Source organism: Candidatus Omnitrophota bacterium, assembly GCA_026387175.1.
Taxonomy (GTDB): domain Bacteria; phylum Omnitrophota; class Gorgyraeia; order 2-01-FULL-45-10; family 2-01-FULL-45-10; genus CAIMPC01.
In genome coordinates, this window is record JAPLME010000007.1 from 171148 (window position 1) to 228818 (window position 57671).

A 57671-nucleotide genomic window follows, 5' to 3' on the forward strand; every position below is an offset into this window, starting at 1 on the left:
TGCGGTTCTCGGTGCCCGATAGCTCGTCCATCAATTTGAGGAACGTTCCATCCGCCTTAAGCTGCGGATAATTTTCAGCTACAGCGATGAGCCTGCCCAGGGCCATATCCATACTTGACGCCGCATTCACTTTATCATTCAGAGTACTGGCGCCTGCCCACTGCGAACGCGCCTTTGTTACATCCTCGAAAAGAGTCTTTTCGTGCGCGGCATAACCTTTAACGCTATTAACGAGATTCGGTATCAGGTCGTTACGCCTCTGGAGCTGGTTCTCGACCTGCGCCCATTTAGCCGTTATGTTTTCATTCTTGGAAACAATGCTATTGTAAACACCTGCAAATGATACCGCGATCACTACCGCGATGATTCCTAACGCCACCAAAAAATTTTTCATTTCATCTCTCCTAGTTTATTAAGCCCTATAGCAGGCTGAGTGCCGATATCCCTGATATCGGCCTAGTTTATTCAGCCATATTGTATGCTAAGTGCCGATATCCCTGATATCGGCCTTATGTTTTACCCTTCGCCGAAATTAAAATCCTCCACCGGCCCCTCCGCCTCCTCCGAATCCTCCGCCGAATCCTCCGCCTCCTCCGAATCCTCCGCCGCCTGTGCCCCAGCCCCCTGAAGTGGAAGTCCATGTGCCGCCAAAGAGTTGAGGCCCGAAGAAATCGCGACGTTTTTTGCCCGGGAGCTTCCGCCAGTAAACATACCTTACCGCCATAGAAGCAATGTAAGCGACAACTATCGAAAGTCCGGTAATCTGATTAAAATTATACAGTGCTACGGCGAATATCATGGTGAACGGCAGACTGATGATAATAGGCCATGGGATGCTCCAGATAAAGAAAAATAGCGGAATTCCCGCGTATAATACTATATTGCCCAGAAGAGAGCCGGAGGTGAGCAGTCCGCGGTTAAGGCTGACTCCCTTTAAGGTATCAAGCGCGATATTCGAATTCCGAGATATAATATCCGCTATTGCCGCTGTCCCGTTGTAAAGGCCTTCAGCGTACTTTCCCTGTTTAAAAAGAGGCACCATGTAGCTGCGGCCTATCTCACCGCATTTTCCATCCGGCAGGATTCCCTCCAGGCCATAACCGGTCTCTATTCGCCAGCGCCTCTCCTTGACCGCGAGAAGTATCAGAACGCCGTTATCCTTACTTTTTTTCCCTATCTTCCAATTATCAAAGAGAAGCCTCGCGTAGCTGATCTCATCATACGGAGCGATCGATTCCATCGCGACCACTGCTATCTCCGCCGATGTCCTTGCCTCCACCTCCGCTATTAGAGTCTGCAATTTCTGGCGATATTCGGGCGATATGACGTTAGCGTAGTCGTTTATCCACCCTTCGGGTTTTGGCACAGCCTCAACCCCCTGCGCAGGGCACGCAAAAAATAATAACGCGAATAAAACGGCAACAGCAAACGTCTTCTTAATCATTATAGTTTATCTACCACCGAAACAATCGATTCAAGTTCTTTTACTAAACCGGACAGGAGCGCATCCACATCTTTATAAGCAAGCGACATCTTCTTATTCTTCGCCCAGAGTATCTTGCTTAACATTGCCGTATCAACGCCGAGCGCTTTTTCAGCGGAATTCAGTATTTCCTCTTTTAGGTATGGAGGATGGATCCCCTTAAGCCTGAGAATGTTGCGCATTATATGAAGCGCCGAGGTGAAAGTCTTGAATAATAGATTCTCCAGATCTGTCTTGTTTTTTGTAGAGAGGTATAACTTCTTTATGTTTATAAGTTTGGACTTGAGTTCCTGTTCGCATTGGAAGCGCAGATTCTTGTTATCTACCTTAAGGCCCTTTATCAGGTCTCTTCCATACAGGATCGTATAGTTTTCCGTGATGTCCAGAAATTCTATCGGAAAGACATCGAGAGAGCTCTTAATATATCCCTCGGTAAAGAATACAGGGCTTATCATCTTGAACTTGCGGGAATTAATTATTGAGTACGCTTTAGAAAGGTTGGCCAAAGATGTGTCGTCTAAGACCACCATGACATTGACGTTCGAATATTTTTTAGCGAACTCGCCGCTTGAAGCGCTTCCATAAAGAATGACCGAGATGAGGGTATCCCGGTATAAATCTTTCAATCCGGCCGTGAAATTTTTCAGACGAGCTCTTAGCTCCTCCGGTAGATTTAGGTCATCCATGGGCATCTCCTAGTTTATTCAGCCATACTGTATGCTAAGTGCCGATATCCCTGATATCGGCCTCCGTAGTGTTTTTATCAGCTGATCTCAGATTCAATTTTCACAATGATACTGGATATATCCTTGATCACCGCGGCCGGAAGCATCTTGGATATCTCCAGGTCCCTCTTCAGAGCCTTTAAGGTGGCCAGCGATCTCTTCAGCGTGGACAGCCTCTTCTGTATGCGGGCCTCATCCGGATCCATCTCCTCCCGCTGTTTTATGATGCTGGTCAGGCTTCTTCGGACCTCGCTGGCATCTTTGCCGTGTGCGAAGACATCTTTCTTTAAGGCGGCGTAATCGACTCCGTCAAGCTTCTTCTTATCTTTGGCAAGACGCAATAGATTTACTGATTCGTAACTTGGCACAGAGCTTGCATTCACCGGATCGGAATTTTCTTTCTGCAGATATATGGGCTCTTCTTTTTCTAAAAAATAATAACTTTTGAGAAGCTTCATAGCCGTGGCTTTCTTTATGCCGATCTCTTTGCCGGTATAGGCCTCGAAAGTCATGTATCCCCACTCTTTATAGAGCTTGTCTTTCCAGGCGGCATATAGGGACTGGCCCAGATCCATCCATGATGTCTTAAAGTTCTTAGCGCTTTGAAGTATCCGGTATCTTACAGAGCTTTTATCGATGCCTTCCATCTTGCTGCTAATGCTTTCAAGCGATTTTGTTGTAAGTTTTGTCATACGGCCATTATATCCTAAAAATTGGACTTTTTAAACTAATTTGATAGATATTGACATATTCGAGACCCTGACTTATCATGTGTAACATGTTAAGAAAAATCATGGTTTCAATAATAGTATGGACGATAAGCATCATGCTTACTATAACACTCTATTTTGTTATACTGGCGGCGGTGATCTTATTCCCTTTCGATAGAGACAGGAGACGCGCGCATGAGCGGTGCTACTTATGGAGCGACTTGATCATGGGGCTGAATCCATTTTGGAAGATCAAAGTATCAGGCCTCGAAAATATTGATCACAATAAGACTTATGTAATAGTGGCAAATCACCAAAGCCTGGCGGACATTGTCATCCTTTATCAGACAAAGACGCAGTTCAAGTGGGTCGCGAAGGACAGCCTCTTCACCGTACCATTCATCGGATGGTCTCTCTCGCTTTGCAAACATATACGCATAGCGCGCGGCGAGCTTGGAAGTATAAAAAAGGTTTACAAGGAAGCTCAGGAGTGGTTAAGGAGAGGGATGTCCGTTTTATTCTTTCCGGAAGGAACACGCAGCGCGACCGGAGAAATGAAAGATTTCCAGAACGGCGCTTTTAAATTAGCGATCAGAGAGAAGCTGCCGGTGCTGCCTATACTGTTGGAAAACACCGGCAGCGCTATGCCTAAAGGCAGCTGGCTCTTCGAACCTCAGGCGCCGTCCAGGATGAAAGTATTACCGGCTATCGACACATCTAATTTCCAAGATGCCGATTTTGCCCGCCTAAGAGATATAACCCGCTCTATGCTAAAGTCGGCTTAAGGCTCACAGGGACATCCCAAATATCTTTGGCATATTCCCTGATCGCTCTATCGGATGAGAACTTTCCGCTCCTGGCAACGTTTGTAATGGATTTCTTCGTCCAATCCGTGCCATCCAGGTAAGCCTTCGATACCGTATCCTGCATATGACAATAAGCTTCAAAATCCGCGCAGATTAAGAAGTAATCCGTATACATCAGATTCTGCACGATCGGATCGAATAGCCCGAATTCAGATTGCGACAGGAAGTTCGACTGTATGAGCTGTAGTATATCCTGCAGCATCTGGGATCGTGCGATATATTCCTGCGGATTATAACCGCGGGATCTTATATCCTGGATCTCTGCAGTCTTAAGGCCGAAGAGGAATATGTTATCCTCACCCACCTCTTCAGCTATCTCAATATTAGCTCCATCATGTGTTCCTATGGTAAGGGCGCCGTTTACCATGAATTTCATGCAGCCGGTGCCAGATGCCTCTGTGCCCGCGGTCGATATCTGCTCGGAAAGATCGCTTGCGGGAAATATCTTTTCCGCGAGAGAGACTCTGTAGTTTTCCAGAAAGACCACTTTCATCATATCTCCTACCGCCTTGTCTTTATTTACAACGGCGGCAAGCGAATTTATGAATTTTATTATCAGCTTCGCCATGAAATATCCCGGCGCGGCCTTGCCGCTGAATATAAATGTCCTGGGGAGCGTAACCGATTTCGGATTATTTTTGATCTTAAGGTATTGCGAGATTATGTATAAACTGAGCAGTAATTGCCTCTTATATTCGTGCAATCTCTTTATCTGTACGTCCAGCAGAGAATCTGTATTTATAGCTATGCCCATCGTCTTATAAATATACTCGGCAAGGCTCTTTTTATTATCAAGCTTTACCTGGTGCCATTTCTGCCTGAATAAAGCATCGTCTTTGTAAGGCAGGATACGTTTCAGCTGATATAGATCGCTTACCCAGCCATCGCCGATGGCGTCCGTTATCAGCTCCGAAAGCTTCGGGTTAGCCTTCTGCAGCCATCTTCGCTGCGTTATACCGTTGGTCTTATTATTAAATTTTTCAGGAAAGAATTCGTAGAAATCCTTAAAGAGCTTCGTCTTCAGCAGCTCCGTATGCAGTTCCGACACTCCGTTCACGGAATGGCTTCCTATGACGCAGAGATTACCCATCCTCACCTTCCTGGTATCCCCCTCTTCAATTATCGACATGCGCCGCAAGCGGTCGTTATCGCCCGGGAATTTTATCGCTACATCCTGCAGGAAACGGGCATTTATCTCGTATATTATCTGCAGGTGGCGCGGCAAAAGCGTCTCAAGCAAGCTTACCGGCCAACATTCGAGAGCCTCCGGCATTATAGTATGGTTAGTATAGGCGAACGTTCTTACCGTTATATCCCAGGCTTTATCCCAGTCTATGGATTCTTCATCGATAAGTTTTCTCATCAGTTCCGGTATCGCGATGGCGGGATGAGTATCATTCAATTGAATCGCCGCTTTCTCCGGGAACTTCAAAAGGTCGGAATTCTCCATCTTGAACCTGCGCAGGATATCGGCAAGGGACGCCGCCGTGAAAAGGTATTCCTGTTTTAACCTGAGCTCCCTGCCCTGGCTCACGTTATCATTAGGATATAGCACCTTAGTGATATTTTCGGTCAGCATCTTATTATAGACGGCCCGTTCATAGTCTCCGTCGTTAAAATAGCTGAGATCAAAATCCTCGCTGGCTATCGCTGACCATAGACGGAGCGTATTCACTATATTGTTTTTATATCCGACGACGGGAACATCATAAGGCATCGCGAGAATATCATCGGTATCCACCCAATTAACCCGGGCCTTTCCGTTCTCATCGCGTGAGGTATGGGTGTGGCCGTTAAAACGGACCTTTATAGTGTATTCAGGCCGGCGGAATTCCCAGGGATTTCCCAGCTTCAGCCACTCATCTGGATATTCTACCTGATAACCGTTCAGTATCTTCTGATTGAATATGCCGTATTCGTACCTTATGCCGTAACCATGCGACGGTATCGCAAGAGTGGCCATTGAGTCAAGGAAGCACGCTGCCAATCGTCCTAAGCCGCCGTTGCCGAGGCCGGCGTCCGATTCGCATTCCCGCAGCTCCTCCAGATCGAGGCCCATATCATTCATCGCCCGCTCGGTCTGATCGAACAGGCCAAGGTTCAGCGTGTTTGTGCCGAGAAGCCTTCCGATAAGGAATTCCAGCGAAAAATAGTATACCCTCTTTACATTCTGGTCGTGGTACCTCTGCTGTGTAAGTATCCAGCGCTCAACTATCCTGTCCCTTACCGCCAGAGAAAGCGCGAGATAATCATCATGCATAGTAGCGGTGTACTTATCTTTTGCCAGCGTATATTCACGATTGGCCACAAAGGATAACTTCACTCCATCGCTCGTCATATCCTTATATAGCTTATTTTCTTCGATTATCTTTGCATTCGTCTTACTCTTTCTCATATACTTCCTTATGATTTTTGTGAAAGATAGGCCATAGTCGCATGACGGATAGAATCGCTTCCGAATTTTTTTGTTATCTTGTCGATAGCTATGTGGACGCTCTCCTGTCTCTCGTCGTCCTTTTCACTGAAAAGCGTCTTATCGCTTCCATAAGTCATATTTGACGCCCTGACACCGACAAGCCTCAAGCGCTTACCGGACCTATCGAAATTATTATATAAGGCTTTTATCTCTTTGTAAAGAGTATCGGCAAAATTAGTAGCTTGCGCTAATGTTAAGGACCGGGTGTAAGTCTTAAAACCTTCCAGCCTTATTTTCATGGTAACTGTCCTGCATTTAACCCTGCTGTCGCGCATACGAGCGGAGACGCTTTCGCATAGCGACATCAAGGCGCCTTCTATTATTTTTTCATTCAATGTATCTTCGCTGAACGTAGTCTCGCTGCTTATCGACTTGGCAATGGACTCCGGCTCGACATCCCTCTCATCGATTCCATTCGCAAGCTCCCAGTAATATAAGCCGTTCCTGCCGAATCGACGCTCGAGCTCTTCGGGATCACTATCCGCAAGCTCGCCTATAGTCTTTATCCCTATTTTATTGAGTACCTCCTCGGTTTTGCCGCCAAGGCCCCAGATACGTCGTATGTCAAGCGGCCGAAGAAAGTCCAGAAGGCCCTCTTTGGTAATCTCGACCATGCCATCCGGCTTTTTCAAGTCAGATGCGATCTTCGCGGCCATCTTTGTAGGCGCAAGCCCGACCGACGCGGTGAGCCCGGTCTCTTTCTTAATCTTGTATTTTATCTTAAGGCAGGTTTCCAGGGGTGTGAGGCCGAAAAGATGGTAGCTTCCCGATATATCCAGAAAGGCTTCATCGATACTTGTAGCTTCGACATCAGGCGTGAAAGAATAGAATATCTCGCGTATCTGGTGCGAAAGATCCTGATATTTCTCCATATCCACCGGCAGGAATATCGCTTTAGGGCACATGCGATAAGCGGTAGATATAGGCATAGCGGAATGTATCCCGAACTTCCTTGCCTCATATGAGCAGGCGGCGACTACGCCGCGCCCTTTACCGCTTTTTGGATCAGAGCCGACGATAACAGGCTTGGAACGATATTCAGGATTATCCCGCTGTTCTACAGCGGCGAAGAAAGCGTCCATATCCACATGGACGATGTAACGCCTTTTTCCCATTAACGCTCGATTCTTTTGACAGCTATTTTATTTCGCCTTTAATGACACTAAAGCTTTTTCATTGTTGCCGGTAGCGAGTATTATCCTTGCGGGACATCCTCCCGGGCACGCCGTTCCGTACATATATTTTATGTCGATCTTCTCCGCGGCTAATTTAGCAGTGATGCCCTTAAGCGCTCCGGGCTTATTCTCGAGGTCGACCTCTATAACCTCGTGCTCCTTCGTCTTATTATATCCGGCTTTTTCAAGCGCTTCTTTCGCGCGAAGAGTATCGGACACTACAAACATTAATTTAGCTTCATTTCCTATTTCATATCCCGCAACACCCTCTATATTTATGCCATGATCGGCCAGGATCCTCGACATAGCGGCCAGAAGACCCACCTTATTCTCGACCGTTACGACTATCTCCTTCGCCAGGTTTACATCTCTTACCATGTTTCCCCTTTCTGCCTGCCGTCCTACCCGCGCAAATTGAACGGGCGTAAGCGGGCTTTGGCTTTTAACGCATCATACCACGCGGGCCTTTATTATACAATCAGCCCCGGATCTATTTCGCGTTTGCGATCAGTTCTTTTATAGAGCGTTCTATGAGCGCGAACTCTTTTTTATCGAGCGAGCTTTTTTTAAATATGCTCCCGCCGAAAGCGACTGCACCGGCGCCCGAGGCAAAATAGGCCTTTATATTTTCCGCACTTACACCGCCGCATGCGAGAAGCTCTATATCGTTGAACGGCCCTTTTATCTCTTTTATGTATGAGGGGCCAAACATGGCCGCAGGAAAGACCTTTACCATCGTCGCGCCCAGGCGCCAGGCATTACATATCTCTTGAGGTGTTAACGCTCCCGGAAAGACGGGTATCACGTGCTTTACGCAATATTCGATAACATCTTCAACAAGTGTTGGAGAGACTATAAATGTTGCGCCCGCGTCGAGCGCAAGTTTGAGAGCGTCCATATTTAGGACCGTGCCCGCGCCTATCATGAGCCGGCCCTTCGCCGCCTTGACGGAACGTTTTATCAGAGAGTCTGCGGAATCCGAATTCATCGCGATCTCGATAGTCTCAAGTCCCGATGAAACGATCGCCTCGGTGAGCTCCTCTATCGGAACTGCTCCCGAACATCTGAGGATACCTAATATCGGAAGCCTTTTAAAACGGCCCACATCCATCTTTAGTCAAGGTCCTTGCCTTTTATGCTATCGTAAAACTCCCTGTAATTCTCTTTATTATGGCTTGCGCGAAGCTCCATCGCGGCCTTCGGGTGCTCATCCAGCATCCCGGTTATGGCGTACGGAATGATATAGCCCCATTCCATCTTCTCCCTTAGCGGTATAAACTCTTTTGATATAAGGTCCAGTATGGGGCGTATATCATACTTAGGGTTCTTCAGGAAACCTATTAACAGTTCGAGCGGACAATTTCCGGCAGCGCGGCCAAGTCCGTATACCGTACCGTCTACAAAATTCACGCCGTGTATTATCGCTTCGATTGTATTCGCGAATCCCAATTGCTGGTTATTGTGGGCATGTATACCTATCTCCTTGGTCTTTATTATCTTCATCGCTTTCTTAACAAGGAATTCCGTCGTCTCCTGATACAGGGACCCGAAACTATCGACGATATAGATAACATCCGCTTTCGATTCGTTTTCCAGCTGCTCGAGCGCCTCGGTGATCTCGTTATCGAGCGCGCGCGATATGGCCATTATATTTACAGTCGTCTCGTAACCTTTATTCGCAAACTGGTTTACGAGATGTATGGCCTTATCGATATCTTTAACGTACGACGCGACCCTTACCATGTCTATGGGTGAATCCTTTTTAGGTTTAATATCGTCGATATCCACCCTGCCGACATCGACCATCACCGAGAGCTTCATCTTGGAAGGTATGCCATCTATGATGTCCCTGACCGCATCGTCATCACAGAACTTCCACTTGCCGAACTTTGCTCCGGGAAAGAGTTTCTTCGAGTTCTTATATCCTATCTCCATGTAATCCACGCCCGCTTCCGAAAGAGCACGATATATTGCCCTCACGAAATGATCGCTGAAATCATGGTCGTTAATAAGTCCTCCGTCCCGTATGGTGCAATCGAATACTTTTATCTTCTCCCTGAACATTACGCCTCCCTTTGGTGTATGAACCGCCTATTATCGTCCTGCGTTTTTCGGTTGATTTTTTTCAGCGACCTTTCCCTGTCCGCTTAAAAGTATATCGATAAATTTCGTGGACGGCTCGCGCAGTATCCTGTCATTGGAATAAGCCGAGAAGACGTTGAGAGCCTTAAGGTAATCTACCCCCATCACATCTATGTCTATTTTATATTTGTTTCGAACCTCTTCTAAATATTCGGTTATAAATTTTTCTTTTTGTTTTTCGGTCAACATATACCACTCGCGCATGGTGACCCTGGAGCCGTCCCATCTGGCTTTTTCTTTCGGAAAGAAAAATACCTCGGGGGCATTATTCGGATTGTATGAGTATATGCTTTCAAGCGGCATAATAGACGAGCCGGTATCCTGGTCCTCCGACTCTCCCGCATGCGCGAAGTTGCAGAGTACTAAGGCTACTATTGAAGTAACAAAAACCGTAGATAACTTTTTCATAGAATATTACCGCCCCTCACGTCCTATTGTCGGCAATAGGGGCATCCAGGGTATTCTGCCCCACTGGCTATAACCTCTCTTATATTGACACATGCGAACATGCTTCCGGAAACAGACTGTTGAAGCCCGTGCCTTGCCACGTATACGCTGCAATTGTAAGTACCGTCCGCGCGTTTTGTAAGATTAGCGCACGGGTCGCTCGTAGAAGCTCCGCAGCACTCACCGCACCTTTTGCAGAGAGCTTCATACGCTTCATTCTGATATTCAAGCTTCTTAAAGTAAGCCAGGTCATCCATAATAAATTATGATTATATCACTAAGGCGGAGTTGGGGTCAAGCTGCTGAATATTATGCGGCGGTTATAACCGCTTTGGCATGCTCGTATATCTGTCTTAATTCTTCCGCGTCTATAGGTGTAATCGGCAGGAGTTTTATCAGTTTCTTTAAGGAGGCGATTATCTTATTAATATCGCCTGTTGCGAGGGCAATAATATCGTCCGAGGTAAGGTTAAAATTCTTCAGGTCGTTTGCATCACATACGTTTTTCAACTCTTCCAGTATCTCCAGCTGTATCTTGTCTTTGAAAGCTTGATCTCTGGTTATATCGATTCCCTTCTCCTTTATCTCTTGCGCAATATCCATCATCTTTAATCCCAGTATGGTTGCCCTTATTAGTCCCGCGGGATCGTTCTGCAGGCCTATGGGAGAAAGAATAGTATCCTCAGTCTTTACATTGAGATTTCCAAGCCTTGAACGAATAGCGGCCTGGTCGAGCTCTTCGCCTTTAAGAGCCGGGAACAAGGTAATGGTATTTTCCCTCGTCCGTTTAAAGTCTTTCGGTAGAGGCTTCTTTTCTAAGCCGTATCTCTGATATATGCTTTCGCTCACCTCTCCCGTGCCTGACATGTAGTAGAATTCCACATGCCCATTGGGTGCTTTTTGGAATATCGTGAGGAAGTTTTTGATATTATCCGTGTTTATGGATTCGACAGCCTCTATAGGAACTCTCACTAGAATATTTTGTTTATCGTCACTGAGCAAGTCCTTAATAAATATTTTGTTTTTATCAATGTAGGTGCTTTGATCTTTAGCTGTAACCGTCCTCCCCTCCTTTGAACTATTAGTTATATTACCTAGTGGCGCTGCAGGGGGCAATAACCTAACGATTAAGTGATTGCCTTTAATTGTTATAGGCAATCCATGAATATCTTCTGTTCTCTCTAGCTTTTCAACAAGAGATTTGAATAAATCCTCGCGCTGTTCTTTTGGTATGCTCTCAACATCTGTATCTACTATGAACATATCTGCTTCCGAACTTTGCTTAAAATAATTTTCAGCGGCCAAAGCGATAAATTTGAAGAGCTTGGCTACCGGTACGTATGAATAGCCTCCTGCGTTGCCTTTGGTTATGCCAAAAAATAAAGACGTCTCTCTTACTTCAATACGGCTATTCCAATTATGGTAGAATGATTTTCGCGTTTCTTCAGGCAGTATTTTTTCTATCTCTTGTTTTAATCGCCCAAATTCGTCATCGAACAATTCCGCCCCATATCCTTTTCTTGCCAATTTCCTTAATCGATATTCATAATATCTTTCTTCTTCATCTAATTGTTCTATTTTCTCGCGGTCAGCAAATTCCAAAACATCTCTTAAAACCGACGGAACCAAATTATTTCGGGTACCCTCATCAGTACCAGTGCCATATCCTGCCATATCCATGGCATTAACTATGCAAAGAATCTTCAGAAATTCATCAGGGAAGCCTTTCAATAGACGCGGGACCTTCTTCCCCCTGATAATGTTCCCCAGAGTGTCGTGATGGGTTATTATCCTGCCCACTTCGTCGATAATGTTTTCTGACGCTACTTCGTCTTTTAATGCTTGAAGCGCCAATTTTGCGCCACGGATAGGATGGTCGGCGTCGCTGACATTTTCTTCCGTATATCCGATATCGTGCAATATGACGGCCATTATTAAAGCATCTTTCTGCCCGTCTGCCAGCATAGAATAGAAGCCGTATAATTTTTTAATACCCCCGGCATATTCTATTCTGCTTTCTTTATCCGCCAATTCGAATTTCTTTCCTTTGGTGCGATCGCACAATGTAGCATAGAAATAATCAAAATCCTTATTAATCAATCGGTTAAGGCATTGGATAACCATCAAAACATGCTCCAATTTATACGGCACGGGCCCCTGGGAATAATCGATCTCCGGAAAAACTTTTGCGATATGCTCTCTGAGTCCTGAAACACTTATGGCCTTATTATCTTTTATGTACTTAACCAAAAGATCCAGCTGAATTTTGCGAGATGCATCATTTTTAAACGCTCCATCCGCTGAGGGTCTTGCCTGAGGCGAGATTGCCATGGTTATTTGTTCAATAAGGCTTTTGCGAATTTCTTTAATGTTGTCGGGGTGCCGCCTTCCCTCCTCAACCCATTTCTTCCACTGATCAACATGCTCCAGAAGGATTCTGATCACAGCTTCCTTGAGCTTTTCATCGAGTGGTACCGATGGCTTGATTATGTTCCTGTTTTGATGAAGACTGTAAATCATTAATCGGACCCGGTAAGGATCCGTCTCATTAAATACCACCCTGAATATTCCCAAGGCAGATTTCATTTTCTTAAATTTCTCCGCATAGTTTTGTATGAGTGCGGTTTCATCAAATCTACTATTCTCAAAGGTGGGTGATAGATTACAAAGAATACCATCGCTAATTCCTTTATAAATAGCGATGAAATCCAGATCGCTTTTTTTAATTTGTTTGTTTAATTCCTTAAGAACATCGTCCTTAAAAGGGTTAAAAAAATTATAGGGCGATTTTGAAACTACAATTTCTTTTCCCTTTGAATCCCGGTTATAATATTGCTGCGCAATAAACATATGATTTCGCCAAATCAAAAACTGCGAACGGAAATTATCAGAGCTTTCAAATTTTGGATGGGAAAGAAAAACATCGGAAATCATGGCTTTTTTCAAGCCGCTAAGCCAATATCTGTAGCCGATGTCATTTTCGTCTGAAAACATAAAGAGCCTGGTATCAAATCCGCCGATAAGTCGGAACATGTCTGCTCTCACCAATTGAGCCGTTCCCATCATCGTAGGCTCTTTATAATAAAGATTGGGCGCGGCTTTCACTAGAGACTCTCCACTTCCTTCTAAAAGCGTTTTAATAAATTTCGATGTGTACTCTTCTGCTCTTTGCCGTTGTTCGGGCAAAAGATCGCCATCGATGGGAACCTTCTCATTAGCATTAAAAACAAATATGCTCGGTTGAAGAGCGCCTATCTCGGGACGACCTTTTATGGCATTCACCATTTTCTTAAGCCCGTCGCTTTCAAGACGAGCATCATTATTGAGAAAGAATACGTAATCGCTGCTTTGCTTTAAAGCGATCCGGGCCGCTTGATTATTTCCACCCGTGTAACCCAGGTTCACTCGGTTTGTAACAAGTTTAATCCTGTCTTTCAATTTTTCAGCGCTTGATAATGGAAGACGACGAAGGAGGTTTTTAAAGTTACTATTGAAATGCTTCGAAAATTTATCAGGGGAATTGTTATCCACGAGGATTATGTCGAAATTATCATAGGTTGTATGGGATAAATTTTCAAGGGCTCTAAGCGTTTGATCCGCGGAGTTGCCGTAATGTAAAATAACTACGGAGACCTTTGGATTATCTTTCAGCTGCTCATGGGGTCTCGCATGGCTCAAAAACCATTCGAGGTCTTCTTGTAAATACCGCAGCGCATCCGCATCTTCATTAAGGGGAGTCATTAGCTCTATTCTTTGTTTTATAATCCCTGCAGTTCTTGGATCATATTTTTCAAGTTTTTTAATTTTATCCAAGATATTTGCAAAAATCGGATTCTCTGTCGCCAATTGTGCATCTTTAGATACGTTCTGTTGCGATAACCATTTTACTCGATGTATGATCTGTCTATTCAATCGGGGGCTTATAACTTTCGTTGAAAGCTTCGCTATATCAGCGTACGGGGTTATAACATTAGCTTTCGTAGGATCAAAATAGCGAACGGCCAACCCTTCGTTCGGAATTTCGATGATAATTTCATTGAGCAATACCTTTACGCTAGGGTTCTTTTTTTCTACCTCAGAGTAAAACATAGCGTTATTTAATGCCTCAACATGAAAATTATTGGTCAGCTTCCATTTAGAACCGCTTTTTCCCACTGATCCAGAACGTCGCACCACCTCCTCGACGATCTTTAATGCCCTATTAACATTGCCGCCCTCTTTACCCATTTCTCTTCTTGTTATTTCAAGAAAATCCCTGAAGAATATCGAAGCGTTCTGGCGGATAAGCTCCTTTATCTCAGGAATAAAATAACATTCCGGATCGCAATTCTCCAACAGTTTGCCCAACATAAACTCCATTATGTCTGTCTGTTTTGCGCGACGTCTTTCTGTATGACTTAAAACAACCTTGACACGGTTATTTATCTCATCATCCTCACTGCCTGTATCACTATACATTTTTGTGTCGAAATATTTTTCAGTGATTCCTGGTTCCTTCCTGTGATTTCGTCTATAGGTTCTTGTCGTCTCAACAAGCTTTTCCTGATCTATCAATTGATCATATGTATCGGCATCGCGAACTAATAACGCCTCGATGCTATCGGGTTTAGGAAGATTTTCCTGACTCTCATTTATATAGCCTTTAGGATAATCTTTTACCCGATAATTCACTGGAGTGCCTCTGTGAGATCTTATGATATGCTTAACTCTGTCTATGCGTGTTGCAGGCCAGTCCTTGTCATGCCAATCCTCTAAAATCTTACCAATAAATCCGGCGCCTTCCTCGTGATGCCCCAAACGTGTTTTAATGCCTGTGGAGCCAAGCCCTTTGATATCATGCGTAAAAGCCCCTATGGCAAGGGCTTCTCTATCTACTTCGAAATTATAATATTCTGCCCATTCAAAAGCTTTCTTAGTAACATCTATTGCATGGTTAAAACCATGCACGGGATCCGTATGAAAAACTATAAATTCATCGGTAGATAGCTTCGTTTCCAATTCTTCTATTATTCGTTCTAAAATTTTATATGGAACATTGGAATGAAGGAAGGTCGTTCTTATTGTTTCGATTTTCTGACGAGTTATGTCTTTTTTATCAGACATCTTATTTGGTAATACTGCTACAGCGTCAGGATTCTTTTCCGTGTCTAACCTGGCTAATACATCTCTCAGATATGATTTATCATCGAGATTACCGTCATGTTCGATGTGTTTGCATATCGCGCCTACGGTGAAGGAGTATTTAAAGTCTTCACTGTTAAGTCGTAATTCGGGCGCCAGCTTATTATTTTGGTCTGCCAGGCAGAGAGAAGATAGAAAAGCTCCTATGAGAATAACTGCGAGGGCCTTCTTCATTAATTTGTGGAGATATTTATGTAATCCTAAAACAATCATATACACAAGTATAGCATATGATTACGTTAAATCAATACAAAGTAAGATAACTTTTTTGAGTTTTAACTTGGGTGAATGTAAAAGCCGTATGGGACGTTTAAGCATCCCCTACGATTGTGGATAACCATAGCGCTGCGCTACAATTCGCTTATAAGCCTAAGGCCGTTAAGGGTGAGGTCTTCGTCAACTATCTGGATGGATTTCGAGTAGCGCTTTATGAGTGAGGCATTACCGCCTGTAGCGATGATCCTGGTCCTCTTACCTAACATCTTTCTGTATTTTGCGGCTAAAGCGTCACACATAGCCCCGAGCCCGAACAATATGCCGCCGCGCATACTGTTTACTGTGTCACGACCGATGATGGATAAGGCAGGTTTTAATTTAATATTGGGCAAGAGCGCTGTCTTCTTATGCAAACTTGACAGGGACATCTCGATGCCCGGAAATATCAAGCCGCCGAGATAATCCCCTCTTGTGGAGACTACATCGAATGTTATCGCAGTTCCGAAATCGATTATGACTGCCGGCTTACCGTATAAAGTCTTCGCCGCAAACGCGTTTACCAGCCTGTCCTGGCCTACTTCGCTTTTGATTCTATAAAGATTCCTGATCGGCACAATCTTATCCCGGCCGATTACCGAAATATTACATTTCACAACCTTGTTAAGCGCCGCGATAAGCCTGGAAAGAGCGAGCGGCACAACGCTTGAAATAACGATATTCAGCGCATCGCCGTGCTTAAGGCCGGCAAGATTACAAATACCGCTTAAGTGTCTTCCGTGGAGATAGTATGAGTTGGTGGGCACCTTAATCTTCCTTACGAGCTTGGCGCCTTTAAAAAGGCCGACTGTGATATTCGTGTTACCTATGTCTGCTGCAAGCATAATATTATTCATCGCACCATCACCACGTCACCGGACGATATCTTTTCGAGGACACCCGAATCGAGCCTCACCACAAGCGCGCCATCCGGGTCTATGTTATAGACATCGGCCTCAAACGTCCTATTAGGCAGGGCTACCTTAACTCTTGAGCCCAGCATTACAGAGTACTCTTTCCACTCCTCTATTATAGAGCCGGATCCTTTTTTCTTCAAAGTATTATAATATTCTTCGAGCGTCTCCAGCATTTTCTTCGCAAGCTCAACCCTCGAAATATTTTCTCCATCCTTTATATGGTGCAATTCTTCTTTTAAGGAAGATGCCCCCTTCGGAAGGTCTTTAGCTTTTGTATTTACGTTTACGCCTATTCCAAGTATTATAAAATCGATCATATCCTGCTCGGCCTTCATTTCCGTGAGTATGCCGCAAACCTTTTTGCCGTTTATCAATATATCGTTAGGCCATTTTATCACCGCGTTGAGGCCAGTATAGCCTCTAATAGCTTTCGCCACGGCGACGGCCGCGACAAGGGTTATCTTCGGGATCTCATTCGGCGCCATATGCGGCCTTAACACGCATGACATGTAGATTCCGCATCCGGGCACAGACTGCCAGGTCCTTCCGTGCCTGCCCTTGCCTCTGGCCTGCTCGTCGGCAAATATAACCGCGCCTTCCGTCAGGCCGTGCTCGGCTAATTCATATGCGGATGTATTCGTAGAATCGACTTTTTTATACGATATTATTTCTTTGCCTAAGTATCTTGTCTTGAGATTCAATTTTATTTCATCCGGCAATAGGGCATCCGGTATCCCGATCAGGCGGTATCCGAGATGAGGCAGAGCCTCTATCTCATACCCCTCTTCTCTAAGTTTTTCGATCCGCTTCCAAATGCCGGCTCTCGATATGCCGGCCATCTTACACAACTCTTCGCCGGATACATACGAACCGTCGCTATCTCTTAGTAGATCCAGCATCTTATTATCAGATTGCATATTTTTCTTTCAACTCTTTTATCTGGTCGCGAAGCGCCGCGGCCTTTTCGAATTGCAGATTTCTTGCGGCAAGCTCCATATCGCGCTGAAGTTCCGCTACCAGCGTGGTTACATCGTATTGATCCTCAGTCTCTTCTACAACTCCCGCGATTATCTCCCGTGCCTTCTTATACGATTCTATACCGTCCCTTATCGCTTTCTCTATCGAGCGCGGCTCAATATTATTCGCTTTATTAAATGCGATCTGTATCTTGCGCCGTCTCACAGACTCGTCGATAGCTTTTTTCATCGACTTGGTTACGGTATCGGCATACATTATCACCTGCCCGTTGAGATGGCGGGCAGCGCGCCCGGCCACTTGTATGAGGCTGGTCTCGCTTCTCAGGAAACCCTCTTTATCGGCATCCAGGATGGCGACCAGTGACACCTCAGGCAGATCGAGCCCTTCCCTTAAGAGATTAATACCTACCAGGCAATCGAATTTATTAAGCCGTAAATCCCGCAATATCTCGGCCCGCTCTATGGCGCCTATCTCGGAATGAAGATACTTCACTCTCAAATTAAATCCCGTGAGATATTCCGCAATATCTTCCGATAAGCGCTTGGTGATCGTCGTGACAAGGACCCTCTCTTTTCTCTCCGCCCTCGTCTTTATTTCATTAATAAGGTCGTCTATTTGGTTCTTTGTTGGCCTCACGTCTATCGGTGGGTCGATAAGGCCCGTGGGCCTGATTATCTGTTCTATTATCCTGTTGCCGGACTTCTCCATCTCATAATCTGAAGGCGTAGCGGAAACAAATATCATTCCCGGTAAAATTTTTTCAAATTCGTCGAACCTTAAAGGCCTGTTGTCAAGCGCGGAGGGCAGCCTGAAACCGTATTCGACAAGAGTCTCTTTCCTGGCCCTGTCACCGTTATACATTCCCCGCACCTGCGGGATCGTGACGTGTGATTCATCGACAAATACCAGAAAATCCTTCGGGAAATAGTCTATAAGGCACCACGGCCGGGAGCCCGCCGGCCTTTCCGATAGATGCCGGGAATAATTCTCTATGCCGTTGCAATAACCTATCTCGCGCATCATTTCAATATCGTAATGTGTTCTGGACTCCAGCCTTTCGGCGGCCACAAGCTTATTCTGGGATTTAAGCTCGGCAAGCCTCTCCGCAAGCTCCTTCTCGATAGATTTTATCGATCTCTCTATTCTTTCGGGCGTCGTCACAAAATGCTTTGCCGGATAGATACCGATCTTCTTTACGTTTGTTATGACGTTTCCGGTCAGGGGATCGATCTCGTATATCCGCTCTATCTTATCTCCGAATTGCTCCACCCTATATGCGGTACTGGTATATGCCGGATATATTTCGACGGTATCACCCCTGACTCTGAACGTGGAACGCTTGAAGTCGTAATCATTACGTTCATAATGGATGGAGATAAGGCGCTTGAGCACCTCGTCCCTTGATATCTGATCGCCTTCGTTCAGGAAGACCAGCATCTCTCCATATTCCGCTGGCGAGCCGAGGCCGTATATACATGAGACGCTCGCCACGATCACTACATCCTCCCGTGACATCAAAGAGCTTGTGGCCGATAACCTGAGCCGGTCTATATCTTCGTTTATCGATGAGTCCTTCTCGATGTAAATATCCGAATGCGGAATGTAGGCTTCAGGCTGATAATAATCGTAATAGCTGACGAAATACTCTACGGCATTCTCCGGAAAGAATTCTTTGAACTCGCTGTAAAGCTGGGCGGCAAGCGTCTTATTATGCGAGATGACAAGCGCAGGCTTTCCCAATGCGGCGATCACATTGGCCATCGTGAATGTCTTGCCGGATCCCGTAATACCTAGAAGGGTTTGGTACTTATGGGCTTTAAGAATGCCTTCGGTGAGTTTTTCTATGGCCTGCGGCTGATCGCCTGCGGGCTTAAACCCGGACACCAGTTTGAATTTTGCCATACTAGATAAGGTCGAGCGACATATCGATCGCCCTGACTGAATCGGTAAGTTCGCCTATGGAGATCATCTCAACGCCGGTCTTCGCGTATTCCTCGACCGTATCGAGCGTGATACCGCCGGAGACCTCGAGAAGCGGTTTTGTCTTCGAAAGCTTCCTTATCTCGACACATGCTTTTATCTCATTAATACCCATATTGTCGAGCATGATGATATCGGGCCGCCCTCCAAGGGCATCGCTGAATTCTTTAAGCGTTGAAATTTCTATCTCTACCACGGTCCCTTTCCGGCTCTTCTTCCTCGCTTCTTCGACGATACTCTTGAGCGAGAATTCCCGCCCCGGAGACAGATTATTCTTACGGCAATATATATGATTGTCTTTTATAAGCACCTGGTCGTAAAGCCCCATCCTGTGATTGGCGCCGCCGCCTGTAAATACCGCGTATTTTTCAAGATATCTCAACAGCGGGATGGTCTTGCGCGTATCCATTATCTTTACGTCGTAGGGTTTGACTTTATCCTGATACTGTCTGGTCCTGGTCGATATACCGCTCAAGAAAGTGAGAAAATTCAGCATCGTACGCTCAGCGCGCAATATAGATGCCGTCGCGCCTTCGATAAACGCTACATCCTTGCCTTTGCCTACGAAAGTTCCGTCCTTGCAATTAGGTTTGAAGCGAACACTGTAGTCGATCCCGGCCATTACCATCTCGGCTATCTCCAGGCCGCATACGACGCAGTCCTCCCTGGAAATAATTACAGCCTTAGAGATAGACAGCCTGTCAATTAACGGCTGAGTTGTTATATCACCCCTGCCTATATCTTCTTTAAGCGCGGCCTTTATTATCCGTAGCACCCTCGCCCTATCAAGCTGCATATATTATCGAGTATCCATACTGGAATCACTCTCAACAACGTCAGGAAAGCCGGTGTTCTCATCATAGCTCTCGCCCGGACCCATAGTACCCACCTGGGTAACAGGCTCTTCGGAACTGTCTCCTGTATCTATATGCTTAAGCCCTGTGCCGCTTTCCGTCTCTTCTGTTATCACGGCAGCCGCGGAAGCATTCTTAACCTTACCGTCTTCGGCCTCACAAATACCTGCGCACAATGTAATAGCCAACGCACCAGCCAGGACCGCGTATCTCATGCCGCCTCCTTTGCCTTTTTTAAACACCTATCTCTTTTAAGTTATCCTTAATCTTCTTTATCTGAATCGCCAGATCCGTTTTTCGTTCTGTCTGCTTCTCGACTATCTCCTTCGGAGCCTTTGATGTGAAGTTCTTGTCCTTTAAGCGCTGGGTGAGGCCCTTCATCTCGCTCTCCATCCTTGAGTGCTCTTTAACGAGCCGCGCCTTCTCTTTTTCAAAATCGATCAGGCCCTCGAGAGGCAAATATACCTCCATACTCCCTATAACGCTCACCGCCGAGCTTTTCGGCTTGGAATGTTTTCCGATCCTTAAGCCCGATACCCGCGCAAGCTTCTTTATAAGATCGATATTGTCGGATAATAGTTTCTCGTCTTTGGCATCGTGGGTGTTTATTATCGCGTTTACTTCTGTGCGGGGTTCTATATTCCATACCGACCGTATATTTCTTATCGAAGTGATCAGGTCTATAAGCTTTTGCATGGCATCTTCGTCAGGTCTGGATATCATCTGGCTCTGGACGTGCGGCCAGGGTTGTGTCATTATGGAATCTCCGGCAGCATCCTTTGATCTCGGAAGCTTCTGCCATATCTCTTCTGTGATAAAAGGCATAAATGGGTGCAGCATACGAAGCGATTTTTCAAGTATCTTGTACAGTATCACCTGTGAAGATTTTTCGTTTATAGTGGATTTGGCTATCTCTATATACCAATCGCAGAATTCGTGCCAAAGGAATTCATATATGGCGTTCGCCGCCTCATTGAACTTATATTCATCGAGGCACTTTGAAACGTAGCTTAATGTCGAATAGAAACGCGAAAGTATCCATCTCTCGGCCAGCGTAAGCTTCATGGTTTTGAAGGATGTGCATAAATCGACTTCTATCTCTTCGGCCTTCAGATTCATCATTATGAACCTTGAGGCGTTCCAGAGTTTATTAGCAAAGTTCCGGCCCAGCTCAAACCTGGATTCCGACAAATATACATCCTGGCCCTGCGCGGTTATCGATATTATGCTGAAGCGCAGCGCATCCGTGCCGTATTTTTGGATCATATCGAGCGGATCGATGGTATTACCGAGCGACTTCGACATCTTCGTTCCGGTCATATCGCGCACCGTCCCGTGAATATAGACGTTCCTGAACGGTATGTCACCCCTGAACTCGAGGCCCGCCATTATCATCCTCGCCACCCAGAAGAATATTATCTCCTGAGCGGTGACGAGCGAATCCGTAGGGTAAAAGTATTTCAGATCCGGCGTCTCTTTGGGCCAGCCGAATGTCGAAAACGGCCATAGCCATGAAGAGAACCATGTGTCGAGCACATCCGGATCCTGTTCTATCTCTGTCGAGCCGCAGGACGGGCACTTCTCAGGCCTTACTTTGGACACAATAACGGCTTTTTCGCCCCGGCACTTTTTGCAATAGTAAGCAGGGATGCGATGCCCCCACCATATCTGGCGCGATATGCACCAGTCGCGTATATTCTCCATCCAGTCGAGATAGACCTTAGTCCATCGTGCCGGGTAGAATTTTATGCTCCCGTTCTTTACCGCTTCTATAGCGGGCGCGGCGAGCGGCTTCATCCTGACAAACCACTGAAGAGAGAGCCTCGGCTCCACCATAGTGTGGCATCTGTAGCAATGCCCTACGGCATGCCTGTGCGGCTCGGACTTTATGAATAGCCCCCGCGCTTTCAGATCCTCGACGATGGCCTCCCTGGCCTCAAATCGGTCCATTCCCTCATAATCGCCGCCGATAGAATTGATAGTGGCATCATCGTTCATGATGTTTATCTGTTCGAGGCCGTATTTTAAGCCAAGCCCAAAATCCACCGGGTCATGCGCAGGAGTTACCTTGAGAGCGCCGGTGCCGAACTTCATATCGACCAGAGCGTCATAGACTATCTTTAATTCTCTGCCTAAAATCGGAAGCACCAGGGTCTTGCCCTTAAGATCTTTATATCTCTTGTCTTTCGGATTAACAGCTATGGCGACATCCCCAAGCATAGTCTCGGGCCTCGTCGTCGCTATCACAATGTGCTCCTCTTCTTTGCCGGCGGTACCTTTTACCGGATACTTTACATAATAGAGCATGCCGTCCACATCTTTATGCTGCGACTCCTCATCCGAAAGCGCTGTATGGCATCGAGGGCACCAGTTTATTATGTAATTTCCTTTATAGATCAGACCTTTCTCGTGAAGCCGCACGAATACGTCAAGGACCGCCTCGGAAAGCCCTTCGTCCATCGTAAAACGCGTGCGCTCCCAATCGCAGGAGCATCCTAACTTCTTAAGCTGTTTTATGATAGTCGATCCGTACTCGTCGCGCCACTTCCATACTTTTTCGATGAATTTTTCGCGCCCTAAATCATGGCGCTTTAATCCCTCTTTTGCAAGGGCCCTCTCCACGACGTTTTGGGTAGCTATGCCGGCGTGGTCCGTCCCGGGCATCCATTCGGCTTCAAAGGCCTGCATTCTTTTAAACCGGATCAGGATATCCTGTATAGTATTATTCAATGCATGGCCCATATGAAGGATTCCTGTGATATTCGGGGGCGGGATCACTATTGAGTAGGGCTTCTTCTTTGAGTTGGAGTCGGCGTGAAAATACCCTTTCGACTCCCAATCAGAATAGATCCTCTCCTCAACCTCGTGAGGGTTATATGTTTTCGATAGTTCCACGATCACTCTTTCGGATTAACGTATTTTGACAGAAGTGCCATTGCCTCTTCATTGTCGCTTGTCTGAACAACCATCCTGGACCCTTCTACAGGAGATGAAGATGAGGTAATATAGAGATACCTGATGTCTATCCCGGCATTCTTAAGCTCGGTAGTCACCACCTTGAGCGCACCGGGCTTATTGTCCAGCTCTACTAGCACGACCTCAGACTCTTTGATAGACTTATATTTTTTCTTTTTGAGCTCATTGACGATAGTAAGGTTCGCGCTGGTGACTATCATAAGTTTTGCGGTCTTGCCCGATTCATAACCCAGTGCGGATTCAATATTTATACCTCTGTCCGCAAGCATCTTAGAGATATCGGCAAGCAGCCCTACCTTATTTTTTGTTGATATCGTCAGTTCCTCTCCCAACATTACACTCTTTATCATACCCGCCTCCGCAAAGGATACCCATGAAGACCGAAAGATCTATTTTTTCGAATCTTTCAACAGCTTATATTCCACTGAATCAACAAGCGCAAGCCATGAGGCATCGATTATATTCTCGGATACGCCCATCGTCCACCATGAATCCTGCTTGTCCTGTGATTGTATGAGCACTCTGACCCTGGCCGCAGTCCCTTCCTTCTCATCCAGGACACGGACTTTGTAGTCCGTAAGATGCATCTCGTCGAGCTTGGGATAAAACTTCTTCAATGCTTTTCTGAGCGCGCTATCGAGCGCGTTAACAGGGCCGTCCCCCAGAGACGCTGTATGCTCGGACTCCTTGCCCACCTTAAGCTTTATAGTCGCTTCCGAAGACATCTTGCCGTTTTTCCGTTTCTCGATTATGACCCTGAAATCCTCAAGCTCGAAGAAATCTTTAAACTTCTTCATGATGCGCTTTATCAATAACTCAAGAGATGCCTCTGCGGTCTCAAAATGATATCCCTTATGTTCGAGGCTCTGCAGTGTATTCAGTATGCTTCTGGACTTTTCGGTATCTTTGCCCAGGTCCAGGTTCATCTCCTGGGCCTTCTTAAAGATAGTCGATTTTCCGGAGAGCTCCGATATCAGAAGGCGCCTGTGATTTCCAACCATACCGGGATCGGCATGCTCGTACGTTATCGGGTTCTTCAGGATAGCGTTTATGTGAACGCCCGCTTTATGGGCGAACGCGCTATTGCCGACATACGGCTGCCGGTCCTCAAGCTTCATATTACAGATTTCCGCGACGAACCTCGCGATTTCGGTTAATTCTTTTAATTGCATATCGGAGACGCAAGCGATATCGAGCTTAAGCCTAAGGTTCGCTATGATCGAGATCAGGTTAGCATTGCCGCACCTTTCGCCGTACCCGTTGATCGTGCCCTGGACCTGAATGCATCCCGCCTGTATGGCAGCCACGGAATTCGCCACCGCCATATCGCAATCGTTATGAGCGTGGATCCCTATAGGCGTGGAAATGGCCGCCTTCACCTCTTCCACTATCTCGAATACCTGAGATGTTATGGTACCGCCGTTTGTGTCGCAAAGCACTATCCTGTCCGCACCGGATGAAGAAGCTGACTTTATGCACCTGATCGCGTACTCTTTGTTGCCCTTGAACCCGTCGAAAAAGTGCTCTGCATCGAAAAAGACAGTCCTTCCTTTGGACTTCAGGTACTTCACCGAGTCCTCTATCATCAATAGGTTTTCGCCCGGATCGCATTTAAAGACATCCCTGACATGCAGGTCCCACGATTTCCCGAATATCGTTATGACCTTTGTATCGGCATCGAGAAGGGCACTGAGCACCTTATCCTGAGAAGCCTTAACACCGGCGCGCCTGGTGCTGCCGAACGCGACGAGCTTTGACTTTTTGAGGCCGAGCGATTTGGCCTTCTTAAAGAACTCCATATCTTTAGGATTCGCTCCGGGCCATCCGCCCTCAATGAAGTCGACGCCCAGCTCGTCCAGCTTTTCACAGATCTTGAGCTTGTCCGCTACGGTGAAAGATATGCCTTCCGACTGCGCGCCGTCTCTCAGGGTCGTATCATAAAGCTCTATCTTATTCATCTCTTCCCCTTTTTCCCCAGGCCGAACTTCGTGTGTATGGCCCGGACCGCGTTATGGCCGGACTTCTTGTTCACTACGCACGATATCTTTATCTCGCTCGTCGATATCATTTCGATGTTTATGTTATTTTCGGCCAGCGCTTCAAACATCTTCGCCGCGATGCCGGAGTGGCTTCTCATTCCTATGCCCACGATCGAGACTTTGGCGATATCTTTATCGAACGTGACATCCCCCGCGCCGATCTTTTTCGATATATCCTTGGATGCCTTTATGGTCCTGGATAGATCTATCGACGGCACGGTAAATGAAACATCGGTGGCGCCCGTGCGCGAAACGTTCTGCACTATCATGTCTACGTTTATATCCTGCTTAGCGATCTCCCTGAATATCTTTGCCGCTATTCCCGGCTTATCAGGCACATCGCATATGGTCACCTTCGCCTCATCGCTGTTCATAGCAACTCCGGAAACGACCGTATCTTCCATCGCCCTCACCTCCTTGGAGATTATTGTACCCTGCTTGTTGGAAAAACTTGATCTCACATGTATCGGAACCCCAAACTTCATAGCGACTTCTATTGAACGCGGCTGCAGCACCTGCGCTCCGAGAGATGCCAGCTCGAACATCTCCTCGTAGCTTATACGGTCGATCTTCCTCGCGTCCTTGACTATCCTGGGGTCAGCGGTGAAGACGCCTTCGACATCCGTATGCATCTCACAGACCTTCGCGTTCAGCACCTTGGCAAGCGCTACGGCGGTCAGATTTGAGCCTCCGCGGCCAAGAGTGGTGATATTATAGTTAAGGTCCACGCCCTGGAAGCCCGCCACTATGACTATCCTCTTTTTCTTCAATGCCTCCTCTATCCGTTTTGCGTTAATATCGATGATACGGGCCCTGGTGAAAGAGTTATCGGTTATTATGCCGACCTGCGCGCCTGTGAAAGATATAGCGTCTCCGCCCAGCTCATGTATCGCCATGGCGAGGAGCGCGCATGATACCTGCTCGCCCGTGGATATCAACATATCCAGTTCGCGTTCGGCCGGATTATTTGTGATCTGGAGCGCGAGAGCTATAAGATTATCCGTAGTATCTCCGAGTGCCGAGACGACCACCACCACATCATAACCTTCCGCTTTGGCTTTTATAACCCTCTTCGCCACATTCTGGATCTTTTCGACATCGGCAACGCTTGAGCCGCCATATTTCTGGACTATGATTCCTTTTCCCATATCATCATCCCTGTTATTTATTCTTTATCAGCATTTCGGTGAGCCGGGCGCCTGACTTAAATTTCACCTTGGCGGCCATGGCGTTTGTTTCATTATAAGCGCTGAATCCGTTATGCTTGACTCCCGTGCCTGCCATTACAAAAGGCGCCGGATCTGAAACATGAGTCTTGATCGCAAGTGGCGTAGCATGATCGGCCAAAACCATTATTCTGTAATCGCCGACGCTCTGAAGGTACTTCCATACGGCGCCGACAACATATTTATCAAAATTCTCTATAGCCCTTATCTTCTCTCTGACTTCGCCGTTATGGCCGGCTTCATCCGGCGCCTCGACATGGACGAAGACGAAATCCTTATTCTTGAGGCATTCGACCGCGTAGGCGCCCTTTCCCTGATAGTTCGTGTCATAATACCCGGTAGCCCCCGGCACATTTATCAGCTCGAGCCCGATGAGCTTCCCTATGCCGTTCACGAGATCGACCGCTGAGATGACCGCGCCGTCTATCCCGAAGAGCCCCTTAAAACTCGGCATGTTCGGATTTGTGCCCTGGCCCCAGAGCCAGATCATATTGGCCGGATTTTCCTTAAGATCGATACGCACTTTATTTATTTCCTGGCCGTTTAAAAGGCCCCTGGACTCCTCCATAAGTTTTATAAGCGCTTCAGCGCCTCTTCCCCGCGGCAAGTGCTTCGATATTGACTTACCGCTGATGTCATGGGGCGGAGTGCATGCGATCTTCATAAGTTCCGTGACCCCGTCCGGAGATCTGGTCTTGAATACGACCAGATTGCGGTAGCTCTTTCCATGATAAAATTTAACTCTATCGGAACCGAGCTTCTCGTCCAGGAATTTTATCAGGATGCTCGACTCCCGTTCCGATATGTGGCCCGCACTATAGTCGGCCAGCGTGTCGTTATTAGCGGTTATCAGATTGCATCTGAAAGCTATCTCATCCTCAGCCAGCTCCACTCCGATGTTCGCCGCCTCAAGCGGCCCTCTGCCGGTATAATAGGTCTTCGGGTCATAGCCCATTATCGAAAGGTTCGCTATGTCGCTGGCAGGCTTCATCCCTGTCGGCACAGTCTTGACCAGCCCGATCATACCATTTTTAACGATATCGTTTATGTTGGGTATCTTTGCTACATCAAGCGGCGTCTTGTCGCCAAGTTCCGGCACCGGGTAATCGCTCATTCCGTCGCCGACCAGTATGGCGTATTTCATAAGCCTATCTCCTTCAGGATCAATTCGACCTTAGGCTCCAGCGTTATGGGCCTGGCAACGCTGGCTATCGCCCTGTCGGGATCTTTTAACCCGTGCCCTGTCAGGATACATACGATCCTCGCTTTTTGACCCTTAAAAAATCCTTTTTTAGCGAGCTTTAATATTCCGGCGACGCTTGCGGCGCTGGCCGGTTCGACAAAGACGCCTTCCCTGGAAGCCAATAGTTTGTACGCGGCAAGTATCTCTTCGTCGGAAACCATATCTATGAGCCCGCCGGATTCGTCACGCGCTGCCACAGCCTGTTTCCAGCTCGCGGGGTTTCCGATCTTGATAGCTGTAGCGATAGTGTGCGGTTCTTTGACGGGATGTCCGAGAACGATAGGGGCCGCGCCCTCCGCCTGGAACCCCAACATCTTCGGCAGCTTTGAACTTATGCCCGCCGCTTTATATTCTTTATAGCCCTTCCAGTAAGCGGTGATATTCCCGGCGTTGCCCACCGGGATCGCATGAAATTCAGGCGCATCGCCCAGCGAGTCGCATATCTCGAAGGCTCCGGTCTTTTGCCCTTCGATCCTGTAAGGATTAAGCGAATTGACAAGCGTTATCGGATACTTGCCGGATATCTCCTTTACCAGCTCCAGGGCATCGTCGAAATTTCCTTTTATGGCTATCACCTTCGCGCCGTGAATGAGCGCCTGCGAAAGCTTGCCAAGGGCTATATTGCCGTCAGGGATGAGGACAATGGATTTAAGCCCGGCCCTGGCGGAATATGCCGCCGCCGACGCGGACGTGTTGCCTGTCGACGCGCAGATCACGACCTTCGACCCCTCCTCAAGCGCTTTTGATATCGCCATCGTCATCCCTCGGTCTTTAAAAGAACCTGTGGGGTTAAGACCTTCATATTTCAGATATACTTCGATGCCCTCGCCGATAAGCGATGATATCCGCGAAGCGCATACAAGAGGAGTATTGCCCTCATTCAGGCTTACCACAGGAGTCTTTTCGGTAACCGGTAGGAATTTCCCGTATTTTTCTATTAACCCTTTATAAAACATCAATTCTCCACTCTTATCCTGACCAGCTTTTTGCCTATTACATTGAGAGCTCTTATTTCACTCAAAGCTTTCGACATATCTTTCTCTAATGAATCGTGAGTCATCATCACTATCGGCACCGCGCCGACAGCGCGCCTTTCTTTCTGTGTAACGCTTGCGATACTTATATTATGTTTCGCGAGGATCCCCGATATCTTTGCTAAAACACCCGGCTTATCCAACGCGAGGAATTTTATATAATACCGGGTCCGGACCTCATCCATCTTCTTTATGCGCGCCACATCCTTCCTGATTGGCACATGCTTCTGAGATGTATTTCGGCCTCCACAGCAGGAGATCTTGCTATTCCCAGCTATTGAGATAATATCGCTTATGACAGCGCTTGAAGTCGGAAGAGCCCCTGCTCCCTGCCCATAGAAAAGATTTTCTCCTACAAGATCCCCCTTAACGAAGATTGCGTTGTAGACGCCGTTAACATTAGCCAGCAAATGCGTTTTTTCAATTAATGTCGGATGGACGCGAAGCTCGAGTTCATCTCCGGACCTTTTTGCGATCGCAAGCGGCTTTACAGCATACCCCATATCGAGTGCGTACTCTATATCGTCCCTATCGATATCCGTAATGCCTTCTGTGAATATGTCTGAACCCTTAGCGGTGATACCGAACCCTAAACTAGCAAGGACGGAAAGCTTATGCGCCGAATCGCCGCCGCTGATATCCAGGCGCGGGTCCCGCTCGGCATATCCCTTATCTTGCGCTATCTCGAGCGCCTCGTTAAACGAGACCTTCTCCTCGGCCATCTTCGATAAGATAAAATTACTGGTCCCGTTAATAATACCGTAGACAAGGCTGAATCTGTTAGCGATGAAACCCTCCTTCATCGCCCGTATTATCGGGATGCCGCCGCCCACGCTTGCCTCAAAACCCACCGAAAGGCCAAGTTCGTCAGCCAGGGCGAATATCTCAGGTCCGGAATCGGATAATAGCGCTTTATTGGCGGTGACCACGCTCTTGCCGGCCCTGAGCGCCTCCATCACGATAGACTTTGCGGGTTCGACGCCTCCGACGAGCTCCACTACGATATCCACCTTTGGGTCGTAAATAACCTTGCCGATAGACGTTGTCAGCAATTTTTTATTTACCGTAACAGGCCTCCTGGCCTTCAGGTCTTTATCGCATATCCAGGCGATATTGACATCTACACCGCTCTTATCCCGCAGGTATCTGCTCTTCGATTTAAGCGCTTTGACCACACCTGCGCCGATCGTGCCGAATCCGATTATTCCGACATTTATCTTCTTCATGTTCTCCCTCAAATGTAAACTACTATTAAAATGGTCGGGGGGACCAGATTTGAACTGGCGACCCCTTGCACCCCAAGCAAGTGCTCTAGCCGGGCTGAGCCACCCCCCGAAAACGTATATATCATTATATTACTATATATGAAGCAATATTATATCAAACTTGACCGATCGCAGGCAACAAGAAAATCGCCTTCGGTGATGACTTTCGCGATTTTCAGTGGTATGGGAAGGTGTTTTATACTTTCCTATACCATAAAAAAGAGGCTCTCGATAGCCTCTTAATTAATGGGATCAAAACGGACATGGCTCCTACCCGCTCAATATTCCCCCTCGATTTTAGGCGAGCGTGTCATCAGGTCATGAACCGCTTTCTTCGGATCCTTATTCTCATATAAGACTTTATATATTTCACAGGTGATGGGCATATCTACCTTATATTTACTCGCAAGATCGAAGGCGGATCTGGCCGTCACCACACCCTCGACAACCATATCGGTCTCTTTCAATATCGCTTTAAGTGACTTTCCTTTGCCGATCTCCTCGCCGAGCCATCTATTTCTTGAATACTGGCTTATGCATGTCGTCATGAGATCTCCAAGTCCGCTAAGGCCGTAGAATGTCTCAGCCCTGCCCCCCATCGCTACCCCAAGCCGGACCATCTCTACCAGGCCCCTGGTCAGAAGCGCCGCTTTCGCGTTCGTTCCGAACCCAAGCGCATCTATGGATCCCGCGGCTATCGCTATGATATTCTTTAAGGACCCTCCGACTTCGACACCGGCAACATCATCGGTAGCATATATCCTGAAACGTTCCGTCATGAATATTTCCTGGACGAGGACAGCGAAGTCGATATCACTGGATGCGGCCACGGCAGTGCTCGGTGAGAGGTTGGCAACCTCAAGAGCTATCGTAGGACCCGATAATACCGCGAGCTTATGTTCTCCCAGCACCTCACATATCACTTCGGACATTCGTTTCAGTGTGCTGTTCTCTATGCCCTTGGTGACGCTTACAAAAAGCTTGTCCGAAAGGTCTTCCATCTTCAGCATGGTCAATACGCCTCTCATGAACTGGGACGGCACAGCAAGCACAATAAGCTCTCTGCCTTTAAGCGCATCTCCGAGTGAAGCGGTGAACTTAACGCTATCGGGTATCTTGACTCCGGGCAGGAATTTAATATTCTCCCGCGTAGATTTCAATACCTCTATGTATTCGGGAAATGCGCCCCATATGGTGACATTATAACCTTTTTTAGCGAGAAGTACCGCAAGAGTGGTGCCCCAGCCTCCATCGCCTATAATGCAGATATTTTTTATTTTTGGCATAGGTTTCTTATATCACAGCGCATTCAGGGATGTCAACGAAAAGATGCTCTCCCTGGGTCGGAAAATCATGCTTATAATAAAACCCCGGGGGTTATTGTCCGCCCGGGGTTAATTTAAAGACTTATATGTGAATATTATCTTTTTCTCTTCTTCGCCTTCTTGGTTGTTTTCTTTTTCCTTGCTTTCTTATGGGCTGCGCATGACATGCATGACATATTTATCAACCCCCTTTCGTTATGTGCATTAAGTATACCTTACAATGCCGCTATTGACAAATTTATCTTTTTTTCTATCGAATAATATATTTAGTTTTCTTTAGCAGCGGATGGCTCCTTATATCGTCAGATACCGCTTTGGACATCCCGGGCTTGCCCAGCTTATAATACATATAATTCTTGTATCCCTCAACTCCCGGCTGGTCAAAAGCATTCACTCCGAGGAGCTCTCCTTCAAAAGCCGTCGCTATCTCGAAAAAGAATAGAACAGCCCCCCAGTAAAACGGCGAGATCTCGGGTAGTGTTATCGTGCAATTCGGACGCTCCTCTCTGACCAGTGCCCATTCGGTAGCCTCCTCGGCTATTGAGATAAGTTTTGAATACGGCCTTCCTTCCAGAAAATCGCCGGTGCCTGAAACTTTAATATCATCCTTGAAACGTTCCACCTTTATGAATGTAACCGTTTTATTATTTTCGCCTTCAATGTTATTCTGCTGTATCGAATGAAGGTCGTTTGTGCCGCGCGCGGGTATCGGAGTCCTGCCGGTATTGACTATATTACCGCTATCCTGCCCCCAGATCTCCCTGCCGTCGTCCTGCCTGATCTTCCTGGCGTATTTTTTCCCCAAGCTCTCAGCCAAAAGCTGCACATACCAATCCGCGGTGGATTTTAGCCTCTCAGAGAATGGCATTACGATAGCGATGGACTTGTTCTTCTTTCGATACATGATCGTTTGAAGAACGGCATACAGATATGCCGGGTTTTTCGCAAGGTTCGCTTCCCCGCATTGCCTGGCCATTGCCTTCGCGCCATCGAGAACTTTCTGTATGTCAATACCTGCTATAGCTAAATGCAGTAGCCCTATATTTAATTCCGAGAACCGACCTCCAACGCCTTTCATCACGCTCAAGTTTCGAAAACTGAGCGGATCTTTTGCCTGCTCAAAGTCTACTTTTTTTCTGAGCGTACCGCTACCGGGATCAGTTATAGCTATAATCTGCCTGCCATAACGCGCTCCCACCGATCTTTTAAGCCATTTCTCGATTACGGAAAACGCCGCCTTGGTTTCGGTCGTTTCGCCTGATTTCGAAATAACGACAATGAAAGTTTTTTTTGGGTCAATATTCTTCAATAATACGCTAAGCGTGTCAGGGTCCATATTATTTCCGTCAAAATAAATTTTCGGCCTGCCGCGCCGTAAAGAGCTGAATTCATTATAATACGCAGGGCACAATGCATCCTGCGCGGCTTTCAGTCCTAAGTACGATCCGCCTATACCAAGCGATACGACGTTTTCATATGATGAAGCTATTTCGTCGCCCAGTCTCTGAATGGCCTTTACGGTATCTTTGGCCTGATACGGCAGCTTAGCCCACTCGAGCCCCAGGATTATCCTGTTGTCGCGGTTGGCGAGTACATCCTTAAGATGTTTGTGAGCGGAGCTTGCGCTTTTTCTTATCTGCCTGATATCCTCTTCTGTTGCTCCATGGCGCTTGCCTACGCTATGGCTGAACATGTTATTGAAATCGAACTTTATTTTTTCCATAAAAAAGCCTTCCCTCTTTCTATTATTTTTCGAAAAAATCAATCCCTGTCCGGCGGAGCATCCCTGCCAGTTTTGCGATCGGTAGCCCCACAACGTTATAAAAACAGCCCTCGATACGATCGATGAATATGCCGCCCAGACCCTGGATATCGAACGATCCGGCCTTATCGAGAGGAGAGACTTTTTTAAAATAGTTCATTATCTGCTTATCGCTCAGTTTATACATATAGATCTTAGTTTTTTCGTAATCGAGATATCTTTTACCATTATCAATATCTATTACCGCCACGCCGCTATATACCCATTGCGGCTTGTTCGAAAGGAGTTTCAGCGTCCGGCGAGCATCCTTCAGATCTCTTGGTTTACCGATCATCTTTTTTCCTACAAGGACTACGGTATCCGCGCCTATCACAACCCCGGAGCGATAACGGCGCGCTACATCAAGAGCTTTTTCCATTGCATTATTCATCACGATCCGGCTTGCCTTGCCCCGTAAAATATGGCATTCTCTTGTCCTTGATAAGGCGACGGTGAACTTAAGGCCCATCTGCCTTAAGAGTTTCTGCCTTGCTTTCGATCCCGATGCAAGTATTATTTTACGCAATCTGCCGCCTCCCTTCCCGCGATATAACCGGAGGCCCACGCCCAGGCAAGATTATATCCGCCCCTCTTGCCGTTAACATCCAGTATTTCGCCCGCGAAATACAGACCCTTTTTTACAACCGATCCCAGGCTCATCGCATCGACTTCTTTCACATCTACGCCGCCCGCGGTAAAGTCCGCTTCATTCCATCCTCTGGTCCCTATGACTTTAAATCGCCTGTCTTTCAAGTTCCTCGTGATCAATTTAGGCTCTTTAGTTTTTAGTATCTCTTTTAATGCGGCGCCGAACTTGTTGGGCAATATCCCGGTGGTAAGATCTTCTGCCAGAAGGCCACCTTGAATCCTTTTTAACAGCTCGTTCGATAGCTCAACCTCGTCCATAAACGGTACCATATCTATAGAAAGGACTGCATCGCCCGACCTATTACGATTGATCGCGATAGAGACCTCTTCGCTGATGTCCAGGATCGCGCTGCCGGATAACCCGTATTTTGTGAATAAGAGGTCGCCCGATGATTCGTTTACAGCCTTCCCGTCGATCAGGCTCTTTATCCGCGCAAATATCTTTTGTCCCTGCAAGATATGGCATAACTCATCTTTAATGATCAATGGAACCGCAACAGGCACCGGATCGATTATGGTATGGCCTAAATGTTCAGCGATATTGTAGGCGCTCCCGTCCGATCCGAGGGCGGGATAAGACCTGCCGCCGCAGGCCAGGATGACGGCGGGCCCGGTGACCTTCTTACCCGAATCGGATAATACGGTAAAGCCGTTTTTACTGTCCGTTATTCTCGATACCTTAAAATCGAACTCCACCGGAATGGACAACCTGCTTAGCTCCATGTCGAGAATTTTTAGAACGGTCGCGGATTGGTTTGTCTCGGGGAATATCCTGCCTTCTTCGGAATAAACCTTCAACCCCAGGTTTTCAAAAAAGCTTTTGATATCATTTTTACCAAATTTTGAAAATACGGAATCTACAAGATGTCTCGCGGCAGGATTATAGAATGAGTTATCAAGCGTGTCGTTCAGAAGATTGCAGCGGCCGTTGCCTGAGGCGAGGATCTTTCTGCCGAGCCGGTTCATCCGCTCGCATATCACAACCGGAATACCCCGGCGTTTTACGCTGATCGCGGCAAGGATCCCCGAAGCGCCGCCGCCTATGATTATTACCGGATTACTACGCCCTTCCAAGATATTCGCCTGTGCGGCTGTCGACCAGTATGGTCTCGCCTTCTTCGATAAATAACGGGACCTGGACCACAAGCCCCGTCTCCATCGTTGCCGGTTTCATGGCTCTGCCGGACGTATCGCCTTTGGCTCCGGGCGCCGATTCGACTATCTTCAGTGACACGCTGACCGGAATTTCAATGGTAACGGGCGCATGTTCGAAATATAGTATCTCTACGGGGAGGTTCTCTTTCAGATAATCCTTGGACTTACCCACTAACTCCGTTGGCAGGGATAGGCTCTCGTAATTCTCCATATCCATGAAGTGAACTCCGGAATGGTCGCTATATAGATACTGCGCTTTCTTCGATTCTAGATCGGCCTTCTCTACCGAGTCGGCCGGGCTAAAGCGCTTATTGACCAATTTTTCGCCAACTACGCTCTTTAGCGTCATCTGGTATATCGCGCGCAGGTTTCCGGGGGTCCTGTGCTCAACGTCAATTACAACAAAAAGCTCTCCCCCGTCCTTTATTATCATCCCTCTCTTCAACTCCGAAGCTTTCACTGAAATTACCTCCGATTTTAAAATTTAAATAATTACTGGACCTTAACCTTTACAGTTTCGACACTTATAGGCGCTTTCTTAGGTATCGTTATCTCGAGGACGCCGTTTTTATATGAAGCGCTTATGCCATCGCTTTTGCATTCAGCCGGAAGCTCTAGCACGCGTTCGAATTTTCCTTCCATACGCTCCTGCCTTATGACCCCCGTGGGAGACGTCTCCTTCTTCTCCACATGGCGCATCCCGGATATCTTCAGGATCCTGGCATTCTCCAGAGTGACGTCTATCTTGTCCTTGTCCATGCCGGGTAGGTCCGCCGTTACCGTGAAACCATTATCGTTTTCGGCCACATCCACCTTCACGTCACCGCCGAATGTCGCCGTCGCCGGGTCTTGCGTACTCGTATAGGTAGCGGTCATATCCTTCACGAACTTATCCATCTCTTTCTTCATGCGAACCAGTTTCTTGCTCAATATCTCGAGATTCTTCTCTTCCTGTGCCTGTTGTGCCTGATCATCGACAGAAGTGTTATTATAGGTTTGAGCGAAAGCAAAGCTCGCGCCTAGAATCGATACGATAATCGCTATAGTTAGTTTTTTCATCATAGCCTCCCTGTTAGCATTAATAGAATAGAACACTTCGCCAAAAATCACAAGCGGAATTTTTTGTCCGAAATTATGCGGATTGTAAGGCGTGTAGAGAGCGCCGATATTCTTCGTACTGAGCTTGTAATTCTTTAGTGAAGGTTCTTAGCGGAGGTAAGATGATCAGCCAGCCGCCGGAGCCGTTTTTGATCTTTATATCGATTGCCATCGCTATCGCTTGAGCAAATGAATACAACGCTTTCTCTGCCCCTATAACTATCACGGGGACTTCCGTTTCCTTGGAGCAGGATGCTAGCGATTCAGGCTCGACTGTCGGGCCTTTTATGAGAGCTAATATATTAGCCGCGCCTCTGGCTTTCGCAAGCTCTACGAGCCCTTTTACTTCCCTCGCCTCACTTCCATTAGTATGTTTGCTCTCCTCGAGCTCGCCGCTCGTTATAGTAGTTACTTCCAAGCTCGGATCCGCGCGTTTCAGCATTCGCTCTAGAATAGAAGCATTAACTGAATTTCTTGCGAATAATATTATCTTGCCGCCGCTTAATATATTATGCTTCGATAGGATATTCTTAATCGTGTTCTCAAGGTCGACCACAATTGCATTTTCCAGTATATCGTCGGCATAGAGTATCAGGCTCTGACCATTCTTTTCATAAAAAGCGCTCTTATTGTCCGCTTCGATGGCTCTGTCGCTAAATTCTTGCAGCGAAGTCTCCACGAGCGCCTTCACCGAGGTGATAAATTCAATCTCTTCCGGTGAAGCGCCAGGCAGGGTGGTCCCAAGCCGTAGCAGATCATTAACGAATTTTGTTAAATCTATCCTCTCCGGAACATCCCGTGATTGCACAATGAATAGGCCGTTATCATCGAAGCCGCCTTCGATATCCTGTCCACTGCCGAGAACCCTCTCGATCTCCAGGCATTCCCGCACAACAGTTTCCGCCTCGCTCTGCGTCAGGACCTTATCGTAAATTCCTTCTTCAGAAAATATGCGGACTTTTCCCTCATTTTTTACAGCCACTGCTATTTTGATCTTACGGGAAGGCGATTTATTCTTCAGCTCGCCGGTTACCCTGTCATAGATCCAAAGGGCTCCTTCGCCCGGATACGATTCTTTATCTGTTAACGTCCTTCCCAACCCATAAGATGCCCATATCCTTATCTTGCCATCATTCTTCCCTGTCTCCGGGTGATGGGTAAAGACTACAAACGATTTCCGGCTCATTCGTCCATTCTGCAACAATACCGCCGGATAGACCTTCCCATGATCTATGTTCCACCTTTCCCTTTCATCAAAAGCTCTTAAATTCCATATGGAGGCCCATACCATCTGTATGTGCTCCAATATCTCATCATCTCCCGAGATAAATTCGTAACTGTCATGCAATCCTGCCCCGGAAAAATTTTTTAAATCCTCGCAGTTAGTGGATGATCTCACGAAAAGGATGGGGTCCTTACCGAAGACTTTGTGAATCTCATCCAGTATCTCTCGGCGCAATCCGCCCGGAATAGAGGTACTGGCTATCATATTTCGGATTCGTACCAGCCGCCTCTCTTTCTCGCCCGTTAATTCCTTGCAGATTACGACAAGCTCCTCTATCTCTCTTTTGATCTGTGGATTTGTTTCCAAAAACTGCTGATATGCCTTAAATGATATAGCCAGGCCATCGGGAATATTATCCATGCCGTTCTTCTTTAACTCTCCAAGCCTCGCGGCCTTTGCGCCGAAAACATTTTTATCTTTCTGTCTCAGTGTATCTAACGTTGAGAATAATCTCGGATCATTTAAGTCTGCCTCCGGTATATCAACTTTTATCTGGTCCCGAATTTCTTCTATGTTTAATGAGTAACGCCGAGATTCAGAATCATCTATTATTCTCATGAGAGCGCCTTCGCCGGTGGACGCGAACAATACCTGTTTCCCGTCCCAGAGTTTCATAAAAACATCCGCCCTGGGGAGTATGGCATGCGGAATAACCCACATGCTGGCTAATACGCTTGAATGATCGGGACTGCCTTCTCTCTCGGAGACACCGGACAATATTCCTTCATTCGGATTCATTAGCACGTATTCTGTAGGGAAATACCTTGCCACCGCTATATCATCTTTACCCACCTGCTGAACTCTTCTGACAAGTTCATGCATATTATCGGTATGGTCGATGCAATGAAGCCTACCCACGGAGACGCCAATCCTCGCAACTGTCGATATTTTTATCTCAGTAGCCTCAGCGATAAGTTTCTGAAACGCTTTGTCAAGATGTGCAATGCTCTGCCGACAATTCTTTAGCGCTTCATCCAGAACAAAAGCTTCTTTACCTCTGGCTCTTTCTTCAAAAATATCGATGTCTCTTAAAATCTTTTCGGATAAAAATGCCCATTCGTGCAAAGCCTGGCTCAGGTCCCCACCTGCAAACAGTGTGCCTATTTTTTCCAGCACATCTCCGCAACGGTCATAGGTATAAAACTTTTGTTCTTTTTCACTGAAGTAAACAATCCCATCCTCTTCTGACATAGCACGACCCACCGATACGACGGCTATCCTTGCTTTTGTTAAAGCTTCTTCGAATGTCAGCTCTTTTTCTTCCGTTTCTATTTCTGGCGCATACTTCTCAGAAATGCTTTCGAGCCATTCCCTCTCCGACTCAGTTAATTCGACCCATAAATCCATCCTGGCGACCGCGATATCATAGATGATAGATATAATAAGGCTTTCCGTGCCGACTCCCATCATCCTTTGGCAAAAAAGTATCATGCGTTTTAAGTCGGAGGTGTTAATAAACGTCGCGAAATGCGGCACTTTTCCTGAGAAATACATTAATAAAAAAGACGTGTCGTAAGGATTATCTGATTTGGCATAAAATTTCCTAAACTCTTCTTCAGTTAGTGCTGACCAATCAGGAATCACATCTATGCAAAACCTGCTCAATCTGGTCCTGCCTTCGGGGCGAGATTGCATAATGTTCTTGAACATATCTATAATATAAGCATGTCCGTTGCTTGGCGTTCCCCTGATTACAAGCGCCGCTGTCTCCCGACCTAGGTATAATAGATCCAAAAACGCATCCCAGCAGCCCTCCATCTCCCAACCATACAGATCGCGGAAGTTTTGATAGGCTCCCGCCGCCAGTTTGTTATTCAGCATAACAGCCGTATTCTGTTTATCGAATGACAGATCATGGTATGCGGTCTGGCTCAATAGGATATCTTTATATAACCTGACCCTGATGATAAGAAGCTTTGCGCGCTCAAGCCTCTCTCCTTTCGGGGCCTCCCAGTCGGGGTGCCAATACGATGGTGGAGCCGCCTCATCTACGCTCAATATGTCTTTCAGAAGCTCGCTGTGACCGACATCTATCATTCCGGATCGAGCCATCCTCCTGAGCAAGTTCAGAGTTAAAACAATCTCTCCCTTCAAGCTTTCATTCCTTGGGTACGAAACATTTCCTAAATCTCTCAACCCGGTATTTGGCTCCCTGATATATGAATGCGAAAATAAAAATTTGAGCTCATCCTCCATGTATGCTATAAGCGTGTCTTCAGGTAATTTTGATAATATCTGAATAAAGTATTCTTCTTTTTTCGTATCTTCTACGCCCATATACGCGAACGATAATAAAGACGACATGAGTAATGGAAGCGATTCATTATTAACAAGAAATGATGTCTGTTTGCCATCGCGCGAAACCAGCACCCTCTTGTGGGTTGTTATAAGGCTTTCTGCCTCCAGGGAGCTACGGCTAACCGGTTTCCATCTTTCCTTGAATTCTTCGGTTAATTCTATGGCTTGTCCATTTTGTTGAAAGAGATGGTTAAGGCGCAGGACATCCGCTATAATTGCAGGATCGGCTTGAAGGAAATCCCCTGAATTAATGTAGTATTCGTTATCTCGCTTATGGCTTGTAAAATGATGTTGGTCAAACCCTGCGAATAACATCGCGGCATACTGCGGCTCTCTTTCATGCAGGGCAGAAAGCGCGTCCGCGCAGGTAAAATTAACTCGCCCAGCCTCTTCTTGTTCTTCAAAGGTTATGTGATCGCCACGTGTTACATCGCAATATGAATAGAATACCCCTATCTCTTGCAAGGCGCGCGCGAACGCTTGATAAAATTGATAAGCTTCCCACTCCTCTTTTTTTAAGAGGGCATTCTTGATAAAATCGTCGACAAAAAGCCTGGCCTCTTCCGGTGTCTCATGTTTCAGAGTTTCGGAATCATCTTTCTTATTATTATCAGCCGCCTGATAAAAGTTATTGCCATTGGCCAGGGCGACTCTTATCTTCATATGGCGCGCATTCCAATCCCAGAAGACACCCGTGAAGTAGTTATGCTTATTCGCCATTACTATAGGAGCCACCTCACTTAAAAACGCTTTCTCTTCGGCGGTAATTTCATTATCATAGATCAGGCGCTCCTCTTTGAGGATTAATAGCTCAAACGCTTTCGCCATAATATCGTTGAGCAGCAAATCCGCGGGTAAATCGGGTTTTCTATCGGCGGAAAATAGATCGTAGTATGTACTTAATATTTTACGTTGCGGTAGTATCAATTCTTTTAAGCCCGAATATTTATATCTATCTTCCCGGGCCATTATCTGCATAGTGGCCTCTATCTCTTCATGAATAATAGCTCTAAGCAGGCTCAAATTGCCTTGAGAGGCTTTTTCGGATAGGATGATCTTGCCATGCGATAATAAGAGAGCATCTGCATTATTGGCTTCCAGGAGACGCCTCGCTTCCTGATCTTGCCGGGCATCTATTATTTCAGCCCTTTCCAGATAGGCTCGCAGCATTTCCCGTCTAGTGGATATTACTTCCGTCCCTGCATATGGCGCTAATGCCTTAGCTTCATCGACAAATAAGAAGCTCTCTATCGACAATAGAAATGTTATAGCTATCGCTATTGCATTAAATATGATGGGATGTTTTATTTTGGCTATATACATACATAGAAGAATAACATAGAGAGCCGAGGCAGGCAAATACCTTTTTTATAACTTAACCGATTTTTTGAATGAAACGGTAAGGGTGAAGGACATCTGGGGAAGCGTGAGAGCTTTGGGGAACGGCGTAAACGGTGCGGCCTCTTTGAGGCTTTGGATAGCAGTATCGATGAGCGTCCGATCGCGCGTCGATATCTCGGGGCTTGCAGCAGCACTGATAAGCACACCATCGGAACGCAGCACAAAGACGAGACAGACATCCCCTTCATTGTAATAACCGCGGTACCTCTCCTTCAACTTCCGCCGGATCTTCTCGCGTATCAGCTGGTAATAATTCACATAGTCTTTTGTGGACATGATCTTAGCCTGTTTGGCGGCAAGCGCATCCGTATTGTTTTTCTCGGTCTTTGCGGGTGCCTTATCGGCCGGTGCGTTGATGGACTGTTTCATCTCCACCTTCGGAGTGACTTCTATCTTAGGAGTCTCGGGTATTTTAGCCTCCGGCTCTTTGTATTTTATATAATCGACTATGATGCTGTCCTTTTTATGCACGACATGCGTTGGCGGGATATTCTTGCCAGATAGCGGCAGAAATATCGCTGAATGAATAAAGATAGAAATTACGATGGCTTCTTTAAGCGTAATATGCATTTATTCATATCTTTTAATATCGAGAAACCAGTGCTTCCAGAAACCTTCTTTAAATATGGTTTCGCTTTCCAATATCTTTATCGGTTCTTTGAATATCGGCCCATCTACGACAAGGGTGTGAAATTCTCCGTTCTCTCCGCAGGGGCAAACGCCTCTGTCTTCAAACTCCTTGATCATGCTTTTTTCGAGGCACCGGCCAATAAATTCCTTGCCCAGCTTCTCCGCCTGGCAGCTCACTATGATCGCCTTGAACCCCAGGTCCAAAAACTCTTCGAGAATCCGCGCGGCGGGGAGGTTCCATAACGGTTCAACCGGAGTTATCGCTAGATCTTTACATACACGATCCACCCAACTCGCATGTTCCAGGAGGTAGATATCTCCGAAGACCATTGCGCCTATACCATTGATTTTCAATTCCGATACGGCCTCTTTAAATTCTTCTTCATATTTCCGCATATCGGGGCTTACCTCCCTCTGGACCAGAGGGACTCCCAACAAACTCGCCTGCCTGCGCATCAGCCTGCCCTCGATCCCATGAAAACATCCGCGGCCGGTGCCCCTAGTGGTAAAGTTCAGCAGATATTTAACTTCACAACCTGCTTTTATCGCTTTAAAATACGCATAGCAGCTGTCTTTTCCGCCGCTCCACGATGATATCGCCGCCAGCTTGTTCAAAGCGCACCTCCGTTAATTACACATATCAAAAAGAGCGTGACCACTTCCATCAATTCGCACACCGCCCCCAGTGTATCGCCTGTTATACCGCCGATCTTCCTGGCGACGGATCCCGCAAACAGATATGAAGCCGATCCGATCAATACGAAAAGCACGATCCCTTGAAATTTGGCTACCATGACCACTGTTATAATCGTAATAAGCGTAGCAATAGCCACTATCCTTGGATTAATGCCTTCAATAAATGTCTTTGCTTTTCCTCTGTCGCGAGCATAAGGAAAAATCGACATTACCATCACCATCGACCATCTGCTCAAAACACACATCAGAATAATTGAAATAATTTTACCGTTTCCGGACATGCAGAATAAGAATGACAGCTTTAAAAGAAGCGCTGAGAGTAACGCCAGCACTCCCATGGTGCCTATATGGGGATCCCGCATTATCTTCAGCATTTCATCCTTCGGTTTGCCGCTCGCTATCGCGTCAAAAGTATCGGCCAATCCGTCCAGATGCAAGCCACCCGTTATAAGCACAAGAAGCACGACGATGATACTGTTTATCGCGATATCGTTCAGGCCAAAAAACATCGCTATCCCAATAGCCATGATAAGGATCAGCCCTATCAAGAGTCCCACCAAAGGAAAATAGACCATGGATAGCGGCAAATCGCTTTCACTGGCTTGCCTTGTCCTTATAGGGACGATCGTAAGAAATTGTAAGGCCGCTAAGAAGCTTCGCATCTACTCTCCCTTTTGAGAAACGCCGGCGCTTTTAAATGTTGCCATCCGGGTCAGTATCTTTATGCTTGCATCGACGAGACCGATCCCGAGCGCGGCTCCTGTGCCCTCCCCCAATCGCAGATCGAGATTTAAGAGAGGCTTTAACCCGATGTGGTCGAGTATTACGCCATGGCCTCTTTCGACAGAACAATGTGAGGCGATCAGATAGTCCTTCACTTTCGGCGAGATGTGAAATGCTACGAGTGCCGCGGCGCCTGAAATAAAACCGTCTATCACTACAGGTACTCGCCTGGATGCCGCACAGAGAATAACGCCTGCTAGACCACCTATCTCAAAACCACCTACCTTCGCAAGTACATCGATAGCATCGGAAGCGTCGGGCGCGTTCAAAGCTATAGCTTTTTCTATAATCGCTATCTTATTTCTTAACCCTTTATCGTCGACGCCGGTGCCCCGACCGGTTATCTCCTCGACCCGCTTCTTCGTAAAGACAGCCGTGATAGCGCTCGATGCCGTCGTGTTCCCGATCCCCATATCGCCCGTGCCGGCTATATCGATACCTTTTTTATATTCCTCCTCAAATACTTCGATCCCCGTCTCTATGGACCGTACCGCGTCTTCGCGAGACATTGCCGGGCCCTTAGCCATATTCATTGTGCTGTAGCCGATCTTTTTTATGATAAGACCTTTCTTATTTTCAAGATCTGAGGCCACGCCCATATCCACGACAACTACCCTGGCGCCAACGTGGCTAGCAAGGACATTTATACCTGCGCCGCCGCGTATGAAATTATAGACCATCTGGGCGGTCACATCTTTCGGATAGGCGCTCACCCCTTCTTCCGTAACACCGTGGTCCGCCGCAAGCGTAAAGATCACTTTATCGCTGAGTACCGGGTCCGCCTTACCCGTAATGCCTGTTATCAGTTTTGCAAGGTGTTCTAATTTACCAAGGCTGCCCTGAGGCTTAGTAAGAAAGTCGAGCCTCTCCTGTGTCTTCTGTATGAGCTTATCATCGAGAGTGCCTATATTATTTACAACAGCTTCTATCTTCTTTGAACTTAAATTTGCTTGTTTCGCTATCATTCGATCTTCCCCTTTTTTCCTTACTTAATTTTTACCGGCAGCCCTGAGACGAGAAAGTATACCTCATTTGCCTCTTTGGCCACTATCTGGTTCACTCTTCCGCCTATATCCCTGAAATCTCTAGCAAGGTTATTCTCCGGGACTATCCCTAATCCTACCTCATTAGATACGATTATAGAATCGGATTTCATATTCTTAAGCTCTTTGATGATACCGGTTATTTTCTTTTCAATGGCCGCTCCCTCCACACCTTTGAGAAGAAGGTTGGAGACTAAAAGCGTCAGGCAATCTATCAATATCGCATCGAACCCGGATCTCGCATTTTTTAGCGCCTTACGGATATCCAGAGGCTCCTCGAACGTCTTCCATGATGAAGGCCGTTGTTTCCGATGAGAGGTTATCCGCATTCTCATCTCCTCGTCAAGCCCTTGACAAGTGGCAATAAAAGCAACCTTTTTTCCGGACTTGCCTGCAAGCGCTGTGGCGTAATTGCTCTTACCGCTCCGCGCGCCGCCCAGTATGAAAATTATCTTGCCCACACATTCCTCCTATAGGTGCGAAGTATCGTTAATCAATACAACCTTCGGCATTTTATCCGCAAATTCGATCACACTGACACTTGCCGAATCAGGCATCACATCCCAGAAATTTACAGAGCGCGTAATATCGTTCACTATCACTCTGATGGGGCCTGCATGCGTCACTATCGCCAAAATCTTGCCCCTATTGGCCGATGTTATTTTATTGAACGCTCCCAGCACCCTCTCCTTCATGCTCTGCATGGATTCGCCTTCAGGTATATTGGCAGAATGAATGTCACTCAGCCATTCATCGTATACCTTAGGATATTTCCTAAGGATCTCTTCATATGTCATACCTTCCAGCACGCCAAAATTCATCTCCCGAAGCTCCCGCATCTTTACAATGGGTTTTCGATCGAAAATTATCGAAGCGAAATTAAGCGCCCTGCAACTGTCGCTTGCGTATACCTTATCTATCTCCTCCAGAGATAATCTCTTCTTTAATTTTTCCGCTTGAGCGAGCCCTGTATCATCGAGATCTATATCGGTAACGCCCATATAACGCCTCTCAGCGTTCCATCTGGTGCGGCCATGCCGTACCAAAATCACCTTTTTCGGCATATCGACTCTCCCGAGACCAGGACTATGTAGGGTTTGTGCGATATCGGATTCTCATTTACTACTACAACCGTCTTATAGACAGCTTCTATATTCTGGTATGTAAGGATATCCTTGGGTGCGGCATCTTTGAAGATCCTGCCGTCTTCCAACAGCATGATCCGGCTGCAGTATTCGCTGGCCAGATTCAGGTCATGCAGGACGATGATGATCGTCAGTCCGTTTTCGCGGTTTAATTTTTTTAGTAGGTCCAGTATCTGTATCTGATGGCTTATGTCGAGATGTGAAGTAGGCTCGTCCAGGAAAAGCAGGATAGGCTCCTGCGCGAGAGCTTTTGCGATAACGACCCTCTGCCTCTCTCCGGCGCTCAATTCGGTAATATACTTATCCTTCAAGTGCAGCGCGTCCGTGAGGGATAGGCTATCGCAGGCTATGGAATGATCTTTTTTCGTCTCGAATTGAAGCCTTCCCATATGCGGTATTCTTCCCATAAGCGCGATCTCGCCGGAGGTGAAAGGAAAATTGATCGTCACATCCTGAGAGACGAAAGCCACTTTTTTACAGAATTCTTTTATATGTATCTTTTTCGTATCCTTCGATTCAAGCTCGATATCGCCCCCTTTAAGCGGGAGAGCGCGGCTGAGAAGCCGGAGAAGCGTCGATTTACCGGACCCGTTCGGCCCGATGATACCCAGAAATTCTCCATTCTTCACGTCAAAAGAGATATCTTTTATTACATCCTGGGCGCCATACCCTCCCTTAAGACCCCGTACTTTTAAAAGAAGATCGGGCATTAGCTCACCTTCTGAGTACGCTTCGACAATATTATGAATATCGGCGCTCCAATCACCGCGGTGATGACTCCAATGGGTATCTCTACGGGCGGGCATGCCGTGCGCGAGATCGTATCACAGATGACCATAAACGCCGCGCCTCCGATGCAGGAAGCCGGGATAAGCGCTCTGTGATTCGGCCCGACTACATGCCTCATAATGTGAGGAACTATCAGCCCTACGAAGCCGATCATTCCGCACACGCAAATAAGGCTTGCGGTTATGAACGATGTGATAATAAACGTCATCTTCTTTATCATTTCGGTCTTTATTCCCAGATGGACCGCTTCCTCTTCTCCAATACTTATGGCATTCAGGTCCTGAGAAAGCATGAAGATCGCGACTACGGAAATGGACACTGCCAGGCCGACTACTGAAAGAAGATTGATATCGAAGACTTCGAAGCTGCCCCAGAGCCACCAGATCATGCTATGAAGCGTCTCTTTCCCCGATGCGGATATCAAGAAGACTATCACTCCGGAGAGCGCCGTTGAAACTATTACGCCTGACAGCACAAGCGACTGGGCCGGAAGCCTATTATTCTGTCTGGCGATGCTGTATACCAGTACCATGCTTAAGAGCGCGCCGACAAACGCTGTGAGAGGCACAAAGATGCCGGTTATGCCTGTCATGATCGCCAGGACGGCGCCTAGTCCTGCGCCGCTAGATGTTCCCAATAGATATGGCTCCGCGAGAGAATTGCGCAATATCGCCTGAAGTGCCGCGCCCGAGACGGCCAGGCCGCTGCCGGTTACGACTGCCAGCATGATACGGGCCAGCCTCATATCGAGTATTTGCCGGTTCTCTTTAAGGAATAGAGATTGCCATGAAATATCGACAGAGCCTTTTAAGATCGCCCACACTATCGATGCGAAGAATATAGCGACGAGCGCGATTATATTTCTTTTTGCTCTGTAGTTCATTGGGGATAGAACCTCTTATGCATTTCGACCAATCCATCCACTATTCGTGGGCCCGGCCTCAATATTGTATCCGGATCTACATCATTATACACCCGCCCATTTCTTACGGCGGATATATCTCTCCAGCCGAACCTGCTCTTTATCGTATCAAGGGCATTCTTTTTCTGCATATAGCACAATATGATCACATCCGGATTCTGTTTAATGACATCCTCCGCGCTGAAATAACTGTAATTCTTCTTAGCGTTCGACGCGATATTTATGCCGCCGGAGGCAGCGATAAGCTCGTCGATCAAAGAGCCGGAGCCTGCCGTCATTATCGGGTTGCCCCAAAATTCAACGTATGCTTTAGGTCTCTGTGATTCCGGAACGGATGCGACCATATCGGTAACGCTCTTTATCCCGGTCTTCATCTTATCGATCAGGCTATTGGCGGCATATTCTTTATTAACGAGCTGTCCCATTTCCTTAATAGAAGCGAACAGTTCTTTCAGATTGGAGGGGTCGCTTACACAGACTTTAAATCCTAATTGTCTTAATTTTGCGACAGCCGGTGCCTGTTCAAGTGAAGTACAGAATATGATATCCGGTTTCAGTGAAATGATCTTCTCGATATCGGGCTGACTGAACGTTCCTATCCTCTCCTTGCCATGAACGCTCTTCGGATAATTGCAGTATTGGCTCACCCCGACGATCTCCTGATCCAGTCCAAGGGCAAACAATATCTCCGTAGATGATGGGGCAAGCGAAATAACGCGCAATAACTTGTTTTCCGTACCGAAAGAAATGCCGGACAGGAACAAGGATAGGACCAGCGATATGGCGCATACCTTTAAACATTTTTTCATGTTTCTTACCTATCTTACCGTAGGCAGCTATAAAAGTAAAATATTTATCCTAGAACTTCGTTTTCACGCCCCCGTAAGCTGAAAATCCAGGAGTACCATACCCGCGCACCTCTTCATAGTATTCATTGAATAGGTTTTCCAGCCTGGTATAGATGCTTACCTCTTTGGTAACGGCATATTCCGCCGTCAGACCGACCACAGTATGCGCCTTCATCTTATCGGTCCCTATGTTAAGACGCATTCCCGTATGCTCGATATTGGTATTGATGCTCAACTTCGGAACAGGTTTTATATTCACGTTGATATTGAATTGGTCTACAGGGACGCGCGCAAGCTGCCTATCGGTCGAGTAATCTTTCGTGCCGAGGCTGGTCAGGTTCGCCGCCACTTTCAGTTTTTCATCGAACAGGTTAACCTCAGCCCCGTATTCCACGCCGAGCGACTTCGCCTTTGATGCGTTCATGTAAGTGCTCTGGAACGTGGTGGGATCCGTAAAATACTGTATAAGATCGCCAAATCTGGTATAAAAATATGTGACGCTCACTTTGAGGGCGTTATTGAAAGCATATTGGTCGATGCCTATTTCAAAAGATCGCGCCTTCTCGGGATTGAGATTAGGATTGCCGCCCAGGAAGAACCAGGATGGGTTGGCGGGGGCATGCAGCTGATAGAGTGACGGCGCCTTGAACGATGTCGCGTATGAGCCTCTGGCCCTGGTTCCGGTCGGCGCACGGTAAAAACCGTCTATCTTGTAAGTCAGGTTTGTGCCGAACTGCGAGTGGTGATCTACGCGCATGCTTTGCGCGGAACCGATAAGATCCTGATAGAATGCCTTGTTCTGCAAGTAGAGCGCCGAGTTTCTCGCGAAAACTTTTGGGTCATTGCTTTCGCCGTTGGCGGTATTATAATAATAGGCGTCCGACTGTTCGTAGGCATAGTCGTATCCTACGGTAACTATATCGAAATCTTTTATATGAAAATTATTCTGAAAATCAAACCTGTTCGCCTTTCCGCAATACCAGTCCCTGAGGCCCGCGGGAGGATCGAAGTCGCGCCTCAAGTTATCCATGTATGAATACCTGATCGAATAGTCATAACACTCCAGCGGTTTATGTTCTACATATAGTGAATAAAGGAACATGTTGGATGTACCCGTGAGCTGGTCATTGTCCTGTAATGCCCACGTCACGGGATTCGAGTCGTCATATTTGTTGCGCGCGTATACGTTCCTGATAGTGGTTCCTACGGTAAGGTCTGGGGTGATTTCGTAATCTAACCGTCCCGCGACGCTGGTCCTTCTATATGGATCTGTTTCCTGTATATTCGGAATAGTCCGCTGATCGGCAGACGAGATCCCCTGAGTATTGAATTGCGAAAAAGCGAACGAATAATGCAGCCCTTTTTCGTATCCCCCCAGATTTACATACTCAGTCAGTGTCTGAAATGACCCTGATTCGATGCCGGTCTCCAGGAACGGCGCGTCAGGCTTTTTGCTCTCGATGCTTATGACTCCCCCTATTGCGTCGGAACCATACAGCGAGCTCTGCGCCCCCCTTAAAACCTCGATCTGCTTTATGTTATCGAAAGGCAGGTTGGCAAAATCGAAGGCACCGTTCACGGATGCCGGGTCGTATACCTTCACGCCGTCTATGAGCACAAGCGTATGGTTTGGATTGGCGCCGCGTATGCGTATCTCCGTCTGCCCGCCGAAGGCGCCCGACGAAGTCTTGGTCACTCCCGCCTGATCGACCAGTATATCTTTTACAAAATTATCTTTTTTTTCGTCGATCTCCGTCTGTCCTATGACCGTCACATCGCTGGCCGTCATAGTCGATGATTCCCTGATCCTGTCGGGGGACACGACTATCTTCTCAAGGCCGACCACACTGCCCAGTATCTCCTTTATTGGCTGGCTTACTGTCCCGGCAATGCTTTCAATGGTACTCTTATCGTTTTCATTATGTTCATTTTCTACGGCAAATGCTGTTTGCCATGATAAACCAAAAACAATGACAAGAACTATTATCTTTCGCATTTCGTTGACACTCCTAAATAAAAAAGCCCTCGGCAAAAATGCCAAGGGCTAGTTCCCTGTTCTACTAAACCCGTATATGCTGGTATTTCACGTACCAGTCCGCATCGGCGGAATCATTATATAGGTAGGTCTTCTGACTGGGGAATCATCCTACTCTTCTATGCCTTCTCATCCCGATACAAAAGGACAATGGCCTCTTTAGAATTTCGTCATCCCCTACAGCGGCGGGACCGTTTCCGTTTAACTTCACTCGGAATTCCCTTTTAAGCCCTCCCGGGCGCCTATATAGCTATATTTCAAAGACAGCTGCGATTATAATATTACCGCGGTATTATGTCAAGGATATTAATATTCAATGCCTTTTCGCGCCATCACACCTTTATCGAACGGATGTTTTATCTTCCTCATCTCGGTTACAACGTCCGCATACCTGAAGAGGCTCTTCGGACAGCATCTGCCCGTCATGACAAGCTCCACAAAAACGGGCTTTTGCCTTATAAGGACTAACATATCGGAGGTCTTTATCAAACCTATCTTCAGGGCGACGTTCACTTCGTCAAGGATCACGAGATCGTAAAGACCTGAATCGATGATGCGGCAGACTTTTTTAAATCCTCTCGAGGCGCACTCGATGTCTTTCGGAGTGGGCTTCGTTCTTATGAACGGGCCTCTCCCGCACTGCTCGATCTTTATCTTTCCGATATTGCCGAATATTTTATTTTCGTTAAAGCCGGGACCCTTTATAAATTGATATATACAGACTTTTAACCCCGCGCCCGCAGCCCTGAGGGCCAGACCGAAAGCCGCGGTCGTCTTACCCTTTCCGTCTCCTGTATATATGTGTACGAGCCCTTTTTTCAACTTCTTCGGCATAACGTCACTTTGTAAATATTATCTTTGCGACAAAAGCGATGAATCTCAGTGTATCAACCAGAGGATTTACTTTACTCTTCTCGTTATTATATACGGTCTTTATAGGCACCGACTCTATCTTAAATCCGGCTCTGGCCGATCTTATTATCATTTCGGATTCTATCTCAAAATTCGATGATCTAAGGTTGACCTTCTCCAGGACCTCCCTTTTTATAAGGCGGTAACCGGACTGGCTATCGGGTATACGCTGACCGGAGAGGAATGATATAAAACTGGACATAAAACGGTTGGTATGTTTCCTCTCTTCGGGCATCGACGACACATCCAGCATACGGTTGCCTATCACCATGTCCGCGCCCGTCGCTTCCATCCTCTCGATAAAATTTCCTATATCGGCGACCAGATGCTGTCCGTCACCATCCATAACTATGACCGCGTCGAATCCTTTTTTTATTATATGCTTGAACCCCTCGCGCAAAGACGCGCCCTTGCCCATATTCTTTTTATGCTTGACGACTACCGCGCCTTGAGCATGCGCTATTCCGGCCGTGTCGTCGGTAGAGCCGTCATCCACCACATAAACGATAAATCCTTTCTGGACCAGATCAGCGACAATATGCCCGATCGTCCTGGCTTCGTTATATGATGGTATCAGGACGCAGAGATTCTTTATCATCGTTATTCCACATGTTTCGAAATACAAACCACTGCGTTGGATATTTTTTAACGCACGCCTCTATGGCGCTGGAGCATCTGGCGGTCAGCTCCCTGACAGCTGTTTCCTCGTCAAGACCGGGAGCCGAGATGATAGGCTTTTCCATGAAATATCTGAAAGTGTTATCCGGCTCCCTCACCAGAAAAGCGGGAACGATAGGAGAACCCAGCCTGTAGCTGAATGTAGCGGGCCCCTTGGGCATCATAGTCCTCTTTCCGAAAAAGTCCACAGAGATGCCGTTCTTCGTGAAATCCCTATCGCCTAAAAGCGCCAAGAGCTCGTTATTTCTGAGCGCCCTGTAGCAGGACTTTAACGAAGCGCCCAGTTCTATGGGCTTCATATTGCCCATAAGCCTCTGACTGGTAAAAAAATCATTTATACGTTTATTTTTATGCGTAAGAACTACGGCATTTATCGGATAACCAATCATGGAAGTCACAAAGGCTCCCAGCTCCCAATTTCCTATATGGCCGGAAAGCATGATCACTCCCTTGCCCATGGCCAGCGCATCATCTATATTGCCGGAACCCTCCACCTTCACATTCTGTTTCAGATAATCCTTGTCTATCTTTTGAGACCTGAAGAAATCAATAAGATATTTTGCGAAATTTCTAAAGACATCTTTTGCCATCATGGCTATGGCTCTATCACCGGCGGAGGGTCCGAGGACCATGGTAAGATTATTTATTACTGCCCTTCTGTCCCTTCGAGAGATATAGTAAAATATATCCGCTAAAACACATGCCAGGGCATACGATACGCGTATTGGCAATGTAAGCGCCAGAAAGAGCCCTATTCTATATAAGATATACAATATCATCCGGCCAACACCATTGTGAGCCTGGCTATGTTGATCGCGCTGTCAGGCTTAGAAAGCGCGCGGGCTTTCTGGCCCATCACCTTTAACTTGCTTGTGTTATATAGCAATTCCTCTAATACCACCACGACATCTTCGGGGCTTTCAGCTTTTACCGCTACACCCTCCTTAAGCAGGAACCTGGTGTTCATAGCTTCCTGTCCGGGAAGAGGATTCAGTATGAGCATAGGAACGCCCGCAGTGAGCGCCTCAGCTGTCGTTATGCCTCCGGGTTTCGTTATAATAATGGTGGCCACCCGCATCAACTCATTTACATTTTCGGCAAAAGGCAGAATAATGAACTTCTTTTTGAAATGCCTCTTCTTAAGCCATTTATAAACTTTCTTATTCGTTCCGGCCGCTACTATCACCTGCAGATTGAGTCCGGAAGCATCCAGCAGCCTGGCCACACTCTTTATCGGGCCTAAACCCTGGGTCCCTCCCATTATAAGCACACACGACATGCGGCGGTCGATCCCCATCTCATCGCAGAGCTCTTCTCTTGTGCAACAATCGCGGAATTTAGGATCTATGGGGATTCCGAACTCCTCGACTTTGGCCGGGTCAATTCCGTTATCTATCAATTTTTTTCCGGTATCTACGGACGGTACTATATATTTATCAACTTCGTTGAATACCCAATAAGAATGCGGCGCATAATCGGTCAGCACGCCTATAAGCGGTATCTTTATATTAAGGCTCTTTTTATAATCCGCTATCATGCCGCAAGGGAATGCCTGTGTACATATGATAACATCCGGTTTAAACTCATCCAGAAGAGACTTTAATTTGCCGGTATTAAAGCGGTGGATCATGGCCCTGAGCTTCTGCGTATTCTTAAGGACTTTGGGATTGTCATACAGATATTCCCATACCTCAGGGGTCTTCATAACGACGCCCATATATGCCCTATTGATAACTTTTTCCAGGATGGGATTAGTGTAATTAAAGGAGTTTATATTAAGCGTCTCGACGGTCGGATCGATTATTCGCAGGGCCTTTTCAATGGCACGGCTGGCGCAATGATGGCCCGAATGTTCGGATATGAATAACAGCAGTATCTTTTTCGACATCGCGAAAGCTCTATTCTATTCTTGCCACAATCTGGCCCACTTTGACCTGATCACCTTCACTCACAAGTATTTCTTTTAAAACTCCCGATGCCGGCGACGGCATGTTGAAAGTGGCCTTATCCGTAACTAATTCGATAAGGTCGTCTCCCTCCTTAACATGCTCTCCTGCGCCCTTATGGCAGTAAGTCACGGTGGCGCTGTCAACGCCCTCAGCAAGTGACGGCAATTTAATATCGATCAAGATTTCACCTCGTCGGTGCAAGCAGGGATAAAGTATATTCTTCCGGAATTAAAGACACTGTCGAAATCCGAAATAACAGCATTTTTTGCTTCTCCAACCGTGATGTCTTTCCCGCAGAGGCTCTTCAATGAAGCTATCTTAATACCTTTTAAACCACATGGGTATATCATGTTAAAAAATTCAAGATCGGGGTTGATATTAATACTCATGCCGTGATACGTCACCCAATTGCTGACGCCTATACCAATTGACGCCACTTTCTTCCCTGACGCCCAAACACCCGTTCTGCCCGGCTCCCTGCCGGACCGTACCGAGTATCTTTTCAGAAATTTTATTACTACATCTTCGAGGTTCCGCATATATTTGTGCAGATCCCGCCACTTCTCTTTAAGCTCTATAATAGGATAGACAACGAGCTGCCCCGGGCCATGAAATGTGATGTCGCCGCCCCTATCAACATCCAGGACCTTTATGCCTTTTTGCCGCAGATACGCCGCATCCGCAAGAAGGTTCTCTTTACCCCCCGTCCGGCCGATCGTAAAGACATTGCTGTGCTCAGTAAGTATAAGAGTGTCGCCTATCTCGCCCAGTTTTCTTCTGGCGACCATCTCTCTCTGCGTCCTATAACATTCTTCGTAATCTGTCAAACCCAGATCCAATATCACTTTAGTCCTTAAACGCTATGTATAGGAGTACCCTGAAATATATATTCTCACTCAGGATTTCATCCCGCCAGCATAACTGGGGACGAAATATATTGCCTCACTCAGGATTTCGTCCTGCCGGTATGAGTGGGGACAGAAATACATAACAGGACTCCTGAAATATCTCGGACAGCGTAGGATGGCCGTGCACAACACGGCCCCAGTCTTCGATCTTTACGCCTCTGGTCTTTGCGAGCGTCGCTTCACCTATAAGATTGCACGCATCCTTGCCGAATATCTCGACGCCGATTATCTCTCCCGTGGAAGGCACCCCGACTATCTTTACAAAGCCTTCAGTTTCGCCTTCAAGGTAAGCCTTACCTGAAGCAAGATATGTAAATTTAGCCACTTTTATATCCTGATGCATAACCTTGGCGGCCTCTTCAGGCAATCCCACGCTGGCGATCTCCGGTTCCGTCCATATGCAGTTCGGTATATTTGAATAATCTACTTTTCGGCTTTTGCCGAGAATATTATCGCACGCAAGTATCCCGTCGTATGAGGCTTTGTGCGCAAGCTGCGGACCCGGTACGCAATCTCCGACTGCGTAAATATTCGGAATATCGGTCGCCAAGAATTCGTTCACGCATATTTTATCGTTATACGTTTTAATCCCGACACCTTCCAGGGCCAATCCTTTTATATTTGACACACGCCCGATCGAAACGAGCGCCTTCTCCGCTTCGATAATTTTGCCGCCCGATACCCTTACTGTAACGCTGCCCGCGGCACTTAAGCTCTCGACCATAGAAGACGTCAGGACATCGATACCGCTTCGTTTGAAATTATATTCCAGCTTCTTTGAAGCTTCACGAGACTGGCCCGGGATCAGGCGGTCCGTCATCTCCACGATTGTAACTTTAGAGGCAAGATTCGCGAATAGGCTCGCGAATTCGCACCCTATCACGCCGCCGCCTATTATAACAAGGCTGCGCGGCACACGTTTTATATTTAATATACTTTCACTTGAAAGCACATTATCATTATCTATATTTATATTTGGCAGATGGGCCACACTGGAACCGGTTGCTATTATAATATTTTTGGCCTTTATCTCTTCTCGGCCATCGATGGCGATAGTGTCGGCTGAAGCAAGCCGCGCCTCTCCCTTTATAAGCTCGATCTTATTGGCCTTAAGCAGAGACTCGACGCCGGCGCGAAGGCGGCTCACAACCTCATCTTTTCTGGACATTACCTTTTCAAAGTCTACCCTGTAAGCATCTATGGTAATACCGAAATCCGGCGCATGTTTCAGCTTTGATATTATCGAAACGGAATTTAATAACGATTTGGTAGGTATACAGCCTTTATTAAGACAGGTCCCACCGACGAGATCCTTCTCTATGAGGCAGGTTATCAGGCCATGGCGTGCGGCGTATATGCCGGTCACATAACCGCCGGGGCCGGAACCTATTATAGCCAGGTCATAGCTCCTCACCCCGCACCAGCTTCCTCTGCCGGCTGACGGAGAATGCTCGAAGTCCGTAAGAGCTCAATCGAACCCCCTACAGCTTTCGCTGAGGCTGAGAAAGCAGACCTCTCCTGCTCCGACAGATCAAGTTCGACTACCTCTACGATACCCCGGCTGTCTAATCTGCAGGGCACGCCCATACATATATCTTTCAGGCCATATTCCCCTTCAAGATAAGCTGACGCCGTAATGACCTCGCCGCGGTCATCCATAATAGCCCTGATCATTCTCAGGGCCGCCGCGCTTGGCGAATAGTATGCGCTGCCGGTGCCGAGGAGCGACACTATCTCCGCGCCGCGGTCACATGTCCTCTTCACTATACTGTCGATCTTATCCCTGGATAACACGCTTGATAGAGGCTTCCCATTCACAGATGTCTTTGAGATAACGGGCACCATCGTGTCGCCGTGACTGCCCATCACACACGTCTTTACCGACGAACGGTGGATCTTAAGCTCATCGGCTATAAGCGCGATGAACCGCGAACCGTCGAGCACGCCTGCCATACCAAGCACTTTTGTTTTATCGAAACCTGTAGCTTTATAGGTAAGGTATGTCATCGTGTCCAGCGGATTCGTTATGACCATCACTATAGACCTGGGAGCATGCGTCTTAATTTTGGCCGCCACATCTTTTACAATTGCCGCATTCCTGGAGATGAGATCCTCCCGTGTCATGCCCGGTTTTCTGGGAAGGCCCGCGGTAATAACCACAATATCCGAGCCCCGAATTTCCTGATAGTCATCGGTGCCGATGATCGACTTTTCGGTTCCCGTGACCGGCGAAGCGTCCAATAGATCGAGAGCTTTGCCGCATGCTATATTTTTAAGAATATCTACCAGCACCACATCGGCCAGGCCGGATTCAAATAGCCTTTGAGCAAGGGTCGCGCCTACCGCTCCGGCACCGATTACGGATATCTTGTATGAAAACGGTTTCATTTTGCCTTCTTTATCTTTTCGATTATAGCGTCGGCCATCTGACTGGTCCCGACAGCGGCCGGGTCATTTTTGTCTTCCTTCATATCATAAGTGACAAATTTGCCCTCTTCGATAACCGAGGCGCACGCATTCTCCAGTCTTACGGCATGACGCTCCTCGCCGAGATGTTTCAGCATTAAGACCGCGGAGAGTATCAGGGCAGAGGGGTTTACTTTATTCAGGCCTTTATATTTCGGGGCGCTTCCATGCGTAGGCTCAAATACCGCTACGTCTTTTCCGATATTGGCTCCGGGCGCTACGCCCAATCCCCCTATGAGACCGGCTGCCAGATCGGAGAGTATATCGCCGTAAAGATTAGGCAATACCAGCACATCGTAGTCTTCCGGCTTCTGCACCAGCTGCATGCACATATTATCAACAATCCTGTCTTCAAACTTTATCCTGCCTTCATAGGACTTCGCCACTTCTCTGGCGACCTCAAGAAAAAGGCCGTCTGTGTATTTCATGATATTCGCTTTGTGGACCGCCGTTACTTTTTTCCTGTTATTCTTGACGGCATAATCGAAGGCGAACTTCGCTATGCGCCTGGAGCCTTCGACAGAGATCGGTTTTATGCTTATGGCCGAACCGTCCCTTATCTTCTTATTACCCAACGTCTCAATGCAGGCTATCAGATCCTTTACCTCTTTAGTGCCTTTAGCGAACTCGATACCGGCATAAAGGTCCTCTGTATTCTCGCGCACTATCACAAGATCAATATCCTGATACCTGGAGCGCACACCCTTATAGCTTCTGCATGGCCTCAGACACGCATATAGATCAAGCCTCTTTCTCAGCTCGACATTGACACTTCTGAATCCTGTGCCTATCGGAGTCGTGATGGGCCCTTTGAGCGCCACTTTGTTCTTCTTAATGGATTCCAATGTGCAATCCGGCAGCGGCGTCTTGTATTTTTCAATCGCGCA

At 47.0% G+C, this 57671-nt stretch carries 51 protein-coding genes, 1 tRNA gene and 1 riboswitch (2 of these 53 only partly in view); of the genes, 1 reads left to right on the top strand and 51 read right to left on the bottom strand.

Annotated elements, in window-relative coordinates; all coding sequences use genetic code 11:
- The 4 genes from NTY76_03955 to NTY76_03970 form a co-directional block, all read right to left on the bottom strand.
- Positions 1-394, bottom strand: partial view of a LemA family protein gene (locus NTY76_03955; protein MCX5678244.1) — the 5' portion only. Its footprint begins 164 nt before the window's first position; 394 of the gene's 558 nt are visible here — the first part of the coding sequence; the start codon lies at positions 392-394; the stop codon falls past the left edge of the window.
- Between the two features lie 138 nt (positions 395-532).
- Positions 533-1444: a TPM domain-containing protein gene (locus NTY76_03960; protein MCX5678245.1), complete on the bottom strand. Its 912-nt coding sequence runs from the start codon at positions 1442-1444 to the stop codon at positions 533-535.
- Positions 1444-2169 carry a hypothetical protein gene (locus tag NTY76_03965; protein ID MCX5678246.1) on the bottom strand — a complete coding sequence of 242 codons (726 nt, stop codon included), beginning with the start codon at positions 2167-2169 and terminating at the stop codon, positions 1444-1446. The genes NTY76_03960 and NTY76_03965 overlap by 1 nt, the downstream gene beginning before the upstream one ends.
- 77 nt (positions 2170-2246) lie before the next feature.
- Positions 2247-2900 (bottom strand): hypothetical protein, encoded by a 654-nt coding sequence (locus tag NTY76_03970; protein ID MCX5678247.1) that lies wholly within the window; start codon positions 2898-2900, stop codon positions 2247-2249.
- Positions 2901-3001: 101 nt separating this feature from the next.
- On the opposite strand from NTY76_03970, the gene NTY76_03975 reads away from it, so the two are divergent.
- Positions 3002-3703 (top strand): lysophospholipid acyltransferase family protein, encoded by a 702-nt coding sequence (locus tag NTY76_03975; GenBank protein MCX5678248.1) that lies wholly within the window; start codon positions 3002-3004, stop codon positions 3701-3703.
- Here the strand turns inward: NTY76_03975 and NTY76_03980 are convergent.
- The 47 genes from NTY76_03980 to NTY76_04210 all read right to left on the bottom strand — a co-directional run.
- Positions 3684-6179, bottom strand: a complete 2496-nt coding sequence (locus NTY76_03980) for a glycogen/starch/alpha-glucan phosphorylase (protein MCX5678249.1) — start codon at positions 6177-6179, stop codon at positions 3684-3686. The two genes, NTY76_03975 and NTY76_03980, sit on opposite strands and share 20 nt — an antisense overlap.
- A gap of 8 nt (positions 6180-6187) precedes the next feature.
- Positions 6188-7375 carry a DNA polymerase IV gene (locus NTY76_03985; protein ID MCX5678250.1) on the bottom strand — a complete coding sequence of 396 codons (1188 nt, stop codon included), beginning with the start codon at positions 7373-7375 and terminating at the stop codon, positions 6188-6190.
- Positions 7376-7402: 27 nt separating this feature from the next.
- Complete coding sequence (locus NTY76_03990; GenBank protein MCX5678251.1) at positions 7403-7813, bottom strand: ACT domain-containing protein; 411 nt, start codon at positions 7811-7813, stop codon at positions 7403-7405.
- 112 nt (positions 7814-7925) lie between these two features.
- Entirely contained in the window at positions 7926-8540 is a 615-nt protein-coding gene (locus NTY76_03995) for a bifunctional 4-hydroxy-2-oxoglutarate aldolase/2-dehydro-3-deoxy-phosphogluconate aldolase (protein MCX5678252.1), read from the bottom strand.
- Between the two features lie 8 nt (positions 8541-8548).
- The gene (locus tag NTY76_04000) at positions 8549-9499 is read right to left on the bottom strand and encodes an aldolase catalytic domain-containing protein (GenBank protein MCX5678253.1); all 951 of its coding nucleotides are present in this window, start codon (positions 9497-9499) and stop codon (positions 8549-8551) included.
- Positions 9500-9529: 30 nt separating this feature from the next.
- Positions 9530-9985 carry a hypothetical protein gene (locus NTY76_04005; protein MCX5678254.1) on the bottom strand — a complete coding sequence of 152 codons (456 nt, stop codon included), beginning with the start codon at positions 9983-9985 and terminating at the stop codon, positions 9530-9532.
- Positions 9986-10008: 23 nt separating this feature from the next.
- On the bottom strand, positions 10009-10281 hold the full coding sequence (locus tag NTY76_04010) for a hypothetical protein (protein MCX5678255.1): 273 nt from the start codon (positions 10279-10281) through the stop codon (positions 10009-10011).
- Positions 10282-10333: 52 nt separating this feature from the next.
- On the bottom strand, positions 10334-15379 hold the full coding sequence (locus NTY76_04015) for an HD domain-containing protein (protein MCX5678256.1): 5046 nt from the start codon (positions 15377-15379) through the stop codon (positions 10334-10336).
- Between the two features lie 176 nt (positions 15380-15555).
- Entirely contained in the window at positions 15556-16314 is a 759-nt protein-coding gene (locus NTY76_04020) for a type III pantothenate kinase (GenBank protein MCX5678257.1), read from the bottom strand.
- Positions 16311-17291 (bottom strand): biotin--[acetyl-CoA-carboxylase] ligase, encoded by a 981-nt coding sequence (locus NTY76_04025; protein ID MCX5678258.1) that lies wholly within the window; start codon positions 17289-17291, stop codon positions 16311-16313. The genes NTY76_04020 and NTY76_04025 overlap by 4 nt, the downstream gene beginning before the upstream one ends.
- Positions 17281-19254 carry an excinuclease ABC subunit UvrB gene (gene uvrB, locus NTY76_04030; GenBank protein MCX5678259.1) on the bottom strand — a complete coding sequence of 658 codons (1974 nt, stop codon included), beginning with the start codon at positions 19252-19254 and terminating at the stop codon, positions 17281-17283. The genes NTY76_04025 and uvrB overlap by 11 nt, the downstream gene beginning before the upstream one ends.
- A 1-nt stretch (position 19255) precedes the next feature.
- Positions 19256-20128 carry a carboxylating nicotinate-nucleotide diphosphorylase gene (gene nadC / locus NTY76_04035; protein ID MCX5678260.1) on the bottom strand — a complete coding sequence of 291 codons (873 nt, stop codon included), beginning with the start codon at positions 20126-20128 and terminating at the stop codon, positions 19256-19258.
- A 3-nt stretch (positions 20129-20131) separates the two neighbouring features.
- Entirely contained in the window at positions 20132-20401 is a 270-nt protein-coding gene (locus tag NTY76_04040; protein ID MCX5678261.1) for a hypothetical protein, read from the bottom strand.
- 19 nt (positions 20402-20420) lie between these two features.
- Entirely contained in the window at positions 20421-23087 is a 2667-nt protein-coding gene (locus tag NTY76_04045) for a valine--tRNA ligase (protein ID MCX5678262.1), read from the bottom strand.
- On the bottom strand, positions 23084-23512 hold the full coding sequence (locus NTY76_04050) for an ACT domain-containing protein (protein ID MCX5678263.1): 429 nt from the start codon (positions 23510-23512) through the stop codon (positions 23084-23086). Before NTY76_04050 ends, NTY76_04045 begins: the two co-directional genes overlap by 4 nt.
- 39 nt (positions 23513-23551) lie before the next feature.
- On the bottom strand, positions 23552-25120 hold the full coding sequence (gene cimA, locus NTY76_04055) for a citramalate synthase (protein MCX5678264.1): 1569 nt from the start codon (positions 25118-25120) through the stop codon (positions 23552-23554).
- A complete protein-coding gene (locus tag NTY76_04060) occupies positions 25117-26349 on the bottom strand; it encodes an aspartate kinase (protein ID MCX5678265.1) in 1233 nt (410 codons plus the stop codon). Before NTY76_04060 ends, cimA begins: the two co-directional genes overlap by 4 nt.
- A gap of 13 nt (positions 26350-26362) precedes the next feature.
- Positions 26363-27571, bottom strand: coding sequence for a cofactor-independent phosphoglycerate mutase (locus NTY76_04065; protein MCX5678266.1), 1209 nt, complete (start codon positions 27569-27571; stop codon positions 26363-26365).
- Positions 27568-28626: a threonine synthase gene (gene thrC, locus NTY76_04070; protein ID MCX5678267.1), complete on the bottom strand. Its 1059-nt coding sequence runs from the start codon at positions 28624-28626 to the stop codon at positions 27568-27570. Before thrC ends, NTY76_04065 begins: the two co-directional genes overlap by 4 nt.
- Positions 28626-29930, bottom strand: a complete 1305-nt coding sequence (locus tag NTY76_04075; GenBank protein ID MCX5678268.1) for a homoserine dehydrogenase — start codon at positions 29928-29930, stop codon at positions 28626-28628. Before NTY76_04075 ends, thrC begins: the two co-directional genes overlap by 1 nt.
- 31 nt (positions 29931-29961) lie before the next feature.
- Positions 29962-30039 (bottom strand) — tRNA-Pro (locus NTY76_04080).
- A 208-nt stretch (positions 30040-30247) separates the two neighbouring features.
- Positions 30248-31255, bottom strand: coding sequence for an NAD(P)-dependent glycerol-3-phosphate dehydrogenase (locus NTY76_04085; protein MCX5678269.1), 1008 nt, complete (start codon positions 31253-31255; stop codon positions 30248-30250).
- A 289-nt stretch (positions 31256-31544) separates the two neighbouring features.
- Positions 31545-33017: a glucose-6-phosphate isomerase gene (locus NTY76_04090; protein MCX5678270.1), complete on the bottom strand. Its 1473-nt coding sequence runs from the start codon at positions 33015-33017 to the stop codon at positions 31545-31547.
- 22 nt (positions 33018-33039) lie between these two features.
- Positions 33040-33621: a Maf family protein gene (locus tag NTY76_04095; protein ID MCX5678271.1), complete on the bottom strand. Its 582-nt coding sequence runs from the start codon at positions 33619-33621 to the stop codon at positions 33040-33042.
- A complete protein-coding gene (locus tag NTY76_04100) occupies positions 33609-34817 on the bottom strand; it encodes an NAD(P)/FAD-dependent oxidoreductase (protein ID MCX5678272.1) in 1209 nt (402 codons plus the stop codon). Before NTY76_04100 ends, NTY76_04095 begins: the two co-directional genes overlap by 13 nt.
- Positions 34804-35358: an elongation factor P gene (gene efp / locus NTY76_04105; GenBank protein MCX5678273.1), complete on the bottom strand. Its 555-nt coding sequence runs from the start codon at positions 35356-35358 to the stop codon at positions 34804-34806. The genes NTY76_04100 and efp overlap by 14 nt, the downstream gene beginning before the upstream one ends.
- A gap of 32 nt (positions 35359-35390) precedes the next feature.
- Positions 35391-35960: an Hsp20/alpha crystallin family protein gene (locus tag NTY76_04110; protein ID MCX5678274.1), complete on the bottom strand. Its 570-nt coding sequence runs from the start codon at positions 35958-35960 to the stop codon at positions 35391-35393.
- Between the two features lie 70 nt (positions 35961-36030).
- Positions 36031-40902, bottom strand: coding sequence for a PEP/pyruvate-binding domain-containing protein (locus tag NTY76_04115; protein ID MCX5678275.1), 4872 nt, complete (start codon positions 40900-40902; stop codon positions 36031-36033).
- A gap of 45 nt (positions 40903-40947) precedes the next feature.
- Positions 40948-41550 carry a hypothetical protein gene (locus NTY76_04120; protein MCX5678276.1) on the bottom strand — a complete coding sequence of 201 codons (603 nt, stop codon included), beginning with the start codon at positions 41548-41550 and terminating at the stop codon, positions 40948-40950.
- Positions 41551-42225: a diphthine--ammonia ligase gene (locus NTY76_04125; protein ID MCX5678277.1), complete on the bottom strand. Its 675-nt coding sequence runs from the start codon at positions 42223-42225 to the stop codon at positions 41551-41553.
- Positions 42222-42968, bottom strand: coding sequence for an adenosylcobinamide-GDP ribazoletransferase (gene cobS, locus NTY76_04130; protein ID MCX5678278.1), 747 nt, complete (start codon positions 42966-42968; stop codon positions 42222-42224). Before cobS ends, NTY76_04125 begins: the two co-directional genes overlap by 4 nt.
- The gene (gene cobT, locus NTY76_04135; protein MCX5678279.1) at positions 42969-44054 is read right to left on the bottom strand and encodes a nicotinate-nucleotide--dimethylbenzimidazole phosphoribosyltransferase; all 1086 of its coding nucleotides are present in this window, start codon (positions 44052-44054) and stop codon (positions 42969-42971) included.
- A gap of 20 nt (positions 44055-44074) precedes the next feature.
- Positions 44075-44593 (bottom strand): bifunctional adenosylcobinamide kinase/adenosylcobinamide-phosphate guanylyltransferase, encoded by a 519-nt coding sequence (cobU, locus tag NTY76_04140; protein ID MCX5678280.1) that lies wholly within the window; start codon positions 44591-44593, stop codon positions 44075-44077.
- A 9-nt stretch (positions 44594-44602) separates the two neighbouring features.
- The gene (locus NTY76_04145) at positions 44603-45196 is read right to left on the bottom strand and encodes a histidine phosphatase family protein (GenBank protein ID MCX5678281.1); all 594 of its coding nucleotides are present in this window, start codon (positions 45194-45196) and stop codon (positions 44603-44605) included.
- A complete protein-coding gene (locus NTY76_04150; protein ID MCX5678282.1) occupies positions 45181-45987 on the bottom strand; it encodes an ABC transporter ATP-binding protein in 807 nt (268 codons plus the stop codon). Before NTY76_04150 ends, NTY76_04145 begins: the two co-directional genes overlap by 16 nt.
- Positions 45987-46949 (bottom strand): iron ABC transporter permease, encoded by a 963-nt coding sequence (locus NTY76_04155; GenBank protein ID MCX5678283.1) that lies wholly within the window; start codon positions 46947-46949, stop codon positions 45987-45989. The genes NTY76_04150 and NTY76_04155 overlap by 1 nt, the downstream gene beginning before the upstream one ends.
- Positions 46946-47797 (bottom strand): cobalamin-binding protein, encoded by an 852-nt coding sequence (locus NTY76_04160; protein MCX5678284.1) that lies wholly within the window; start codon positions 47795-47797, stop codon positions 46946-46948. Before NTY76_04160 ends, NTY76_04155 begins: the two co-directional genes overlap by 4 nt.
- A gap of 49 nt (positions 47798-47846) precedes the next feature.
- The gene (locus NTY76_04165; GenBank protein MCX5678285.1) at positions 47847-49832 is read right to left on the bottom strand and encodes a TonB-dependent receptor; all 1986 of its coding nucleotides are present in this window, start codon (positions 49830-49832) and stop codon (positions 47847-47849) included.
- A 105-nt stretch (positions 49833-49937) separates the two neighbouring features.
- Positions 49938-50132: riboswitch (cobalamin riboswitch) on the bottom strand.
- Between the two features lie 45 nt (positions 50133-50177).
- Positions 50178-50705: a cob(I)yrinic acid a,c-diamide adenosyltransferase gene (gene cobO, locus NTY76_04170; GenBank protein MCX5678286.1), complete on the bottom strand. Its 528-nt coding sequence runs from the start codon at positions 50703-50705 to the stop codon at positions 50178-50180.
- A 4-nt stretch (positions 50706-50709) separates the two neighbouring features.
- Positions 50710-51381, bottom strand: a complete 672-nt coding sequence (locus tag NTY76_04175; GenBank protein MCX5678287.1) for a glycosyltransferase family 2 protein — start codon at positions 51379-51381, stop codon at positions 50710-50712.
- Positions 51344-52240: a lysophospholipid acyltransferase family protein gene (locus NTY76_04180; GenBank protein ID MCX5678288.1), complete on the bottom strand. Its 897-nt coding sequence runs from the start codon at positions 52238-52240 to the stop codon at positions 51344-51346. The genes NTY76_04175 and NTY76_04180 overlap by 38 nt, the downstream gene beginning before the upstream one ends.
- Complete coding sequence (locus NTY76_04185) at positions 52237-53349, bottom strand: glycosyltransferase (protein MCX5678289.1); 1113 nt, start codon at positions 53347-53349, stop codon at positions 52237-52239. The genes NTY76_04180 and NTY76_04185 overlap by 4 nt, the downstream gene beginning before the upstream one ends.
- Before the next feature lie 10 nt (positions 53350-53359).
- Positions 53360-53590: a lipoyl domain-containing protein gene (locus NTY76_04190; GenBank protein ID MCX5678290.1), complete on the bottom strand. Its 231-nt coding sequence runs from the start codon at positions 53588-53590 to the stop codon at positions 53360-53362.
- Positions 53587-54249 carry a lipoyl(octanoyl) transferase LipB gene (gene lipB, locus NTY76_04195; protein ID MCX5678291.1) on the bottom strand — a complete coding sequence of 221 codons (663 nt, stop codon included), beginning with the start codon at positions 54247-54249 and terminating at the stop codon, positions 53587-53589. Before lipB ends, NTY76_04190 begins: the two co-directional genes overlap by 4 nt.
- A gap of 103 nt (positions 54250-54352) precedes the next feature.
- Entirely contained in the window at positions 54353-55732 is a 1380-nt protein-coding gene (lpdA, locus tag NTY76_04200) for a dihydrolipoyl dehydrogenase (protein MCX5678292.1), read from the bottom strand.
- Positions 55729-56706 (bottom strand): malate dehydrogenase, encoded by a 978-nt coding sequence (mdh, locus tag NTY76_04205; protein MCX5678293.1) that lies wholly within the window; start codon positions 56704-56706, stop codon positions 55729-55731. Before mdh ends, lpdA begins: the two co-directional genes overlap by 4 nt.
- A protein-coding gene (locus NTY76_04210; protein ID MCX5678294.1) for an isocitrate/isopropylmalate dehydrogenase family protein crosses the window boundary here: on the bottom strand, positions 56703-57671 show its 3' portion. It continues 126 nt past the right edge of the window; the window shows 969 of its 1095 coding nt (coding positions 127-1095); the start codon falls outside the window, past its right edge; its stop codon occupies positions 56703-56705. The genes mdh and NTY76_04210 overlap by 4 nt, the downstream gene beginning before the upstream one ends.

What these genes read in the sequence shown, in the direction of transcription:
- NTY76_04175 (MCX5678287.1), bottom strand. Translation starts at nt 51,381, where the DNA reads ATGATAAAGAATCTCTGCGTCCTGATACCATCATATAACGAAGCCAGG.
- NTY76_04060 (MCX5678265.1), bottom strand. Translation starts at nt 26,349, where the DNA reads ATGGGAAAAGGAATCATAGTCCAGAAATATGGCGGCTCAAGCGTTGCC.
- cobO (MCX5678286.1), bottom strand. Translation starts at nt 50,705, where the DNA reads ATGCCGAAGAAGTTGAAAAAAGGGCTCGTACACATATATACAGGAGAC.
- NTY76_03980 (MCX5678249.1), bottom strand. Translation starts at nt 6,179, where the DNA reads ATGAGAAAGAGTAAGACGAATGCAAAGATAATCGAAGAAAATAAGCTA.
- NTY76_04150 (MCX5678282.1), bottom strand. Translation starts at nt 45,987, where the DNA reads ATGCCCGATCTTCTTTTAAAAGTACGGGGTCTTAAGGGAGGGTATGGC.
- NTY76_04120 (MCX5678276.1), bottom strand. Translation starts at nt 41,550, where the DNA reads ATGCATATTACGCTTAAAGAAGCCATCGTAATTTCTATCTTTATTCAT.
- NTY76_03965 (MCX5678246.1), bottom strand. Translation starts at nt 2,169, where the DNA reads ATGGATGACCTAAATCTACCGGAGGAGCTAAGAGCTCGTCTGAAAAAT.
- uvrB (MCX5678259.1), bottom strand. Translation starts at nt 19,254, where the DNA reads ATGGCAAAATTCAAACTGGTGTCCGGGTTTAAGCCCGCAGGCGATCAG.
- nadC (MCX5678260.1), bottom strand. Translation starts at nt 20,128, where the DNA reads ATGCAGCTTGATAGGGCGAGGGTGCTACGGATAATAAAGGCCGCGCTT.
- NTY76_04115 (MCX5678275.1), bottom strand. Translation starts at nt 40,902, where the DNA reads ATGTATATAGCCAAAATAAAACATCCCATCATATTTAATGCAATAGCG.
- NTY76_04020 (MCX5678257.1), bottom strand. Translation starts at nt 16,314, where the DNA reads ATGAATAATATTATGCTTGCAGCAGACATAGGTAACACGAATATCACA.
- NTY76_03985 (MCX5678250.1), bottom strand. Translation starts at nt 7,375, where the DNA reads ATGGGAAAAAGGCGTTACATCGTCCATGTGGATATGGACGCTTTCTTC.
- cimA (MCX5678264.1), bottom strand. Translation starts at nt 25,120, where the DNA reads ATGAATAAGATAGAGCTTTATGATACGACCCTGAGAGACGGCGCGCAG.
- NTY76_03970 (MCX5678247.1), bottom strand. Translation starts at nt 2,900, where the DNA reads ATGACAAAACTTACAACAAAATCGCTTGAAAGCATTAGCAGCAAGATG.
- thrC (MCX5678267.1), bottom strand. Translation starts at nt 28,626, where the DNA reads ATGTTTTATAAAGGGTTAATAGAAAAATACGGGAAATTCCTACCGGTT.
- NTY76_04085 (MCX5678269.1), bottom strand. Translation starts at nt 31,255, where the DNA reads ATGCCAAAAATAAAAAATATCTGCATTATAGGCGATGGAGGCTGGGGC.
- mdh (MCX5678293.1), bottom strand. Translation starts at nt 56,706, where the DNA reads ATGAAACCGTTTTCATACAAGATATCCGTAATCGGTGCCGGAGCGGTA.
- NTY76_04090 (MCX5678270.1), bottom strand. Translation starts at nt 33,017, where the DNA reads ATGGAAAAAATAAAGTTCGATTTCAATAACATGTTCAGCCATAGCGTA.
- NTY76_04110 (MCX5678274.1), bottom strand. Translation starts at nt 35,960, where the DNA reads ATGATGAAAAAACTAACTATAGCGATTATCGTATCGATTCTAGGCGCG.
- NTY76_04180 (MCX5678288.1), bottom strand. Translation starts at nt 52,240, where the DNA reads ATGATATTGTATATCTTATATAGAATAGGGCTCTTTCTGGCGCTTACA.
- NTY76_04010 (MCX5678255.1), bottom strand. Translation starts at nt 10,281, where the DNA reads ATGGATGACCTGGCTTACTTTAAGAAGCTTGAATATCAGAATGAAGCG.
- NTY76_04050 (MCX5678263.1), bottom strand. Translation starts at nt 23,512, where the DNA reads ATGATAAAGAGTGTAATGTTGGGAGAGGAACTGACGATATCAACAAAA.
- NTY76_03960 (MCX5678245.1), bottom strand. Translation starts at nt 1,444, where the DNA reads ATGATTAAGAAGACGTTTGCTGTTGCCGTTTTATTCGCGTTATTATTT.
- NTY76_04185 (MCX5678289.1), bottom strand. Translation starts at nt 53,349, where the DNA reads ATGTCGAAAAAGATACTGCTGTTATTCATATCCGAACATTCGGGCCAT.
- NTY76_04025 (MCX5678258.1), bottom strand. Translation starts at nt 17,291, where the DNA reads ATGCAATCTGATAATAAGATGCTGGATCTACTAAGAGATAGCGACGGT.
- NTY76_04075 (MCX5678268.1), bottom strand. Translation starts at nt 29,930, where the DNA reads ATGAAGAAGATAAATGTCGGAATAATCGGATTCGGCACGATCGGCGCA.
- NTY76_04015 (MCX5678256.1), bottom strand. Translation starts at nt 15,379, where the DNA reads ATGAAGAAGGCCCTCGCAGTTATTCTCATAGGAGCTTTTCTATCTTCT.
- cobT (MCX5678279.1), bottom strand. Translation starts at nt 44,054, where the DNA reads ATGATAGCGAAACAAGCAAATTTAAGTTCAAAGAAGATAGAAGCTGTT.
- NTY76_03975 (MCX5678248.1), top strand. Translation starts at nt 3,002, where the DNA reads ATGGTTTCAATAATAGTATGGACGATAAGCATCATGCTTACTATAACA.
- NTY76_04000 (MCX5678253.1), bottom strand. Translation starts at nt 9,499, where the DNA reads ATGTTCAGGGAGAAGATAAAAGTATTCGATTGCACCATACGGGACGGA.
- NTY76_04145 (MCX5678281.1), bottom strand. Translation starts at nt 45,196, where the DNA reads ATGCCGAAAAAGGTGATTTTGGTACGGCATGGCCGCACCAGATGGAAC.
- NTY76_04160 (MCX5678284.1), bottom strand. Translation starts at nt 47,797, where the DNA reads ATGAAAAAATGTTTAAAGGTATGCGCCATATCGCTGGTCCTATCCTTG.
- NTY76_04065 (MCX5678266.1), bottom strand. Translation starts at nt 27,571, where the DNA reads ATGAAATACGCCATACTGGTCGGCGACGGAATGAGCGATTACCCGGTG.
- NTY76_04165 (MCX5678285.1), bottom strand. Translation starts at nt 49,832, where the DNA reads ATGCGAAAGATAATAGTTCTTGTCATTGTTTTTGGTTTATCATGGCAA.
- NTY76_04040 (MCX5678261.1), bottom strand. Translation starts at nt 20,401, where the DNA reads ATGAGATACGCGGTCCTGGCTGGTGCGTTGGCTATTACATTGTGCGCA.
- NTY76_04005 (MCX5678254.1), bottom strand. Translation starts at nt 9,985, where the DNA reads ATGAAAAAGTTATCTACGGTTTTTGTTACTTCAATAGTAGCCTTAGTA.
- NTY76_03990 (MCX5678251.1), bottom strand. Translation starts at nt 7,813, where the DNA reads ATGGTAAGAGATGTAAACCTGGCGAAGGAGATAGTCGTAACGGTCGAG.
- cobS (MCX5678278.1), bottom strand. Translation starts at nt 42,968, where the DNA reads ATGCGAAGCTTCTTAGCGGCCTTACAATTTCTTACGATCGTCCCTATA.
- NTY76_04155 (MCX5678283.1), bottom strand. Translation starts at nt 46,949, where the DNA reads ATGAACTACAGAGCAAAAAGAAATATAATCGCGCTCGTCGCTATATTC.